At 60.2% G+C, this 48165-nt stretch carries 35 protein-coding genes; 13 read left to right on the top strand and 22 right to left on the bottom strand.

Annotated features, from left to right (window positions below):
- Positions 1-113: 113 nt before the first annotated feature.
- The 3 genes from LVD08_RS22280 to LVD08_RS22270 all read right to left on the bottom strand — a co-directional run bounded on the left by LVD08_RS22280 (position 114) and on the right by LVD08_RS22270 (position 3472).
- Positions 114-1358: a lipoprotein-releasing ABC transporter permease subunit gene (locus LVD08_RS22280; protein WP_096797167.1), complete on the bottom strand. Its 1245-nt coding sequence runs from the start codon at positions 1356-1358 to the stop codon at positions 114-116.
- Between the two features lie 169 nt (positions 1359-1527).
- A complete protein-coding gene (lolD, locus tag LVD08_RS22275; RefSeq protein ID WP_167734160.1) occupies positions 1528-2214 on the bottom strand; it encodes a lipoprotein-releasing ABC transporter ATP-binding protein LolD in 687 nt (228 codons plus the stop codon).
- A 7-nt stretch (positions 2215-2221) separates the two neighbouring features.
- A complete protein-coding gene (locus LVD08_RS22270) occupies positions 2222-3472 on the bottom strand; it encodes a lipoprotein-releasing ABC transporter permease subunit (protein ID WP_041068963.1) in 1251 nt (416 codons plus the stop codon).
- 94 nt (positions 3473-3566) lie between these two features.
- Here LVD08_RS22270 and LVD08_RS22265 point away from each other — a divergent pair, with 94 nt between their 5' ends.
- A complete protein-coding gene (locus LVD08_RS22265; protein WP_007968195.1) occupies positions 3567-4148 on the top strand; it encodes a PilZ domain-containing protein in 582 nt (193 codons plus the stop codon).
- A 13-nt stretch (positions 4149-4161) separates the two neighbouring features.
- Positions 4162-4884 carry a glycerophosphodiester phosphodiesterase gene (locus LVD08_RS22260; protein ID WP_247269275.1) on the top strand — a complete coding sequence of 241 codons (723 nt, stop codon included), beginning with the start codon at positions 4162-4164 and terminating at the stop codon, positions 4882-4884.
- A 42-nt stretch (positions 4885-4926) separates the two neighbouring features.
- Here LVD08_RS22260 and sthA read toward each other — a convergent pair whose 3' ends face one another.
- A complete protein-coding gene (sthA, locus tag LVD08_RS22255) occupies positions 4927-6321 on the bottom strand; it encodes a Si-specific NAD(P)(+) transhydrogenase (protein WP_003226580.1) in 1395 nt (464 codons plus the stop codon).
- Positions 6322-6518: 197 nt separating this feature from the next.
- The gene (locus LVD08_RS22250) at positions 6519-7568 is read right to left on the bottom strand and encodes an FAD:protein FMN transferase (protein WP_247269274.1); all 1050 of its coding nucleotides are present in this window, start codon (positions 7566-7568) and stop codon (positions 6519-6521) included.
- Positions 7569-7640: 72 nt separating this feature from the next.
- Here LVD08_RS22250 and tcuC point away from each other — a divergent pair, with 72 nt between their 5' ends.
- Positions 7641-8942, top strand: coding sequence for an MFS transporter (tcuC, locus tag LVD08_RS22245; RefSeq protein ID WP_096797170.1), 1302 nt, complete (start codon positions 7641-7643; stop codon positions 8940-8942).
- 181 nt (positions 8943-9123) lie between these two features.
- Here the strand turns inward: tcuC and LVD08_RS22240 are convergent, their stop codons facing one another.
- Positions 9124-10587, bottom strand: a complete 1464-nt coding sequence (locus LVD08_RS22240) for a glyceraldehyde-3-phosphate dehydrogenase (protein WP_003226583.1) — start codon at positions 10585-10587, stop codon at positions 9124-9126.
- Positions 10588-10941: 354 nt separating this feature from the next.
- On the opposite strand from LVD08_RS22240, the gene mfd reads away from it, so the two are divergent.
- The 3 genes from mfd to LVD08_RS22225 are packed head-to-tail and all read left to right on the top strand — an operon-like array spanning position 10942 to position 17670.
- Positions 10942-14391: a transcription-repair coupling factor gene (gene mfd / locus LVD08_RS22235; protein WP_096797171.1), complete on the top strand. Its 3450-nt coding sequence runs from the start codon at positions 10942-10944 to the stop codon at positions 14389-14391.
- A 10-nt stretch (positions 14392-14401) separates the two neighbouring features.
- Positions 14402-14968, top strand: a complete 567-nt coding sequence (locus LVD08_RS22230) for a CsiV family protein (RefSeq protein ID WP_027611454.1) — start codon at positions 14402-14404, stop codon at positions 14966-14968.
- Positions 14969-14979: 11 nt separating this feature from the next.
- On the top strand, positions 14980-17670 hold the full coding sequence (locus LVD08_RS22225; RefSeq protein ID WP_247269273.1) for a DEAD/DEAH box helicase: 2691 nt from the start codon (positions 14980-14982) through the stop codon (positions 17668-17670).
- A 125-nt stretch (positions 17671-17795) separates the two neighbouring features.
- Here the strand turns inward: LVD08_RS22225 and LVD08_RS22220 are convergent, their stop codons facing one another.
- From LVD08_RS22220 to LVD08_RS22205, 4 genes are all read right to left on the bottom strand, one after another.
- Entirely contained in the window at positions 17796-21089 is a 3294-nt protein-coding gene (locus tag LVD08_RS22220; RefSeq protein ID WP_247269272.1) for a DEAD/DEAH box helicase, read from the bottom strand.
- 9 nt (positions 21090-21098) lie between these two features.
- Positions 21099-21836 (bottom strand): S-methyl-5'-thioinosine phosphorylase, encoded by a 738-nt coding sequence (locus LVD08_RS22215; RefSeq protein ID WP_247269271.1) that lies wholly within the window; start codon positions 21834-21836, stop codon positions 21099-21101.
- Between the two features lie 11 nt (positions 21837-21847).
- Complete coding sequence (gene nagZ / locus LVD08_RS22210) at positions 21848-22858, bottom strand: beta-N-acetylhexosaminidase (protein WP_247269270.1); 1011 nt, start codon at positions 22856-22858, stop codon at positions 21848-21850.
- Positions 22859-23016: 158 nt separating this feature from the next.
- Positions 23017-23724 carry a TetR/AcrR family transcriptional regulator gene (locus tag LVD08_RS22205; protein WP_007961819.1) on the bottom strand — a complete coding sequence of 236 codons (708 nt, stop codon included), beginning with the start codon at positions 23722-23724 and terminating at the stop codon, positions 23017-23019.
- 229 nt (positions 23725-23953) lie between these two features.
- Between LVD08_RS22205 and lexA the strand changes: the two genes are divergently transcribed.
- Both lexA and sulA read left to right on the top strand, forming a co-directional pair.
- Complete coding sequence (gene lexA / locus LVD08_RS22200) at positions 23954-24562, top strand: transcriptional repressor LexA (RefSeq protein WP_247269269.1); 609 nt, start codon at positions 23954-23956, stop codon at positions 24560-24562.
- Positions 24563-24572: 10 nt separating this feature from the next.
- Positions 24573-25046, top strand: a complete 474-nt coding sequence (gene sulA, locus LVD08_RS22195; protein ID WP_247269268.1) for an SOS-induced cell division inhibitor SulA — start codon at positions 24573-24575, stop codon at positions 25044-25046.
- 94 nt (positions 25047-25140) lie between these two features.
- On the opposite strand, the gene LVD08_RS22190 is transcribed toward sulA, so the two are convergent.
- The 7 genes from LVD08_RS22190 to LVD08_RS22160 all read right to left on the bottom strand — a co-directional run bounded on the left by LVD08_RS22190 (position 25141) and on the right by LVD08_RS22160 (position 33548).
- Positions 25141-25374: a hypothetical protein gene (locus tag LVD08_RS22190; protein ID WP_003226592.1), complete on the bottom strand. Its 234-nt coding sequence runs from the start codon at positions 25372-25374 to the stop codon at positions 25141-25143.
- A 106-nt stretch (positions 25375-25480) separates the two neighbouring features.
- Positions 25481-26005 carry a DUF6586 family protein gene (locus tag LVD08_RS22185; RefSeq protein ID WP_097088548.1) on the bottom strand — a complete coding sequence of 175 codons (525 nt, stop codon included), beginning with the start codon at positions 26003-26005 and terminating at the stop codon, positions 25481-25483.
- Between the two features lie 144 nt (positions 26006-26149).
- Entirely contained in the window at positions 26150-28780 is a 2631-nt protein-coding gene (topA, locus tag LVD08_RS22180; RefSeq protein WP_247269267.1) for a type I DNA topoisomerase, read from the bottom strand.
- A gap of 114 nt (positions 28781-28894) precedes the next feature.
- The gene (locus tag LVD08_RS22175; protein ID WP_027611446.1) at positions 28895-29131 is read right to left on the bottom strand and encodes a DUF1653 domain-containing protein; all 237 of its coding nucleotides are present in this window, start codon (positions 29129-29131) and stop codon (positions 28895-28897) included.
- Positions 29132-29230: 99 nt separating this feature from the next.
- Positions 29231-30406, bottom strand: a complete 1176-nt coding sequence (gene fadA, locus LVD08_RS22170) for an acetyl-CoA C-acyltransferase FadA (RefSeq protein ID WP_047600135.1) — start codon at positions 30404-30406, stop codon at positions 29231-29233.
- Positions 30407-30435: 29 nt separating this feature from the next.
- A complete protein-coding gene (gene fadB / locus LVD08_RS22165; protein WP_024013640.1) occupies positions 30436-32583 on the bottom strand; it encodes a fatty acid oxidation complex subunit alpha FadB in 2148 nt (715 codons plus the stop codon).
- A 527-nt stretch (positions 32584-33110) separates the two neighbouring features.
- Positions 33111-33548, bottom strand: coding sequence for a hypothetical protein (locus LVD08_RS22160; protein ID WP_027611444.1), 438 nt, complete (start codon positions 33546-33548; stop codon positions 33111-33113).
- A gap of 103 nt (positions 33549-33651) precedes the next feature.
- On the opposite strand from LVD08_RS22160, the gene LVD08_RS22155 reads away from it, so the two are divergent.
- Positions 33652-34089 carry a universal stress protein gene (locus LVD08_RS22155; protein ID WP_096797178.1) on the top strand — a complete coding sequence of 146 codons (438 nt, stop codon included), beginning with the start codon at positions 33652-33654 and terminating at the stop codon, positions 34087-34089.
- Positions 34090-34269: 180 nt separating this feature from the next.
- Here LVD08_RS22155 and LVD08_RS22150 read toward each other — a convergent pair whose 3' ends face one another.
- A complete protein-coding gene (locus LVD08_RS22150; protein ID WP_027611442.1) occupies positions 34270-36192 on the bottom strand; it encodes an ATP-binding cassette domain-containing protein in 1923 nt (640 codons plus the stop codon).
- Between the two features lie 214 nt (positions 36193-36406).
- Between LVD08_RS22150 and LVD08_RS22145 the strand changes: the two genes are divergently transcribed.
- Complete coding sequence (locus LVD08_RS22145; RefSeq protein WP_027611441.1) at positions 36407-38335, top strand: transglycosylase SLT domain-containing protein; 1929 nt, start codon at positions 36407-36409, stop codon at positions 38333-38335.
- A gap of 84 nt (positions 38336-38419) precedes the next feature.
- On the opposite strand, the gene LVD08_RS22140 is transcribed toward LVD08_RS22145, so the two are convergent.
- A complete protein-coding gene (locus LVD08_RS22140) occupies positions 38420-40198 on the bottom strand; it encodes an ABC transporter transmembrane domain-containing protein (RefSeq protein ID WP_247269266.1) in 1779 nt (592 codons plus the stop codon).
- A 256-nt stretch (positions 40199-40454) separates the two neighbouring features.
- On the opposite strand from LVD08_RS22140, the gene LVD08_RS22135 reads away from it, so the two are divergent.
- Positions 40455-40634 (top strand): PA1571 family protein, encoded by a 180-nt coding sequence (locus tag LVD08_RS22135; protein WP_027611439.1) that lies wholly within the window; start codon positions 40455-40457, stop codon positions 40632-40634.
- Between the two features lie 163 nt (positions 40635-40797).
- Here LVD08_RS22135 and pdxB read toward each other — a convergent pair whose 3' ends face one another.
- The gene (pdxB, locus tag LVD08_RS22130; RefSeq protein WP_247269265.1) at positions 40798-41940 is read right to left on the bottom strand and encodes a 4-phosphoerythronate dehydrogenase PdxB; all 1143 of its coding nucleotides are present in this window, start codon (positions 41938-41940) and stop codon (positions 40798-40800) included.
- Between the two features lie 171 nt (positions 41941-42111).
- On the opposite strand from pdxB, the gene LVD08_RS22125 reads away from it, so the two are divergent.
- Positions 42112-43521, top strand: a complete 1410-nt coding sequence (locus LVD08_RS22125) for an MATE family efflux transporter (RefSeq protein WP_247269264.1) — start codon at positions 42112-42114, stop codon at positions 43519-43521.
- 135 nt (positions 43522-43656) lie between these two features.
- On the opposite strand, the gene tusA is transcribed toward LVD08_RS22125, so the two are convergent.
- Complete coding sequence (tusA, locus tag LVD08_RS22120) at positions 43657-43908, bottom strand: sulfurtransferase TusA (RefSeq protein ID WP_003226616.1); 252 nt, start codon at positions 43906-43908, stop codon at positions 43657-43659.
- A gap of 115 nt (positions 43909-44023) precedes the next feature.
- Positions 44024-45097 carry a 23S rRNA (cytidine(2498)-2'-O)-methyltransferase RlmM gene (rlmM, locus tag LVD08_RS22115; protein ID WP_202370478.1) on the bottom strand — a complete coding sequence of 358 codons (1074 nt, stop codon included), beginning with the start codon at positions 45095-45097 and terminating at the stop codon, positions 44024-44026.
- Positions 45098-45319: 222 nt separating this feature from the next.
- Here rlmM and acnA point away from each other — a divergent pair, with 222 nt between their 5' ends.
- Entirely contained in the window at positions 45320-48061 is a 2742-nt protein-coding gene (acnA, locus tag LVD08_RS22110) for an aconitate hydratase AcnA (RefSeq protein ID WP_247269263.1), read from the top strand.
- Positions 48062-48165 lie beyond the last annotated feature (104 nt).

Raw genomic sequence — 48165 nt, 5'->3', positions numbered from 1 at the left:
CCCAAGGGAGAGTGAGGCCGAGGGGCCCCCCCCCCCCGCGCGCGGGCCCCCCCCCCCATTTGGAAGGCATTCCCCGGGGGGGGCGACCCTGCCCGCGAAGACGGTATTGGCGCTTACGAATATCTCAGCGCATGCGCCGGCTCGATCTTCGCTGCCCGCAACGCCGGATACACCGTCGCCAGGAAGCTCAGAACAAACCCCGCCGAGCAGATCAACAGCACATCCCCGCCCTGCAATTCCGAAGGCAGGTTACTGACGAAGTACACGTCGGAACTGAAGATGTGCTGCCCGGTAACGCGCTCAACCCAGCCTACCATCTCGCTGACATTCAGCGCCGCGATCACGCCGAGCACGCCGCCAATCAGTGTGCCGACAATGCCGATCACCGTGCCCTGCACCATGAAGATCGCCATGATCTGCCGTGGCGTGGCGCCGATGGTGCGCAGGATCGCGATGTCCGCGCCCTTGTCGTTCACCACCATGATCAACGTGGCGATGATGTTGAACGCCGCCACCGCAACGATCATCAGCAACAGCAGGCCGATCATGGTTTTTTCCATTTTCATCGCGCTGAACAGACTGCCCTGGGTGTGAGTCCAATCGTCAGCCTTGAACTCGGCACCGAGGCCTGCGGCGATGTCCGAGGAGACTTTCGGCGCGGCGTACAGATCCTTCACCGCCAGGCGCACGCTCTGCACTTGATTCGGCTGCCAGTGCTGCATGGTCGCGGCATCGGCCACGTGGATCAGCCCCATCGAGCCGTCCAGTTCAGCGCCGACCTTGAACACACCGACCACGTTCAGGCGCTGCATGCGCGGGGTAATGCCACCCGGTGCGGTACTGACCTCCGGGACGATCAAGGTGATCTTGTCGCCGACATTGAGGCGGAAGCGGCGCGCGGTGATTTCACCGATCACCACGCCGAACTCGCCCGGCTTCAGGTCATCCAGACGCCCCTGCACAATGTGCTGGGCCACGATCGACACCTTGCCTTCCTGGGCCGGATCGACGCCGCTGATCTGAATCGGCTGCATCAAACCCTTGTAGGACAGCATGCCTTCCATCTCGGTGAACGGCACGGCGGCGGTCACTTCAGGATTTTTCAGCGCGGCGGCGGCGACCGGCTGCCAGTCATCGATCGGCTTGACGCCAACGATGGTCGCGTGCGGCACCATGCCGAGGATGCGCGAGCTCATTTCACGCTGGAAGCCGTTCATCACCGACAGCACCACGATCATCGCCAGCACGCCGAGGGCGAGCCCGATCATCGAAGTCATCGAGATGAACGAAACAAAGCGATTGCGGCGCTTGGCGCGGGTATAGCGCGTGCCGATAAAGATCGATAACGGTCTGAACATTCGCTGGGGCACCGTATAAAAAATCAAGCTTAAAAAAGCGGCCAATCGCTTGAGAGCGTAGCGAGCGAAGGAAAGACAAGGCAAAAACAGGCGAGGAAGCGGAGTCTACTGGCTGTAAATGAGCATTCCGAGCCTGTTTTTAACGCAGTATTTCCGAGCGCAGTAGCTCTCAAGCGATTGGAGTCAGGCAGCCTTCCTGCAATTGAAGGACGCGGTCCATCTGGCGGGCCAGGTTCATGTCGTGAGTCACCACCAGGAACGCCGTGCGCATTGAAGTGCTGAGTTCCAGCATCAAGTCCTGGATGCCTTCGGCGGTGTGCGAATCAAGGTTGCCGGTTGGCTCGTCGAGCATCACCAGGCCTGGATTGTTCACCAGCGCACGGGCGATGGCCACACGCTGGCGCTCGCCACCGGACAGCTCGGCCGGTTTGTGCTCCAGACGATGGCCCAGCCCCACCCGCTCCAGCAACGCGGTAGCGCGCTGACGTGCTTGCGGGATCGCGGTCTTGCCGATCAGCAGCGGCATGCAGACGTTTTCCAGCGCGGTGAATTCCGGCAGCAAGTGGTGGAACTGGTACACGAACCCCAAGGCACGGTTACGCAGCAGGCCACGCTTCTTCTCGCTCAGCGCCGACAGTTCTTCGCCGTCGAGCCAGACGCTGCCTTCAGTCGGCGTGTCGAGACCGCCCAGCAGATTGAGCAAAGTACTTTTGCCCGAACCGGATTTGCCAACGATCGCGACACGCTCGCCAGGGTGCAACTCCAGTTGCAGACCGGCCAACACTTGCACCGACTCCGGGCCTTCCTCGTAGGATTTGCCCAGGTTGCGGCAGCTCAAGATTGCTTTATCACTCATGCCCGACTCACTCATAACGTAGCGCCTCCGCCGGCTGGGTGCGCGCAGCACGCCAGGCGGGATACAGGGTGGCGAGGAAACTCAGGACCAACGCAGCAGCGCAGACCATGACCACGTCCTGGCTCTGCACCTGCGACGGCAGGTAATCAATGAAATACACATCGGCGTTGAGGAACTTGTGGCCGATCAGCCCTTCGAGGGCGGAAATCGCCGCACTGACGTTGAGCGCAGCGAGAATACCGAGCACCGCACCAATCGCCGTACCGACCACGCCGATCACGGTGCCCTGCACCATGAACGTGCGCATGATCGTCCCCGGCGTAGCGCCGAGGGTGCGCAGAATGGCGATGTCGCTCTTCTTGTCATTTACCACCATTACCAGCGTGGAAATGATGTTGAACGCAGCCACCGCGACGATCAGCAGCAACAGCAGACCGATCATGGCTTTTTCCATGCGGATCGCTTGATACAGGTTGCCGTGGGTACGGGTCCAGTCGCGGGCGTAGTAATGGTCTTCGCCCAGCTGCTGGGCGATGGTCCAGGCCACGCGCGGCGCCTGGAACAGATCATCGAACTTCAACCGGATGCCCTGCACCTGATCAGGTTTCCAGCGGTGCATCTTCGCCAGATCCTGCAGGTTGGTGACGCCCAGATAGCCGTCCAGCTCACCGGCGCCGACATGAAAAATGCCGACCACGGTGAAACGCTTCATGCGCGGGAACATCCCGGCCGGGGTCACGCTGACCTCCGGCGCGACGAAGGTGACCTTGTCACCGAGGCCCACGCCGAGCTTGGTCGCGGCCTTGTCGCCGATGACGATGCCGAAGCTGCCCGGCGTCAAATCGTCGAGTTTGCCCTGCTTCATGAAGTTGTCGATGATCGACACATTGCGCTCGAGCGCGGGGTCGATGGCGTTGAGCAACACCTTGGACACCTGGCCGTTGTTGGTCAGCAAACCCTGCATCTGGGTGAACGGCGCAACCGCCGTCACCTCAGGGTTGCGTTTGACCTTGGCGGCCAGGCTCTGCCAATCGTTGATCGGCTCGCCGGTTTCAAGAGTCGCGTGGGGCACCATGCCCAACACGCGGGTGCGCATCTCATGATCGAAGCCGTTCATCACCGAAAGCACCACGATCATCACGATCACGCCGAGGGCGAGCCCGATCATCGAAGTCAGGGAAATGAATGACACAAAATGATTGCGACGCTTTGCACGGGTATAACGCGTGCCGATAAATACGAAGAGAGGTCTGAACATGTCGGGGCTTGTTCGGAGGGAAAAGGAACGTCCTTGTGGCGGGGGTCGATAACCAGCTTTACACTCAGACCACCGCCGCTACCATGGGTTCGCCATGTCGACATTAGATGAAGAAGATCGCCGCGAATACTACCGTATCGAGGACATGATCGCACTGGAAATTCGGCCCCTGTCCGCTCCCGAAGCCGCAGGCCAGGAAGTGTTGCAGGATGCTTCCCCGCTGTTCAACCTGCTCAGCGAACTGCACCTGAGCGAATTCGAGTCGCAGCACCTGTTACGCCAGATCAGCGAGCGCGACCGGGCGATCGCCGCGTTTCTCAAATCCCAGAACAAACGCATCGACCTGCTCAGCCAGGTGGTCGCCCTGACCGTGCTCGGCCATATCGGCGAGCCACAACCGGTGATCATCTCCGAAGGCGGGATCGACTTTCAGCACCCGACCCCGATTGCCACTGGCGCGCACCTGTCGGTGAAACTGGTGCTGATGCCGCAGGCACTGGGCCTGCTGCTGCGCGCCCGAGTCACTCATTGCGATCGCAAGGGCGACGGCTACGACGTCGGCACCGAGTTCGAACACTTGACCGACGCCCAGCGCCAGTTGCTCGCCCGTTATATCTTGCAGAAACAGGCCCAGGAACGACGCCTGGCCCGTGAACAGAACGAATCAGGCATTTAATTAAGGAAGCACCGTGACCCTCCTCTACGGCCACCGCGGCGCCAAGGGCGAAGCACCGGAAAATACCCTGACCAGTTTTCAGGAATGTCTCAAGCACGGCGTACGCCGTTGCGAACTGGATCTGCACCTGTCCAAGGACGGCGAGCTGATGGTGATCCACGACCCGACCCTCAAGCGCACCACCGACCGGCGCGGCAAGGTGGTCGAGCACACCGCCGCCGAACTGGTGACCTACGACGCGCGCAAGGGCGGCCCGGGCTGGATCAAGCCGTGCCCGATTCCGACTCTGGAAGAGCTGTTCGAAAAATGTGATTTCGAGCACTGGCAACTGGAAGTCAAAAGCGCTTCACGCACCCGCGCCGCGACTACCGTACTGGCGATTCGCGAAATGGCCCAGCGTCATGGCCTGCTGAACAAGGTCACCATCACTTCGAGCTCACGGGAAGTGCTGAAAGCGGCGCTGGACCTGGTACCGGACGTGTCGCGTGGACTGGTGGCCGAATACGCCTGGCTCGACCCGCTAAAGGTCGCGGCCAGCTATGGCTGTGAGATTCTGGCTCTGAACTGGACGCTGTGTACGCCGGAACGCCTGCAGAAGGCGCAGCGTCAGGGGCTGCATGTGTCGGTGTGGACTGTCAACGAGCCTGCGCTGATGCGCAGGCTCGCCGACTTCGGCGTTGACAGCCTGATTACAGACTTTCCCGGTTTGGCCACTGCCACCCTTGAGAATTGCTGAAATCGGTCTCCCCGGCCGGCTCAGGCCACCGGCCGGAGCCCGTCAAAAAAGCCGGTTGAGGCCGTCGTACGCCGCTACCCGATAGGCTTCGGCCATGGTCGGGTAGTTGAACGTGGTGTTGACGAAATACTTCAGGGTGTTCAACTCGCCCGGCTGGCTCATGATCGCCTGACCGATGTGCACGATCTCCGACGCCTGATAACCGAAGCAGTGAACACCCAGCACTTCCAGGGTTTCACGGTGGAACAGGATCTTCAGCATGCCTTGCGGCTCGCCGGCGATCTGCGCACGCGCCATGCTCTTGAAGAACGCCTTGCCGACTTCGTACGGCACCTTGGCCTGGGTCAGCTCCTGCTCGTTCTTGCCGATCGAGCTGATCTCCGGAATGGTGTAGATGCCGGTCGGCACGTCATTCACAAAGCGCCAGCTACCGTTATCGACGATGCTGCCGGCAGCCGAACGACCCTGGTCGTGGGCGGCACTGGCCAGGCTCGGCCAGCCGATCACGTCGCCAGCGCCATAGATGTTCGGCACGCAGGTGCGGTAGGCCTCGTCGACTTCGATCTGGCCACGGCTGTTGACCTTGACCCCGATGTTTTCCAGACCGAGCTGGTCGGTGTTACCGGTACGGCCGTTGCACCAGAGCAAGGCGTCGGCCTTGATCTTCTTGCCGGACTTCAGGTGCAGGATCACGCCATTGTCCACGCCTTCAACGCGATCGTAATCTTCGTTGTGGCGCACGGTAATGTTGTTGTTGCTGAAGTGATAGCTCAACGCCTGGGAGATTTCCGAGTCGAGGAAGCTCAGCAACTGACCGCGGTTGTCCACCAGTTCAACCAGTACCCCCAGACCGCTGAAGATCGAGGCGTATTCGCAACCGATCACACCGGCACCGTAAACGATGAGTTTGCGCGGGGTGTGGCCGAGGCTGAGGATGGTATCGCTATCGTAGATACGCGGGTGATTGAAATCGATGTCCGCCGGGCGATAAGGACGCGAACCGGTGGCGATGATGATGTGCTTGGCCACCAGCTTCTCGACCACGCCGTTGGCGCAGACCACTTCGATGGTTTGCTCGTCGGCGAAGCTGCCGGTGCCGAAGAACACGTCGACGCGGTTACGAGCGTAGTAGCCAGTGCGCGAAGCGACTTGTTTGGAAATGACTTTCTCGGCGCTTTTCAACACGTCCGGGAAGGAGAACCAGCGTGGCTCGCCGATCGCCCGGAACATCGGGTTGGTGTTGAACTGCATGATCTGCCGCACCGAGTGACGCAGGGCCTTGGACGGGATGGTTCCCAGGTGGGTGCAGTTACCGCCGACCTGGCGACGGCTGTCGACCATCGCCACCTTGCGCCCTGCTTTGGCGGCGTTCATTGCCGCGCCTTCTCCCGCCGGGCCGGAACCCAACACCACCACGTCGTAGTTGTAGACAGCCATGCGTACTCCTCAGAACAGGCCGCGGTGCCAGCAGCACCGGCGGCTAAATCACGCCGAATCGTGGCGCGAAGGAACAATTGGGGGTCAGTCAAGAACCCGGACACAGTCTATAGAAGCGTCAACGCCGCGCACATTAACCCTTGGTCGCGTCGTAGGCTACTTTTGCCTGCACTACAACGCCAGCTTTCGTACTGTTTTCAGTCAACTTTTGCGCCACTGAGGCGTTCGAAAGCCGCACTGGTGCGGATTACAAAACCTGTATCGGCACGAATCACGAAGAATGCACCAATGTCATGTTTTTCGGCATAGTCCCAAGCCCGTTCAGGCCCGAGAATCAGCAACAGCGTCGATAATCCATCGGCCATCAACGCTGAAGGATGAATCACCGTGACTGACGCCAGGTTGTGTAGGACCGGCGCCCCGCTCCGCGCATCGAAGGTGTGGGAATAACGCCGACCACCTTGCAGGAAATAGTTACGGTAATCACCGGAGGTGGAAACCCCGTAGCCGTCGACCTGAATGATCCGTTCGGCCACCTGTTGATCGTCTCGCGGCTCTTCCAGCGCAATACGCCAGGATGAGCCATCAAGCTTCTTGCCCTTGGCCTTTAGCTCACCGGTGGCTTCGGCGAGATAGTCATGGATGCCCATCGACTCGAGCCTGGCGGCGATGGTGTCGACCGCGTAACCGGCGGCGATGCTGTTGAAGTCGACTTCGACAGCGGCGTCCTTGCACAAGCGGTCGCCGTCGATATGCAAATGGCGGTAGCCGACTCGCTGCAGGGTTTCGGCCAGCGCGGCGGAGTCGGGGACTGTCTCTTCACGCCCTTGCGGGCCGAACCCCCACAGGTTCATCAGCGGTTCGACAGTCAGGTCGTAGGAACCTTCGCTTTGCTCCGACAGCTGCTCGCCGACACGGACCAATTCGAGCACGGCAGCCGGCATGGTCTGACAGCTGTTCGCTGGCAAGGCATTGAAACGTTCGATGTCGGAGTCATTGCGATAGGTCGACATCTGCCGATCCACTTTCGCGAGGATAGCCTCCACTTCCCGGCGAACTTGCGCCGGTTCGGCAATACCCGAGTGCCGCACGTACTTGATCGAATACGTGCTGCCCATGGTCGGCCCCCCAAAGCTTTCCATGGACTCACCGTTGCCACAGGCAGCGAGGACAACCGTCACACTCACAAGCCAAACCCACCGTCCAGTGAACAATTCTTCATCTCCCCATAAAAGCGCGCCGGCCATTATGGATCAAAGGCCCGCACGCTCCCCAACGGATGCAACGCGTCATAAGAAACCAATAATGAGTAACTGAAAATGTCCTCGACCACGGGCAAAGGCAAAGCGATTTTTCGCGTTGTCAGCGGCAATTTTCTCGAGATGTTCGACTTTATGGTCTATGGCTTCTACGCCACGGCCATCGCCAAAACCTTCTTCCCGGCCGACAGCGCCTTCGCTTCCCTGATGCTGTCCCTGGCCACCTTCGGTGCCGGTTTCCTGATGCGTCCACTGGGCGCGATCTTCCTTGGTGCCTACATTGACCGTCACGGTCGTCGCCAGGGCCTGATCATTACCCTTGCGTTGATGGCCGCCGGTACGATCCTGATCGCCTGCGTGCCGGGCTATGCCACTCTGGGTGTCGCAGCGCCGTTGATCGTGCTGTTCGGTCGCTTGCTGCAAGGCTTCTCGGCCGGCGTCGAGTTGGGCGGTGTTTCGGTGTATCTGGCGGAAATCGCCACGCCGGGCCGCAAGGGCTTTTTCGTCAGTTGGCAGTCCGCCAGCCAGCAAGCGGCGGTGGTGTTTGCCGGCCTGCTCGGGGTGGGCCTCAATCACTGGCTAAGCCCGGAACAGATGGGTGACTGGGGCTGGCGTGTGCCGTTCCTGATCGGCTGCATGATCGTTCCGGTGATCTTCGTCATTCGTCGTTCGCTGGAGGAAACTCCGGAATTCCAGGCGCGCAAACATCGCCCTACCCTGCGGGAAATCGTCCGCTCGATCGGTCAGAACTTTGGCATCGTCATCGCCGGCATGGCGCTGGTGGTGATGACCACGGTTTCGTTCTACCTGATCACCGCCTACACCCCGACCTTCGGCAAGGCTGAACTGCATCTGTCGGATTTCGACGCGCTGCTGGTGACCGTGTGCATCGGTCTGTCGAACTTCTTCTGGCTGCCGGTGATGGGCGCGGTGTCCGACAAGATCGGGCGCAAACCCCTACTGCTGGCGGCGACGATTCTGGCGATCCTCACCGCTTACCCGGCGCTGTCGTGGCTGGTGGCGAACCCGAGTTTCAGTCATCTGCTGATCGTCGAACTGTGGCTGTCGTTCCTGTACGGCTCGTACAACGGCGCAATGGTGGTGGCGCTGACCGAAATCATGCCGGTGGAAGTGCGCACCACCGGATTCTCGCTGGCCTATAGCCTGGCGACGGCGACCTTTGGTGGCTTCACGCCGGCAGCCTGTACTTATCTGATCCACGTGCTGGACAACAAGGCTGCGCCGGGGATCTGGCTCAGCGGTGCGGCGGTGCTGGGGTTGATTGCGACGCTGGTGCTGTTCCGTGGCAATAAGCATGAGCTGCGGACTGCGCAAGCGGCCGTGGCAGGTGGCGCCCGATAAAACGCCTTCGGGAGCAAGCCCCCTCCCACAAGGTCCGGTGGTGCCAACATGATTGTGTGAAAACCGCCAAACCTGTGGGAGGGGGCTTGCTCCCGAAGAGGCCGGAACAGCCAAAAAAGTTCCAGCAGGCATAAAAACCCGCCCCGACCTAAGTCGGGGCGTTTTCATTTGCAGCGAAGGCTTAGCGCGGGAACGCTGGCGGGTTTACACCGGCCATGTCTTCCATCACGCGAACCACCTGGCAGCTGTAGCCGAACTCGTTGTCGTACCAGACGTACAGCACAACGCGGTTGTCCTGAACGATGGTCGCTTCAGCGTCGACCACACCGGCGTGACGCGAACCCACGAAGTCAGTGGACACCACTTCCTGCGAGTTGACGAAGTCGATTTGCTTGTGCAGATCGGAGTGCAGCGCCATGTAGCGCAGGTACTCGTTCATCTCTTCACGGCTGGCGGCTTTCTCAAGGTTCAGGTTGAGAATGGCCATCGATACGTTTGGCGTCGGAACGCGGATCGCGTTACCGGTCAGCTTGCCTGCCAGCTCAGGCAGAGCCTTGGCAGCAGCGGTGGCAGCACCGGTTTCGGTGATGACCATGTTCAGCGCGGCGGAACGGCCACGGCGATCGCCCTTGTGGAAGTTGTCGATCAGGTTCTGGTCGTTGGTGTACGAGTGAACGGTTTCGACGTGACCGTTGATGATGCCGAACTTGTCATTCACAGCCTTCAGCACCGGCACGATGGCGTTGGTGGTGCAGGAAGCGGCGGACACGATCTTGTCGTCAGCGGTGATTTCGTTGTGGTTGATACCGTGAACGATGTTCTTCAGCTTGCCTTTGCCAGGCGCGGTCAGAACAACGCGAGCGACACCCGGGCATTGCAGGTGCTGACCCAGGCCATCGGCGTCACGCCATACACCGGTGTTGTCCACCAGCAGCGCGTCTTTGATGCCGTACTGGGTGTAATCCACCTCGGTCGGGTTCTTCGCGTAGATCACCTGGATCAGGTTACCGTTGGCGGTGATGGTGTTGTTTTCTTCGTCGATGACGATGGTGCCGTTGAACGGACCGTGTACCGAATCGCGACGCAGCAGGCTGGCGCGCTTGGTCAGGTCGTTTTCGGCGCCTTTGCGCACGACGATGGCACGCAGACGCAGACCGTCGCCACCACCGGTTTTCTCGATCAGGATGCGCGCCAGCAGACGGCCGATACGACCGAAGCCGTACAGCACAACGTCAGTGCCTTTGCGGGCCGAAGCGTTTTGCTGACCAACCACGTCAGCCAGTTCTTCACGCACGAACTGCTCGGCGCTGCGGCCATTGCCTTCGCTGCGGAATTTGAACGCCAACTTGCCCAGGTCTACCGAAGCCGCGCCGAGCTTGAGCTCGCTCATGGCTTTCAGCAGAGGGAATGTTTCGTGGACGGAGAGTTCGCTATCGTCGGAGGAACGGTGGCGAGCAAAGCGGTGAGCTTTGAGAATCGCGATGACAGACTGGTTGATCAGGCTGCGGCCATAGATCGAGCTCACCACGTTGTTATTGCGGTAGAGCTGACCGATAAGCGGAATCATCGCTTCTGCGAGTGCTTCACGGTCGATCCATTCACCAAGACACTGGTCGGGCTTCTGAGTCACGGGAACCTTCCACATGTAGGGGCAGAAAAAAGGGGCTACATTATGCCGCCGAGAACCTCTTGTAGCAATGCGCGCTTGTCGCGCAATCGGTAACAAAATTCCGTTCAAAAAAATTACGCCCCGCGCCAGCCCAGTAAAACCGGGGCTTCCAGCGCAGTCAATTTTTCGACGACTGTTAGACGATGTCTGTAACCCTCCGTAACACCAGTCGATTTCGGCACTACATAACCACTAAAAAAGTGCTCGTTTTTATGGTTACCACTACATTTTGCGCAAACCGTGAAGATAGACGCAGTCTGCAACTGACAGCCGGCACCGGACGCCGCTACAATTACCGACTTTGTCGCAAAGCCTGGAGCTCAACCTTCCGTGCCCGTTCTGCGTCTACCGCTTCTCCCTGCCGCGGCAGGTAAACAGCATTGGGGCAACCTGCCCGGTGCTGCCCTCAGCCTGGCGATTGCCGAGGCTGCCAGCGCTGCCAAGCGCTTCACCCTGCTACTGACCGCCGACAGCCAGAGTGCCGAACGGCTGGAACAGGAGCTGAGTTTCTTCGCCCCGGATTTGCCCGTGCTGCATTTCCCCGACTGGGAAACCCTGCCGTACGATCTGTTCTCGCCGCACCAGGACATCATCTCCCAGCGTATCGCCAGCCTTTATAGACTGCCGGAACTGGCGCATGGCGTGCTGGTGGTGCCGATCACCACCGCCCTGCACCGCCTGGCGCCGACCAAGTTTCTGCTCGGCAGCAGCCTGGTGCTGGATGTCGGGCAGAAGCTCGATGTCGAACAGATGCGCTCGCGCCTTGAGGCCAGCGGCTATCGCTACGTCGATACGGTCTACGAGCACGGCGAGTTCACCGTGCGCGGCGCGCTGATCGACCTGTTCCCGATGGGCAGCAAACTGCCCTATCGCATCGACCTGTTCGACGACGAAATCGAAACCCTGCGCACCTTCGATCCGGAAAACCAGCGCTCCATCGACAAGGTCGATTCGGTCAAGCTGCTGCCGGCCCGAGAGTTCCCGCTGCAGAAAGATGCGGTCACCCGCTTCAAGGCGCGCTTTCGCGAGCGTTTCGATGTCGACTTCCGACGCTGCCCGATCTTCCAGGACTTGAGCAGCGGCATCACCCCGGCCGGTATCGAGTACTACCTGCCGCTGTTCTTCGACGAAACCTCGACACTGTTCGATTACCTGCCGCAGGACACTCAAGTGTTCTCGCTGCCGGGTATCGAACAAGCGGCAGAAAACTTCTGGAACGACGTGCGCAATCGCTACGAAGAGCGCCGCGTCGATCCATCGCGCCCTCTATTGCCGCCTGCGGAATTGTTCCTGCCGGTGGAAGACTGCTTCGCCCGCCTCAAGAGCTGGCCACGGGTCGTCGCCAGTCAGCAGGACGTCGAATCCGGCGCCGGTCGCGAGCGCTTCCCGGCGCAGGCACTGCCCAACCTGGCGATCGAAGCCAAGGCCACACAACCACTGGCGGCGCTCTCGACATTCCTCGACGAATTCCCCGGACGCGTGCTGTTCACCGCCGAATCCGCGGGCCGGCGTGAAGTCCTGCTGGAGCTGCTGGAACGGCTGAAGCTGCGGCCGAAAACCGTCGACAGCTGGCCGGACTTCGTTTCGAGCAAGGATCGGCTGGCGATCACCATCGCGCCGCTCGACGAAGGCTTGATGCTCGATGACCCGGCGCTGGCGCTGGTGGCGGAGAGCCCGTTGTTCGGTCAGCGCGTCATGCAGCGTCGTCGCCGGGAAAAACGCGCCGACGCCAACAACGATGCAGTGATCAAAAACCTTACCGAACTGCGCGAAGGCGCGCCGGTGGTGCACATCGATCACGGTGTCGGGCGTTATCTGGGCCTGACGATTCTGGAAATCGACAACCAGGCTGCAGAATTCCTCACTCTGGAATATGCGGAGAACGCCAAGCTCTATGTGCCGGTGGCCAACCTGCATCTGATCGCGCGTTACACCGGCAGCGATGACTCACTGGCGCCGCTGCACCGCCTCGGCTCCGAGACCTGGCAGAAAGCCAAGCGCAAAGCCGCCGAACAGGTGCGCGATGTCGCCGCTGAGCTGCTCGACATCTATGCCCGTCGTGCCGCCCGCGAAGGCTACGCGTTTGCCGACCCGAAAGCCGATTACGCGACCTTCAGCGCCGGTTTCCCGTTCGAAGAAACGCCGGACCAGCAAGCGACCATCGAAGCGGTGCGCGAAGACATGCTCGCGCCAAAGCCGATGGATCGTCTGGTCTGCGGCGACGTCGGTTTCGGCAAGACCGAAGTGGCGATGCGCGCCGCGTTTATTGCCGTGCACGGCGGGCGCCAGGTAGCGATTCTGGTGCCGACCACCCTGCTCGCCCAGCAGCACTACAACAGCTTCCGCGACCGCTTCGCCGACTGGCCAGTGACCGTGGAAGTGATGAGCCGCTTCAAATCGGCCAAGGAAGTCAACGCGGCGATCGCCGATCTGGCGGAAGGCAAGATCGACATCGTCATCGGCACGCACAAGCTGCTGTCCGACGACGTGAAAATCAAAAACCTTGGGCTGGTGATCATCGACGAAGAGCACCGCTTCGGTGTCCGTCAGAAAGAACAGCTCAAGGCCCTGCGCAGCGAAGTCGACATTCTGACGCTGACCGCCACGCCGATTCCGCGCACGCTGAACATGGCGGTATCGGGCATGCGTGATCTGTCGATCATCGCCACGCCGCCGGCGCGACGCCTGTCGGTGCGCACCTTCGTCATGGAGCAGAACAAGAGCACGGTCAAAGAGGCCCTGCTGCGTGAACTGCTGCGCGGTGGGCAGGTTTACTACCTGCACAACGACGTGAAGACCATCGAGAAATGCGCGGCGGATCTCGCCGAACTGGTGCCGGAAGCGCGGATCGGCATCGGCCACGGGCAGATGCGCGAACGCGAACTCGAACAGGTGATGAGCGACTTCTATCACAAGCGCTTCAACGTGCTGATTGCCTCGACCATCATCGAGACCGGCATCGACGTGCCGAGCGCCAACACCATCATCATCGAGCGCGCCGACAAGTTCGGCCTGGCGCAATTGCACCAGTTGCGCGGACGTGTCGGCCGCAGTCACCACCAGGCTTACGCGTACCTGCTAACCCCGCCGCGCCAGCAAATCACTTCCGATGCGGAAAAGCGTCTGGAAGCGATTGCCAACACCCAGGATCTGGGCGCCGGTTTCGTGCTGGCGACCAACGACCTGGAAATCCGTGGCGCCGGCGAACTGCTGGGCGACGGCCAGAGTGGGCAGATTCAGGCCGTGGGCTTCACGCTGTACATGGAAATGCTCGAGCGCGCGGTGAAGTCGATCCGCAAGGGCGAACAGCCGAACCTCGATCAACCGCTCGGCGGAGGCCCGGAGGTCAACCTGCGGGTGCCGGCGCTGATTCCGGAAGATTATCTGCCGGACGTTCACGCCCGCCTGATTCTGTACAAGCGCATCGCTTCGGCCACCGACGAGGAAGGCCTGAAGGATCTGCAAGTGGAGATGATCGATCGTTTCGGCCTGCTGCCTGAACCAACCAAGAATCTGGTGCGCATCACTGCGCTGAAGTTGCAGGCCGAACAGCTGGGCATCAAGAAAGTCGACGGTGGCCCGCAGGGTGGACGCATCGAGTTCGCCGCGCAGACGCCGGTCGACCCGATGACCTTGATCAAACTGATCCAGACTCAACCAAAACGCTACAAATTCGAAGGCGCCACGATGTTCAAGTTCCAGGTGCCGATGGAACGCCCGGAAGAGCGCTTTAATACTGTAGAGGCGCTGTTCGAGCGCCTCCTCCCGAAAACTGTTTGAAGGACGCCGCATGCGCCTGTTTCGCTCACTGACTTTGCTACTTGCCTTGGTAGCCCCTTCGGTTTTCGCCGATGACCTGTATCAGGTCGAAATGATTCTGGTGCGCCAGAACGCCGTGCCGGCTATCGTCAGCCGCGCCGCCCCGGAAGACTGGGCCGCCGGCGCTCAACGCCTGGGTGATGACAGCCTGCGCACACCTGCGCTCGGCGACGTTGCCAGCAAACTCAGCGCCAGCGGTGATTACAGTGTGCTGATGCACAAGGCCTGGCAGCAGACCCTCGGCGAAGCGCCGACCAAGGTGGCAGTCAGCGACGGCAAGGAACAGTTCGGCCAGTTCCCGATCGAGGGCACGCTGGAAATGAAACTCGGGCGCTTTACCGACGTGAACGCCGACTTCTGGGTCAACCAGATCGACGCCAACGGCATGGTCACTGCCAGCGAACACCTGAAACAGGACAGCCACACCAAAAACGGCCAGCTCAACTATCTCGACAACGGCCACCTGGCGCTGCTGATCAAGATCACATCCCTGACGGCGCCCGCCCCACGGCAAGCCCCTGAAGCGATTCCGGACTGATCGAAGTCCTTATGTCCCCGCCCCTGAGTAAACCGTTGGCACCCTCCTGGGTCAGCCGATTCAAGGAACAGAGCCTGGAGCGTGGCCGCCGCTACGCCCTGGAGAACCGGGTACGCATCGCGCAGGTGGGCGATGCGACCATCACCGCCAGTTGCGAAGGCTCTGGCGGTAACGTCTACCGTCAGACCATTCACTTGCGCGAGTCAGCCAAAGACACCCTGTTGCTGGTTGACGCCACCTGCACCTGCCCGGTGCGCAATAACTGCAAACACTGCGCCGCAGTACTCCTGCAAGTGCAGGAAACCCTCGAATACCCTGCCGCAGCGAAAGACGCCGAACTGCTGGAAAAACTCCAGGCCGTATTGGAGAACCGTAACCCCAAAGCGCCGCCGCAAGTGCTGGTGGACAACGTGCAACCGCTGCCGCGCCTGTGGCTGGCGAGTGTCGAGTTCAGTGCATTCGAACCGCGCAACGGCAAGATGCAGCGCTATATCCAGCATCGGGCGGCGCTGTCGTTCAGCTATCTGGATGAGTACGTCAGCGGGCAGAAAAACAGCGACATTCTGATTCGCCAGGAAACCCAGACCCTGCGTATAAAACGCCATCCGGAAGTGGAACAGTCCTACCGCGAACAGTTAAGAATCCTCGGCTTCCGTATCGCCACGCGCCAGAGCAAAGCGCTGCCGGAAAGCGCCGGTGAGCTGTACGAGATGGTCAACGACAGCGCCTGGCTGACGTTTACCCTCAACGAACTGCCGAAGCTGCGCACCCAAGGTTGGGAATTGCAGATTGACGAGGAATTCGGTTTCGACCTGACCGCCGTCGACGACTGGTACGCCACCGTCGAACAGGCGCCCGAACGCGACTGGTTCGATCTGGAATTGGGGATCATCGTCAATGGTGAGCGCCTGAGCCTGCTGCCGATCCTGCTCAATCTGATGCGCTCGCACACGGAAATCCTCAACCCGGAACGCCTGGCGCGGCGCCGCGATGACGAGCTGATTCTGGTCAATGTGCCGCAACGCAACAGTGAGCACGGGCCGCTGCAAGTGGCGCTGCCCCTCGGCCGACTGAAACCGGTATTGGCGACGCTGGGCGAGTTCTACTTGCAGGAACCGGGCGAAACTACCCTGCGCTTGAGCAAGGCAGATGCCACGCGGCTCAACTCGCTGGAAGGCATTCCCCTGCTGTGGGAGGGTGGCGAACAGATTCGCAGTTTCGCCCAACGCCTGCGCGACATTCGCGACTACAGCGCGAAAGCGCCGGAAGGCTTGAACGCGACGTTGCGTCCCTATCAGCTCGAAGGCTTGAGCTGGATGCAGTCCCTGCGTCAGCTTGAGGTCGGCGGGATTCTGGCGGACGACATGGGTCTGGGTAAAACCTTACAGACCCTGGCGCATATTCTCAGTGAGAAAAACGCCGGGCGTCTGGATCGACCGTGCATGGTGGTGATGCCCACCAGCCTGATCCCGAACTGGCTCGACGAAGCCGCGCACTTCACGCCGCAACTGAAAGTGGTCGCGCTGTACGGTGCCGGCCGCAAAAAGCATTTCGAGCATCTGGCCGACTTCGACCTGATCCTGACCACCTATGCACTGCTGCCCAAGGACGTCGAACGGCTGGCACAACAGCCGCTGCACGTTCTGGTGCTCGACGAAGCGCAGTACATCAAGAACCCTAACAGCAAGGCCGCGCAAGCCGCTCGCGAACTCAACGCGCGCCAGCGCCTGTGCCTGAGTGGCACACCGCTGGAAAACCACCTCGGCGAGTTGTGGTCGTTGTTCCACTTTTTGCTGCCGGGCTGGTTGGGCGATGTCAAAAGCTTCAATGCCGACTACCGCGTGCCGATCGAAAAGCGCGCCAGCGAAGTCAGGCTGCAGCACCTCAATGGGCGGATAAAACCGTTTCTGCTGCGCCGCACCAAGGAACAGGTGGCCACCGAACTGCCGCCTAAAACCGAGATCATCCACTGGGTCGATCTCAATGAGGCGCAGCGCGACGTGTACGAAACCATGCGCCTGGCGATGGACAAGAAAGTACGCGACGAGATCACTCGCAAAGGCGTGGCGCGCAGCCAGATCATCATTCTTGAAGCCCTGCTCAAGCTGCGTCAGGTCTGCTGCGATCTGCGCCTGGTCAACGACGCCACCCTGCCCGCCCGAGGCAGCAGCTCGGGCAAGCTCGACAGCCTGATGGAAATGCTCGAAGAGTTGTTCGAAGAAGGTCGGCGGATTCTATTGTTCTCGCAGTTCACCTCGATGCTGTCACTGATCGAGGACGAACTGAAGAAACGCAACGTGGCCTACGCCTTGTTGACTGGCCAGACCCGCGATCGGCGCACGCCGGTGAAGGAATTCCAGAGCGGCAAACGTCAGATTTTTCTGATCAGCCTGAAGGCCGGCGGCGTCGGCCTGAACCTGACCGAAGCGGACACGGTGATCCATTACGATCCGTGGTGGAACCCGGCAACCGAGAACCAGGCAACCGACCGCGCCTATCGAATCGGCCAGGAGAAGCCGGTGTTCGTCTACAAGATGATTGCCCGCGGCACGGTGGAAGAGAAGATTCAGCACCTGCAGAAGGAAAAATCCGACCTGGCGGCAGGCGTGCTGGATGGGCGCAAGGCCGGGGACTGGAAACTGCAGAGCGATGATATTGAAGCGCTGTTTGCGCCGTTGCCGGACAAGTTCGACAAGCGTTGAGATGTGCAGTGTTTGCTAGATAGCTTTCGCGAGCAAGCCCGCTCCCACAGTTGGATCGCATTTCCCCTTGTGGGAGCGAGCCTGCTCGCGAACGGATCACCTCAGTTGAAGGTTCAAACTGAAGCTTACTGCCTGGAAGCGGGCAACGGCGCAAACAGCGCTTCGATATCACTCTGTTCCAGTTTGAATCCACCCGTCGTACCACCTTCAAGCACCGCCCCGGCCAGCGCAGCCTTCTCCTGCTGCAGCGCCTGGATTTTTTCCTCCACAGTACCTTTGGCAATCAACTTGTAAACAAACACCGGATTGTTCTGCCCGATACGATAAGCGCGATCAGTTGCCTGATTCTCCACTGCCGGATTCCACCACGGGTCGAAGTGGATCACCGTGTCCGCAGCCGTCAGGTTCAGACCAGTACCGCCAGCCTTGAGGCTGATGAGGAACAACGGCACCTTGCCGCCCTGGAAATTCTTGACTGGCGTGCGCCGGTCGGTGGTGTCGCCAGTCAGCAACGAATAACCGATAGCGCGCTGCTGCAACTCCTGCTCGATCAGCGCCAGCATCGAGGTGAACTGGGAGAACAGCAGGATGCGCCGACCTTCGCCGAGCAACTCTTCGAGCATCTCCATCAGGCTGATCAGCTTGCCGCTGCCCGAGCGCAATGCCTTCGCCGTGAGAGGCATGTTGATCAAGCGCAGATCGCAGCAGACCTGACGCAGCTTGAGCAAGGCATCAAGAATGATGATTTGACTGCGCGCTACACCACTGCGGGCAATTTCGTCGCGCACTTTTTTGTCCATCGCCACGCGCACCGTTTCATAGACGTCGCGCTGGCCGTCGCTGAGTTCAACCCAATGGATGATTTCGGTTTTCGGCGGCAGCTCAGTGGCGACCTGATCTTTCTTGCGACGCAGCAGAAACGGCTTGATGCGCGCCGTCAGGTGCTGCATGCGCTGGACATTGCCATGCTTCTCGATCGGTGTGCGGTAATCGCGGTTGAAGGATTTGCTGTCGCCCAGCCAGCCAGGCATGAGGAAATGAAACTGCGACCACAGCTCGCCGAGATGGTTTTCCAGTGGCGTGCCGCTCAGACACAAGCGCTGACGGGCCTGCAAGTCACGTGCGGCCTGCGCCGCTTTGCTCAGCGGGTTCTTGATGTTCTGCGCTTCGTCGAGAATCAGCACGCTCCACGACTGCGGCCGCAACGTTTCAAGATCCCTGGGCAGCAAGGCGTAAGTGGTCAGCACCAAGTCGTATTCGGCGAGATTGGCGAAGTCTTTTTGCCGCCCGGCCCCATGCAGCGCCAGGACCTTCAACTGAGGCGTGAAGCGCTGGGCCTCGTCGAGCCAGTTGGGAATCAGGCTGGTCGGCATCACCGCCAGTGCCGGGCAATCGAGGCGACCGGCGTGCTTTTCCGTGAGCAGATGCGCCAGGGTCTGCAGGGTTTTGCCCAAGCCCATGTCATCGCCAAGAATGCCGCCGACCTCCAGCTCCCGCAGAGTCTGCATCCAGCCAAGGCCTTCGAGCTGATATGGGCGCAGTTGCGCATTAAGGCCGGCCGGCGCAGCAATATGGGTGTGTCTGGAATTGTGCAGCCGCTTGGCAAAAGTGCGCAGGCGTTCGCCGCCCTGCCATTCCAGTGGCATGCCATCGAGCATACTCAGGCGCGCGGCGTCTGGAGCAGTCAAGCGCAGCGCATCGCCCTGATGTCCGCCCAGGTACAGCTCGCCCAGCGTCGCCATCAGCGGTTTGACCCGACTCAGCGGCAACGCCACCTTGGCGCCTGCCGGGTCGCCAAAACCGCTGGGCTTGAGTTCGATCAGGAGTTTTTCGTCGTCGCTGCGTTGCGCCAGATTCACCGGGTCGAGCAAACGTGGCTGGGTGCGCAACAGATGTAGAAGGATCGGCAACAAGCTGTAGCGCTTGCCATTGACGACGATGCCCAGTTGCAGATCAAACCATTGATGCCCGGCCTCTTCTTCGACCTCCGCGTACCAGTGTTCAACCGGCTGCACATCGAAATGGAAGCCGGGACTGATTTCGATTTCCCAGTCCGCGGCGCGCAGTGTGGCAAGCCCTTCATGCATGAATCCGAGCCAGGCGGAATCATCCGGCAAGGTGAACATCTCGCCGAGACGATCCATAGCGCTCTTGCGCGTGGCTTTTTTGAAGCCGTGCTTTTGCAGGCTCTGGCGCAGCTTCTTTTCCATCGCAGGCTGGCGTCGAATGCGCTGGGTTTCAGTGCCATTGAGGATCATCACTTCCGGATGACGATCCACCGCCGGATGACCGTTGTAGGTAAACACCAGAGCGGCGCGGTGCTCCAGAACGTATTCCCAGCGCGAACGCTCCCGGCCGCTGACCAAGGTCAGTTGCGGCTGCGGAAGCACGTCATCGATGATTCGTTCGGTGAGCTTGTGCGGCGGCGGGATTTTGGTCATCGCGCTCATGCGATGGCTGAACTGCATCGCCTGACGCGCCGGGATGTCTGGGGCGAGGGTCAAATGGCAGGCCAGTTTTTCTTCCAACTCACTGAACAGAGGGCCAACCTGTCGCTGCTCACGATCGATGTAATAAAGCGGCTCCAGCGCCAGCACGGTTTCCTGCGCAGCCTCGGCACTGCTCCATTGGGCGCGGAACCCACCGTCGGCCTGCTCGGCCCAAGAGAACAGACCCATGCGTTTCGCGCCCGGCGTCAGTGCCTGCAAGTTTTCGAAGTCGAGGAACAGGCGCGAGGTGCGCAGGAGCATTTCCAGCAGTTCCGCGCCACTGCTGCCTTCCAGCGGATAGCCGCTGTAATAGGCGTGATGGGAATGCATGGCGACCAACAGCCTGGCAACGCGCAGATCCAGTTCGGACAGATAACCGGACTGACGCATGAGCATGTCCGACAGCGAATACATCGGTTTTACTTCGCGTAACTCGCCGCTCTTGAGCTGATAGACCTTGAAAATATCGAGCAGCCACTTGCCGTTCGCAGACGTGGGTTTGAGTTTGTAAAACAGGCGCGTGCCCGCGGTTTGCGCCCCTTCGTCGACGGGCCTGGCCGGGACGGGGACTGTCGAAAGCCAATGCTCCAGCGCCCGACCCAAGGGGATCTGTGCGTCACTTTCGGACGTATCGTCGTCAATGCCCTGCAGGTGATAGAGCACCGCCGCGCAGTGTTTGCAATCAATCGCGACGGGGCAGGTGCATAAGCAACGCAAATTAACCGATCCCAGGCGATCATCGGACAGGTAGATGCTTTGTTCATACGCCTGTGTTTCCGAACCGACGCAGAACGCCTCGATTTTCCTGTCATCGATCTCGATGATCTCTACCCGATCATCGGCAGCATAAGCGCGGGCCTTGGCCAACGCCTTGCTACTGAATGCGTGAGTCCATGCCAGCCCTTTAAGCCGCTCGATGAAACTGCTCATGGACAGTCCTTAACTGGCCAACACCCGCGCCAACGTCGATTTCACCTTGCCCATCCCGTCATGCAGCGCCTGCTCGATCTCGGCCATGGTGATCACCGCCGTGGTCTTGCCCGCCGCCGGATTCACCACCAGCGCCAGGCAGGCGTAATCCAGATCCAGCTCACGGGCCAGTGCCGCTTCCGGCATGCCGGTCATGCCGACGATGTCGCAGCCATCGCGCTCCAGACGCACAATCTCGGCCACGGTTTCCAGACGCGGGCCCTGGGTGCAGGCATACACGCCCTGATCGCTGTATTCGCAACCTTCGGCAGCCAGCGCGGCGATCAGTTGCTGACGCAGCGACTCGCTGTAAGGGAAGCTGAAATCGATGTGGGTGACGTGCTCCAGATCATCGGCGAAAAACGTGTGTTCGCGACCGCTGGTGTAATCGACGATCTGGTGTGGCACACAGAAATGTCCGGTACCCATGGCCGGATGGATCCCGCCTACCGCGTTGACCGCGATGATCGCCTCGGCGCCGGCCTGCTTCAGCGCCCACAGGTTGGCGCGGTAGTTGACCTTGTGCGGCGGGAAACGATGGGGATGGCCGTGACGGGCGAGGAACAGCACTTCCTTGCCGGCATACTCCCCGATCTGCACTTCAGCCGACGGCGAACCGTAAGGCGTATCCACCGCCAACGACTGACGAATGCTCAGGCCTTCGAGCTGGGTCAGGCCGGTGCCACCGATGATTGCGTAAACCGTCATAGCAAAAATCCTTAATCGATCAGTTGAGCGTCTTTGAGCGCGCCGATGGCGGTGAGCCAGCGCGGATCCTGACGGTAGTCGGTGCTGGCGAACGCCTGCCCGCGCATCCGCGCAATGCGTGCGGACGGCTTGACCTTCATCCGTTGCGCAGCACTCAGGGCCAGTTCGGCCGCAGCGCGGTCATTGCACACCAGGCCCATGTCGCAACCGGCAGTCAACGCGGCTTCGATCCGGCTGGCAGCGTCGCCGACCACGTGGGCGCCGGCCATCGAAAGGTCGTCGCTGAAGATCACGCCGTCAAACTGCAACTCGCCGCGCAGGATGTCCTGCAACCAGCGACGGGAGAACCCAGCCGGCTGCGAATCGACTTGCGGATAGATGACGTGCGCCGGCATGACCGCAGCGAGTTGCTTGCTGAGTCTGGCGAACGGTACGAGGTCGTTGGCGCGGATCTCGTCGAGACTGCGCTCGTCATTCGGGATCGCGACGTGGGAGTCGGCTTCGGCCCAACCGTGACCGGGGAAATGCTTGCCGGTAGCGGCCATGCCCGCGCTGTTCATGCCGCGGATGAAGGCGCCGGCGAGCAACGCTGCGCGCTCGGGATCCCCTTCGAACGAACGAGTGCCGACCACGGCGCTGCGCTGGTAATCCAGATCCAGCACCGGGGCGAAACTCAGGTCGAGGCCGACCGCCAGCACTTCGGTGGCCATGATCCAGCCGCATTGTTCGGCGAGGTATTCGGCGTTCGGGTTGTCGGCGATGGCACGCATCGCGGGCAGGCGCACGAAGCCCTGACGCAGACGCTGCACCCGGCCGCCCTCCTGGTCGACCGCCAGCAGCAGATCCGGGCGAATGGCGCGGATCGCAGCACTCAGCTCGCGCACTTGGCGCGGGTGCTCGATGTTGCGCGCGAAAATGATCAGGCCGCCCACTTCGGGCTGGCGCAACAATTGGCGATCTTCGGCCGTCAGCCAGGTACCGGCGACGTCCACCATCAACGAGCCTTGCAGGCCAGCAGTCATAGAGATTCCTTGAAAACGAAAAACCCGATCCGCCAGAAATCGCTACCGTGAGCAATGCTCGGCAGGCCAATAATTTCTATGGAGATCGGGTTCAGAACGAAAGTCGGCATGGGCGGCTAGCTTAGCGGATACAAGCAGCCGCGCCCACCCGTGTGCGGTTAAACCTTGGCGGCCACCGGAGTCGATTTGCTGCGCGGGCGAAGCTGCGCAGTCGCCATCGCCGGGTCGGTGACACCGGTTTCGGCACGCATGCCGGCGGCAAGGAACGGCACCATCAGACGCATCACCTGTTCGATCGAGGTGTTGACGCCGAAATCGGTCTCGGCAATCGCGCGCAAGGCCTTGATCCCGGACATGCTGAACGCCGCAGCGCCGAGCATGAAGTGCACGCGCCAGAACAGCTCGATTGGCGGGATGCGCGGAGCCGCTTCGTTGACCAACAGCATGTAGCGGCGGAACACCTTACCGTACATGTCTTCCAGATAACGACGCAGGTGACCCTGGCTCTGGCTGAACGCCAAACCGAGCAAACGCATGAAGATCGACAGGTCGTTACCGCTGCGTGGCTGCACCACGAGCGCTTGCTCGACGAGGATTTCCAGCAACTCTTCAAGGGTCGGCTTGTTTTCAGGCTTGGCCTGGCGACGCTCCAGCTCTTTATCGAGGCTGATGCAGAACGGCCCGAGGAAGCGCGAGAAAACCGCCTGGATCAGCGCTTTCTTGGAGCCGAAATGATAATTCACCGCCGCCAGGTTTACCCCGGCCTTGCTGGTGATCAAACGCAATGAGGTTTCAGCGAAACCTTTCTCCGCGAACAACTGCTCGGCAGCATCAAGAATGCGTTCAACGGTTTCCGACTGGGCCATGGCTACTCCGCCTGACAAACACTTGTTTGAAACATACGTTTCAGCCCAAGCCTTGTCAAGCCTGCCAGTTCGTTTTGGGAATGGTCGGTCAGCTATTTAACCACACTCGACCGGCGCATTAATAAGCACGGCAACCGACCGTCCGGCGGGCTGCAAAAAAACGGGCATTGCCAAGACCGCTTCACTGTATATAATCCCAGTCACTGTATAAAAAGACAGAGCGATCAATATGCTAAAGCTGACGACACGCCAAGCCGAGATTCTGGCCTTTATCAAACGCTGCCTCGAAGACAACGGCTACCCGCCAACCCGCGCGGAAATCGCTCAGGAACTGGGTTTCAAGTCGCCCAACGCGGCGGAAGAACACCTCAAGGCCCTCGCCCGCAAAGGTGCAATCGAAATGACCCCGGGCGCCTCCCGCGGCATTCGCATCCCCGGTTTCGAAGCCAAGGCTGACGACTCTACCCTGCCGATCATTGGCCGGGTCGCTGCCGGCGCACCGATCCTCGCCCAGCAGCACATCGAAGAGTCCTGCAACATCAATCCTGCGTTCTTTCACCCACGGGCCGATTACCTGTTGCGCGTACACGGCATGAGCATGAAGGACATCGGCATTTTCGACGGTGACCTGCTGGCGGTTCACACCACCCGCGAAGCACGCAATGGCCAGGTGGTGGTTGCACGGATCGGCGATGAAGTGACGGTCAAGCGCTTCAAGCGCGAAGGCAGCAAAGTCTGGCTGATTGCCGAAAACCCTGAGTTCGCCCCTATCGAAGTCGACCTGAAAGATCAGGAACTGGTGATCGAAGGCTTGAGTGTCGGCGTAATCCGCCGCTAAAGGAGGCTTTATGCAGTTCCCACACACACCCCAGCAAACACAACTGCCTCTATTCGAAGCGTTTCTGGCACAACCGATGGCACCGATCCTGAAAGATGTGGTCGAGCGCCCATGGATTGCCGAACCGGAAGTATTCAGTGAGCTGTCACTGCGCGGTGCGGCCGGGAACTGCCTGAACCTGCTGGCCCCGATCCTTCGCGAACTGAGCGAGGATCAGGATGCACGATGGCTGACACTGATCGCCCCTCCAGCCAGCCTGACCCAAACCTGGCTACGAGAGGCCGGCCTGAACCGTGAACGCATTCTGCTGTTGCAACCTCGTGGCGCGCAAAGCACTCAGCAACTGGCCTGCGAAGCACTGCGCCTGGGTCGTAGCCATACGGTGGTAACCTGGCTCAACCCGCTGAACACAAGTTCACGGCAACAACTGATCAGCGCAGCCCGCACGGGCGACGCTCAGAGCCTGAACATTCGATTGGGTTGATTCATTTGTAACGCGCGCTGTGTGAAGCGCAGGGCTTCTCCAGGGACAGAGAAGCCGATCTGATGTTGCAGCGGCAAGCGCCGACAGGCGGATCTCAGTGAAGAACCCGTGGCCCTTCTTCCTTATCAAATTCGCCTTCGACCATACGGCCGGCCATCTGTACGCCAACGCTCAACATCGCTTTCGCGATTTCCACATGCTGGCCTTGCAGGAATGCTTTAGCATCCTCGGAGAAATCCAGCGTCACCAGAGAACCCTCGTCCTCAGCCCTGCGCAGTTCGATTCGGCCGTCTGGTAACTCGACAATTTCTAGAAAGGACGTTGGCATATAGGTCTGTTCTCCACGAAAGGCAGGGATTATATAGACATCATTCGGGCTTCGCTCGGGATCTTGACCAGCAGCATGTTTCAGATTGCCACCGTGTCAATTGTCCTCAGCATTCGTTCAAGCCTTCGCGAAAGCGGATTGCCAAGCCCTTGAGATTCTGCCGCCAGCTCTCCAGCTCTTCCCGACTCAACTCCTGCGGCGCCTCTTCTTCATCGAGATTAATGGCCTGAATCAATGGCTGTGTCACATCGCCCTTGGGCTTGTGTGGCACCCGTGGCGGCTGGAACAACGCTGAGTGCGCCGCCAGCAATTTCGCCAGCCAGGTTTCAGGGTTACCAGCCAGCTCAACCATCTCGGCCAGTTCCGGGATCGCAATCGATTCCAGGACTTCGCGAGTCAGCAACGCTTCTGCTCGCGATGCATTGGCCTGAGGCAGACGATAAAAACCGGCGATCTCGTGACACAGGCCCAGAAGCGCGCCATAGAGGTGAAACAATGCTGATTCGCGGCCAGCCTGAATCAGCGCCAACGAATTCATCGCCCGCCCCTCTTCGGCGCGAGCCAGAGCCTCCAGCGACAGGCCGGCGAAATAGATCTTCTGATTGGTGCGGGTATAGAGTTCGTGCGCCATGCCGGCAGTCTCCACAGCGAAATAATTGCGTCACACAGACCCGACAGTGTCGTGGATCAGCCGATCCCACCGCAAGCACAAAACAAAAAGGCCGCATGAAAACCCGAGGGTCATCATGCGGCCTTTTGTGGATCAGGCTAACGCTTACTCAGCCTTGGCTTTCGTGCGCTTGTCTTCAACAGTCCACTTGCCACCGTCGTAGAACGCTTTCCAGCCGGTAGGCTTGCCGTCGACCTCGGTCTGCACATATTGCTCCTTGGTCTTGCGGCTGTAACGGATTACTGCCGGCAGACCATCAGGATCCTTCTGCGGTGCTTCGCAGAGGAAGTGGTACTTCGGATCGATCTCATCCTTGTGCGGCAGAATCTCGATCACCAGCGGAGCACGGGTCTCGCGGTTTTTCGGGAACTGGCTGGCCGCCAGGAACAGACCGGAAGCACCGTCGCGCAGAATGTAGGTGTCGTTGACCTTTTCACATTTCAGCTCAGGCATCTTCACCGGGTCCATCTTCGGCGGCGCCGCGTCACCACTCTTCAGCAGTTTGCGGGTGTTCTTGCAGGTCGGGTTGGTGCAACCGAAGAACTTGCCGAAACGGCCGGTCTTGAGCTGCATCTCGCTGCCGCACTTGTCGCATTCCAGGCTCGGACCTTCGTAGCCCTTGATGCGGTAGTTGCCCTCTTCGATTTCATAGCCGGCACAATCCGGGTTGTTACCGCAGATGTGCAGTTTGCGCTTCTCGTCGAGCAGGTAGGCGTCCATCGCGGTGCTGCAGATCGGGCAGCGATGCTTGCCGCGCAGCACCAGCGACTCCGACTCGCCCTCGTCGTCCGCAGCGATCTCGTCGCCCGGCACCAGGTTGACGGTGGCCTTGCAGCGCTCTTTTGGCGGCAGGCTGTAGCCCGAGCAACCGAGGAACACGCCGGTCGATGCCGTACGGATCTGCATCGGACGACCGCACGTGGTGCACGGAATATCAGTCATGACCGGCTGGTTGGCACGCATGCCGCTTTCCGGGTTCTCGGCCACTTCGAGCTTCTTCTTGAAGTCGCCGTAGAACTCGTCCAGCACGTTTTTCCAGTCGCGCTCGCCCTGAGCCACATCATCGAGGTTCTCTTCCATGCCGGCGGTGAAGCCGTAGTCCATGAGGTTCGAGAAGCTCTCCGACAGACGCTCGGTGACGATATCGCCCATCTTTTCCGAGTAGAAACGACGGTTGTGCAGGGTCACGTAGCCGCGATCCTGAATGGTCGAAATGATAGCTGCGTAAGTCGAAGGACGACCGATGCCGCGTTTTTCCATTTCCTTGACCAGGCTGGCTTCCGAGTAACGGGCCGGCGGCTTGGTGAAATGCTGCGACGGATCGAGCTTGATCAGCTTCATCGCATCGCCCTGCGCCATGTCCGGCAGAACATCGTCATCGCCAGGCTTGGTGATTTGCGGCAGAACGCGGGTGTAACCGTCGAACTTGAGGATGCGGCCTTTGGCACGCAGCTCGAAGTCGCCAGCGGCAACGCTGACGGTGGTCGACAGATATTGCGCCGGCAGCATCTGGCAAGCGAGGAACTGGCGCCAGATCAACTCGTAGAGGCGCTCAGCATCACGCTCCATGCCCGCAAGCTTGCTTGGCGTGGTGTTGGCATCGGAAGGACGAATCGCTTCGTGAGCCTCTTGTGCGCCTTCCTTGCTGCTGTAGACGTTCGGCGTTTCCGGCAGGTACTTCTTGCCGAACTCGTCCTCGATAAAGGTACGCGCCATCGCCACGGCATCAGCCGAGAGGTTGGTCGAGTCGGTACGCATATAAGTGATGTAGCCGGCTTCGTACAGACGCTGGGCCATCATCATGGTTTTCTTCACACCGAAGCCCAGGCGGTTGCTCGCGGCCTGCTGCAGGGTGGAGGTGATGAACGGCGCCGACGGCTTGCTGCTGGTCGGCTTGTCTTCGCGCTTGACGATGCTGTAGCTGGAGGACTTGAGTTTCTCCAGCGCGGCTGTGGCCTGAGCTTCGTTCAGCGGCTTGAAGGCTTCACCCTTCTCGCGCGCCACTTCGAAACGTACGGTCGAACCCTTGGCGGTGCCAAGATCAGCGTGCACTTCCCAGTACTCTTCCGGGTTGAATGCACGGATCTCGCGCTCACGCTCCACCACCAGTTTCACGGCAACCGATTGCACGCGACCGGCTGACAGGCCACGGGCGATTTTGGCCCACAGCAGCGGCGAGACCATGTAACCCACAACGCGGTCGAGGAAACGACGCGCCTGTTGGGCATTTACACGATCGATGTCCAGCTCGCCCGGCTCGGAGAAGGCTTCCTGAATCGCCTTCTTGGTGATTTCGTTGAACACCACGCGCTTGTAGCGGCTGTCGTCACCACCGATGGCTTCGCGCAGGTGCCAGGCAATGGCTTCCCCCTCGCGATCCAAGTCGGTTGCGAGATAGATGGTGTCAGCATCCTTGGCGAGCCGGCGCAGCTCTTCGATGACCTTCTCTTTGCCCGGGAGGATCTCGTACTGGGCTTTCCAGCCATGCTCGGGATCGACCCCCATGCGCGAGACCAGCTGCTTGCGCGCTTTCTCTTTCGGCGTGAGCACCGGCCCTTCGCCCGCGGCAGCCTTGCCGCGCTTGGCGGCTGGCTCTTTGCTGGCGCTAGCCGAACCGCTGGTGGGCAGGTCTCGGATATGGCCGATACTCGACTTCACCACGTATTGGTTGCCCAGATACTTGTTGATGGTCTTGGCCTTAGCCGGGGATTCCACAATGACCAGCGATTTGCCCATGGATCAGAAAATTCCTGAATTCTAGAAGTGAAAGGCGGTTGGCGCCTGACGCGGCACCGCTATATATAGTGGCTACAAGGTGAGGTCAAGCGCAGGGTTCTGTGCGCACTCGCCTTATGCCTTGGAAAAAAGGCTCGGTTCGGCGTGCACCAAAGCAAAGCGTGGCACCTGCTCGCCGTCAACCTCGACCGACTCGACGAACATGCTCAAAGGGCGTACCCAAAAGCCGTAATCTCCATACAGGGCTTGGTAAAACACCACTTCCTCTTCGGTCTCGGAGTGCCGCGCAACACTGAATACGCGGTACTGCGGACCTTTGTAATGTTGGTAGAGCCCAGGTTGTATCGGCATGCTTCGGCCCTCACTCAAATTTTTTCAAAATAAATACAAAAATAAATCCGCAAAAACAAAAACCGGGGCACTGGGCCCCGGCTTCCATCGACGAGACGCTTAAACGCGTTCGAAGACGGTGGAGATGCCTTGGCCGAGACCAATGCACATGGTGGCCACCCCGAAGGTGCCGCCATTCTGCTTCATCACGTTCAGCAAGGTGCCGGAAATACGGGCACCGGAGCAACCGAACGGGTGACCCAGGGCGATCGCGCCGCCGTGCAGGTTAACCTTCTCGTTCATCTTGTCGAGCACTTTCAGATCTTTCAGCACTGGCAGGGCCTGTGCAGCGAAAGCTTCGTTGAGCTCGAAGAAGTCGATATCGTTGATGCCAAGGCCCGCACGCTTCAGGGCTTTTTGTGTCGCCGGCACTGGACCATAGCCCATGATTGCCGGATCCACACCCGCCACTGCCATCGAACGGATCACGGCCATCGGCTGGATCCCCAGATCCTGTGCACGCTGCGCCGACATCACGATCATGCACGAAGCACCATCGGTGATCTGCGACGAAGTACCGGCAGTCACGGTACCGCCCTTTGGATTGAAGGCAGGCTTGAGGGCCGCCAGACTTTCCAGGGTGGTTTCCGGACGAATGGTTTCGTCGTAGTCGAACAGCTTCAGGAAGCCGTTTTCGTCGTAGCCCTGCATCGGGATGATTTCGTCTTTGAACTTGCCTTCCACCGTCGCTTTATGGGCGAGCTGGTGGGAGCGCACGCCAAAGGCGTCCTGCTGCTCACGAGTGATGCCGTGCATCTTGCCGAGCATTTCTGCGGTCAGACCCATCATGCCCGAGGCTTTCGCCGCGTACAGCGACATGTGCGGGTTCGGATCGACACCGTGCATCATGCTCACGTGGCCCATATGCTCGACGCCGCCAACCACGAATACGTCACCGTTGCCGGTCATGATCGCTTGCGCTGCAGTGTGCAGGGCGCTCATCGACGAGCCGCACAGACGGCTGACGGTCTGGCCGGCCGAGGTGTGCGGAATCTGGGTCATCAGCGACGCCATGCGCGCGATGTTCCAGCCCTGCTCCAGGGTCTGGTTCACACAGCCCCAGATCACGTCCTCGACTTCAGCAGGATCGACCTTGGCGTTGCGTTCCAGCAGTTTGCTGATCAGGTGCGCCGACATGTCTTCGGCGCGGGTGTTGCGGTGCATGCCGCCCTTGGAGCGGCCCATCGGAGTACGACCGAAGTCGACAATCACGACGTCTCTAGGATTCAAGCTCATAAGTTCACTCTCACTCTAGTTGGGGGCGCTTAACCGAAGAAGCTCTGGCCGTTTTTGGCCATTTCGCGCAGCTTCGCGGTCGGGTGGTACAGCGCGCCCAAATCAGCGTACTGGTCAGCCAGGGCAACGAACTCGGCCACACCGATCGAATCGATGTAGCGCAGCGCACCGCCACGGAATGGAGGGAAACCGATACCGTAGACCAGACCCATGTCGGCTTCGGCGGCGGTTTCAACGATGCCGTCTTCCAGGCAGCGCACGGTTTCCAGGCACAGCGGGATCATCATCCAGTTGATGATGTCTTCGTCAGTGACTTCGCGCTGCTCGTAAACGATCGGCTTGAGCACTTCCAGCACCGACGGATCGGCAACCTTCTTCTGCTTGCCTTTCTTGTCGGCTTCGTAGGCGTAGAAGCCCTTGCCGTTCTTCTGGCCCAGACGCTTGGCTTCGTAAAGCACGTCGATGGCCGAACGACGGTCATCCTTCATGCGATCCGGGAAACCTTCAGCCATCACGTCACGACCGTGGTGACCGGTGTCGATGCCGACCACGTCCATCAGGTACGCCGGGCCCATCGGCCAGCCGAATTTTTCCATGACTTTATCGATGCGGACGAAATCCACACCAGCGCTGACCAGCTTGGCGAAACCGCCGAAGTACGGGAACAGAACGCGGTTGACCAGGAAGCCCGGGCAGTCGTTGACGACGATCGGGTTCTTGCCCATTTTCTTGGCGTAGGCAACGGTTGTGGCAATCGCCAGCTCGCTGGACTTCTCGCCACGGATCACTTCCACCAGCGGCATCATGTGCACCGGGTTGAAGAAGTGCATGCCGACGAAGTTTTCCGGACGCTTGAGGGCCTTGGCCAGCAGGCTGATGGAAATCGTCGAGGTGTTGGACGCGAGGATGGTGTCCTCTTTGACCTTGTCTTCGACTTCAGCCAGCACCGCTTGCTTGACCTTCGGGTTCTCGACCACGGCTTCAACAACCAGATCGACGTGACCGAAGTCGCCGTAGGACAGGGTCGGACGAATGCCGTTGAGCACTTCAGCCATTTTCGCGGCGGTCATGCGGCCTTTGTCAACGCGGCCAACCAGCAGTTTGGCGGCTTCGGCCAGACCCTGCTCGATACCGTGTTCGTTGATGTCCTTCATCAGGATCGGCGTGCCTTTGGAGGCCGACTGATAGGCGATACCGCCGCCCATGATGCCGGCGCCCAGTACGGCAGCCTGCTTCACGTCCTTGGCGATTTCGTCGTAGGCCTTGGCCTTTTTCTTCAGCTCCTGATCGTTCAGGAACAGACCGATCAAGCTCTGCGCGGCAGAGGTCTTGGCCAGTTTGACGAAACCTGCTGCTTCGACTTCCAGCGCCTTGTCACGACCGAAGTTCGCGGCTTTCTGGATGGTCTTGATGGCTTCAACCGGCGCCGGGTAATTCGGGCCAGCCTGCCCTGCCACAAAACCTTTGGCGGTTTCGAAAGCCATCATTTGTTCAATGGCGTTGAGCTTGAGTTTTTCAAGTTTTGGCTGACGCTTGGCCTTGTAGTCGAACTCGCCGGAGATGGCGCGCTTGATCAGTTCAAGGGCAGCTTCCTGCAGCTTCTCCGGAGCAACCACGGCGTCGACGGCGCTGACTTTCAGCGCGTCTTCAGGACGGTTTTCCTTGCCGGCGGCAATCCACTCGATGGCGTTATCGACGCCGATCAGACGTGGCAGACGCACAGTACCGCCGAAGCCTGGGTAGATGCCCAGTTTGACTTCCGGCAGACCGATCTTGGCCTTGGTCGACATGACGCGGTAGTCCGCCGCCAGGCACATTTCCAGACCACCACCCAAGGCGATGCCGTTGATCGCGGCCACGGTCGGAACGTTGAGGTCTTCGAAATCGCTGAAGATCTTGTTGGCTTCGAGATTGCCAGCAACCAGCTCGGCATCCGGCAGCTTGAAGTTGTCGACAAATTCGGTGATGTCGGCGCCGACGATGAACACGTCCTTGCCACTGCTGACGATCACGCCCTTGATCGAAGCATCTGCCTTGATGGTGTCCACGGCCTGACGCAGTTCGTTCAGGGTAAGACGGTTGAACTTGTTGACGGACTCACCCTTGAGGTCGAATTTCAATTCGACGATGCCACTTTCAAGAGCTTTAACCGTGATGGCTTTACCTTCGTAAATCATCAACTGATCTCCACGATATGGAAGCTGAACAGTACACGTCGGACGCAGGTAAATGGCTCGGCAGGACGCTTTTTCGTCGATGCTGACGCCAATCCACCCGGCACACCCGCCAACGCGATAGTCGGGATTCTGTAGGAGCAGTCTGTAAGACAAACGCTCAATTCATACGCCCGTTTGATTTGGGTACGTCACCTTCACGGAATTTCCAACAATTGTCAATCGCCCAAAATACGGGTTGAAATGCGACTTTGTGGTCATTTCCGTTGCACACAGATCCGCAACACGCAGCTGCATGCAAAGCCATTCATAGAATCAATAGTTAGAAAAGTCGCCCTAATTCCCGGCGAGCCTTGTTTAACAGGCTACGCTGGCTGGACTACAGGGAGAATCGCTGACCGCGAAAAGCCAAGGCAGCGATAAAAACAGTTACCGGCCTGCCTGGCCACCCCGCCCGATGAATCATGTCGGGCTTTTTATTGCTCGTCTGCCGGACGCTCCCCACCCTTGCAGTGGGAAAAGTCCGCGAGTCAGGCCAGCGCTTTCAGAGTCGCGTCGATATCCTGCAAAACCGTGGCTTCGCCCTTCTCGCCCCAGTACAGCGCGATCATCTGCTTGTCGGCCTCGACCTTGAACACGTTGCCCGGCAACTTTTCGAAATGATCGAGCAGCAACCGGTCCTCGCAGACTTCCTGCCACTGATTGACCCATACCCCCGGCGATTTCTGCCAGTAGGTCCAGCACGCCGGCTGAGTGCCACGCCGTGGCCGATGATATTGCGCGCACGGGCTGGGCGGCTCCTGAGACAGCCAGTGCGGCCACTCCTGAGGCGCCAGCTGCATGGCCAGCCCGATGCGTCGCGCCTCCATGCGCAGGGCCATCCGGCCGCTCTGCACGCGCGACGGGCGCAACCACGCCAGTGGACTCAAAACCACCAGCAGGATTGACACCACCAACCAGACCGTCATATCTCTACTCCCGACTTAAGGTGAGCGCATTGTGTCACTTTGGAACCAATGCGCTTGAAACCAGCCATACTTAACAATATTGAACCGTCACGAGGAGCACCTCATGCCCTACAACCATATCCTGGTCGCCGTAGACCTGACCGAAGAGTGCGACCCTGTGATTCACCGCGCCCGAGAGCTGTCGGCGAGCAATGGCGCCAAGCTGTCGCTGGTGCATATCGTCGAACCGATGGCCATGGCGTTCGGCGGCGATGTGCCGATGGATCTGTCACAACTGCAACAGCAGCAGTTCGATCAGGCCAAGGAGCGTCTTGAGCGCCTGAAAGCCAAATATGCCGAGCTCGAAGGCGCCAATTGCCACCTGACCTATGGCCAGCCACGTCAGGAGATCCATCATTTCGCCAAGGAAAACTCGTGCGATCTTATCGTGGTCGGCAGCCATGGCCGTCACGGTCTGGCACTGTTGCTGGGCTCCACGGCCAATGACGTGCTGCATGGCGCGCCTTGCGATGTTTTGGCGGTGCACCTGATCAAACGCTGAAACACAAAAACCTGTGGGAGCGGGCTTGCTCGCGAAGGCGTCGTTAAATTCAACATTGATGCTGCCTGATACATCGCTTTCGCGAGCAAGCCCGCTCCCACATTGAATCTTCACCGAGACCCGAATATGAAAAGCCCGGCGCTCATCACTGAGCGTCGGGCTTTTTTGTTACCGGATCAATCAGGCATCCAGCTCGGCCCAACGCTCCACCAGTGCATCCAGCTCAGCCTGCAACTGCTCCAGCGAAGCAATCACCTTGGCCGTTTCTGCCGGCGGACGCTGATAGAAGCCGGCTTCAGCCATTTCGGCTTCGACGGCCGCGATCTGCTGCTCCTTGGCATCGATGTCGCCCGGCAATGCTTCCAGCTCGCGCTGCAGCTTGTAGCTCAGCTTCTTCTTGGCTGCCGGTGCGGCAGCGGCAGGTGCGGCAACCACGGCTGGTTCAGCAGTGACCACCGCCGAATTCAGGTCAGCCTTGCCCGACTTGCTCTCGGTCACGCCCAGCAGGCGCGGCGAGCCGCCCTGACGAATCCAGTCCTGATAGCCGCCGACGTATTCCCGCACCTTGCCTTCACCTTCGAAGACCAGGGTGCTGGTGACCACGTTGTCGAGGAATGCCCGGTCGTGGCTGACCATCAGCACAGTGCCGTTGAAGGTCAGCAGTACTTCTTCGAGCAGCTCGAGGGTTTCCACGTCGAGGTCGTTGGTCGGTTCGTCGAGTACCAGCAGGTTCGCCGGTTTGCTGAACAGTTTGGCCAGCAGCAAACGCGCACGCTCGCCACCGGACAGCGCCTTGACCGGCGTGCGCGCACGCTGCGGGCTGAACAGGAAGTCACCGAGGTAGCTCAGAACGTGGCGGCTCTGGCCGTCGATATCGATGAAATCGCGACCTTCGGCGACGTTGTCGATCACGGTCTTTTCCAGATCCAGCTGATGGCGCAACTGGTCGAAGTAGGCCACATCGATGCGCGTGCCCTCTTCCACCTTGCCACTGGTCGGTTGCAGACCGTTGAGCATCAGCTTCAGCAGGGTGGTCTTGCCGGTACCGTTGGCGCCGAGCAGACCGATACGGTCGCCGCGCTGCAGGACCATCGAGAAGTCCTTGATCAGGTACGGGCCATCCGGGTGATGGAAGCTGACATTCTCCAACACCATCACTTGCTTGCCGGACTTGTCGGCGGTTTCCAGCTGGATATTCGCCTTGCCGGTACGCTCGCGACGCTCACTGCGCTCGACTCGCAGGGCTTTAAGGGCGCGAACGCGACCTTCGTTGCGGGTACGCCGGGCCTTGATGCCCTGACGGATCCACACTTCTTCCTGAGCCAGACGCTTGTCGAACAGCGCGTTGGCGGTTTCTTCTGCGGCCAGCGCGGCTTCTTTGTGCACCAGGAAGCTGGCGTAGTCGCCGTTCCAGTCGATCAGGCCGCCGCGATCCAGTTCGAGGATGCGCGTGGCAAGGTTCTGCAGGAAAGAACGGTCGTGCGTGATGAACAGCACGGCGCCCTGGAAATCCTTCAGGGCTTCTTCAAGCCAGGCAATCGCACCGATGTCCAGGTGGTTGGTCGGTTCGTCGAGCAGCAGCAGATCCGGTTCCGAGACCAGCGCCTGCGCCAGCAGCACGCGACGGCGCCAGCCGCCGGACAACTCGGCGAGGGTCTTGTCGGCCGGCAGTTGCAGGCGGCTCAGAGTGCTGTCGACCAGGGTCTGCAAGCGCCAGCCGTCACGGGCTTCGAGGTCATGCTGAACGTGCATCAGCTTGTCCAGATCGGCGTCGGTAACGATGTTCTGGCTCAGGTGATGATATTCGGCGAGCAAGGCGCCAACGCCGTCGAGGCCTTCGGCAACCACGTCGAATACGGTCCGCCCGTCGGCCACCGGCAATTCTTGCGGCAATTCACCGATTTTCAGACCGGGGGCACGCCACACCGAGCCGTCATCGGGCTTCTGGTCGCCCTTGACCAGTTTCATCATGCTGGATTTGCCAGTGCCGTTGCGGCCGATGATGCACACCCGCTCACCACGGGCGATCTGCCAGGACACCTTGTCCAACAACGGCATCGCGCCGAATGCAAGGGACACATCGCTGAATTTGAGCAGGGTCATGAGCTTCTCCAAAAACCGGGCGCGCATTCTACCTGAGTTAGGCCCTCAGCAGGCCGGCAATTTGTCTGCCGAAGCACTCTGCACAACATTTGTTGCGAACTTGTGCTGCAAGACCGGCAAAGCTTTCGCCCGTTGCTGGCAAAAGGCTAAGCTACAGACAATTCAGTGCTGGCCGCGGCCGGTGCTTGTCATGATTTCTCTGCCCGGATGTCTCATGCGCAGTCGCCTTTTCAGTGTCTTGTCCTGTTTGCTACTTACCGCCGCTGCCGCTCAATCCGCCCAGGCGGTGGACCTGTCCACCCAACGCCAATATTACGATGAAGCCAAACGCGCCTTGGCCAAGGGCGATACCGGCCCGTACTTCCGTTATAGCCAGGCCCTCGCCGATTACCCGCTGGAACCGTACCTGGCCTACGACGAACTGACCGCGCGTCTGAAAACCGCGAGCAACGCCGAAATCGAGAAGTTCCTCGCCGAGCACGGCGACCTGCCCCAGGCCAACTGGATGAAGCTGCGCTGGTTGCGCTGGCTCGCCGACCGTGGCGACTGGGCTACTTTCACCAAATATTACGACCCTAAACTCAACTTCACCGAACTGGACTGCCTCAATGCGCAGTTCCAGATCAGCAGCGGCCATAAGGCCGAGGGCTATGCCAACGCCGACAAACTGTGGCTGACCGGTAAATCGCAACCGGCTGCCTGTGACGGGCTGTTCGGGATCTGGGCCGCCGACGGTCAGTTGACCGAACAGAAACGCTGGGAACGCACCAAACTCGCCGCCCAGGCACGCAACTATCCATTGGCCAACAGTCTGGTCAACGGCCTGACCACCCTCGCCCCGCGCGGTCGGCTGCTGGTAGATGTGGCGCAGAAACCCGAGCTGCTCAATCAGCCGTCGCGCTTCACCCCGGCCGACGAGCCGATGTCCGACGTGGTCAGCCTCGGCCTGCGCCGCCTCGCCCGTCAGGATCCGGACAAGGCCATGGCCCTGCTCGACGGATACGCCAGCAGCATGCATTTCTCCCGTGACGAGAAAGTCGCGATTGCCCGGGAAATCGGCCTGACCCTGGCCCGGCGTTTCGACAGCCGCGCGCTGGACGTGATGACCAAATACGATCCGGAACTGCGTGACAACACCGTGTCCGAATGGCGCCTGCGTTTGCTGCTGCGACTGGCACGCTGGGACGATGCGTATCAGTTGACTCGTCGTCTGCCACAGGATCTGGCGACCACCAACCGCTGGCGTTACTGGCAGGCCCGCAGCCTGGAACTGGCGCAACCGCAGAACCCGGAAGCGCAGACCCTGTACAAGAATCTGGCGAAGGAACGCGACTTCTACGGTTTCCTCGCTGCCGACCGCTCGCAACTGCCTTACTCGCTGATGAACAAGCCGCTGGTACTCAGTCAGGCCACCATCAACAAGGTGCGCAACACTCCCGGCGTGCGGCGCGCGCTGGAATTCCATGCGCGCGGGCAGATCGTTGACGGTCGCCGCGAGTGGTATCACGTCAGTCGCCATTTCAATCGTGACGAAATGGTCGCTCAGGCCAAACTGGCCTACGACCTGAAATGGTATTTCCCGGCCATCCGCACCATCAGTCAGGCGCAATACTGGGACGACCTGGATATCCGCTTCCCAATGGCCCACCGCGACACTCTGGTGCGTGAAGCCAAGACGCGCGGCCTGCATTCGAGCTGGGTGTTCGCCATCACCCGCCAGGAAAGTGCCTTCATGGACGACGCCCGCTCCGGGGTTGGTGCCAGCGGTCTGATGCAGTTGATGCCCGGCACTGCCAAGGAAACCGCGCGCAAGTTCAGCATCCCGCTGGCCTCGCCGCAGCAAGTGCTCGATCCGGACAAGAACATCCAGCTCGGCGCCGCTTACCTGAGCCAGGTGCACAGCCAGTTCAACGGCAACCGCGTCCTGGCCTCCGCCGCCTACAACGCCGGCCCCGGCCGCGTGCGCCAGTGGCTGCGCGGCGCCGATCACCTGAGCTTCGACGTGTGGGTGGAAAGCATCCCGTTCGACGAAACCCGCCAGTACGTGCAAAACGTGCTGTCATACTCGGTGATCTACGGGCAGAAGCTCAATTCGCCGCAGCCGCTGGTGGACTGGCATGAGCGGTATTTCGACGATCAATGACAGGTGCTGAATACCTGAAATGAAAAATGCCCGCATCAATCGATGCGGGCATTTTTTTGTCGTCAGCAAAGGCCTGCGCCAGTTCTAAACCGCCACGGCGTGCCCATCATTGAACTGCAGCGCCGCCAACCGGGCATACAGCGGATTGCTCACGATCAGCTCCTGATGGGTACCGATCGCTACCAACTGGCCCTGATCCATCACGGCGATCCGGTCGGCGTTTTTCACTGTGGCCAGGCGATGCGCGATTACCAATGTGGTGCGATTTTGCATCAGGCTTGGCAACGCTTCCTGAATCAAGTGCTCACTCTGCGCATCGAGGGCGCTGGTGGCTTCGTCCAGCAGCAGAATCGGCGCATCCACCAGCAACGCGCGGGCAATCGCCAGGCGTTGACGCTGGCCGCCGGAAAGTCCGAGGCCGGCGTCCCCCAAGTGGGTCTGATAGCCATTGGGCATCTTCTCGATGAAGTCATGGGCGTGGGCAATTCTTGCCGCTTCCTTGACCTGTTCCAGCGTCGCATCTGCATTGCCGTAACGAATATTCTCTTCGACGCTGCCGAAAAACAGCGCAGGCGATTGCGAGACCAGGGCGAAATTGCGCCGCAGATCCAGCGGGTCGAGGCTGGTCAGCGGCACACCATCTATCAGGATCCGGCCTTCAAGCGGGTCGTAGAAGCGCAACAGCAAGTCATACACCGTGGACTTGCCGGCCCCGGATGGCCCGACAAGGGCCAGGGTCTCGCCGGCCCTGATGGTCAGGCTCAAGCCGTTGACGGCGTAGCTGTCCGGACGTGACGGGTAGGAGAAACGCACATTCTGCAGTTGCAGCTCGCCCTTGATCCGTTCTGGCAATGTCACCAGTCCGATGCTCGGTGGCTGGATGATGTTCTGCGAACTGAGCAGTTCCGCAATGCGCTCAGCGGCACCCGCCGCACGCTGCAACTCGCCGATGACTTCACTCAACGTGCCGATCGCACTGCCGACGATCAGGCTGTAGAAAACGAACGCTGCCAGCTCACCACCGGTAATGCGCCCGGCAATCACGTCCATGCCACCGACCCACAACATCACCGCTACCGCGCCGAGCACCAGCACGATCACCACGGTGATCATCCACGAGCGTTGAAAGATGCGCTTGCGTGCAGTGTCGAACGCGTCCTCGACCGTCGTGGCGAAACGCCGCTCGTCCTGCACCTGATGGTTGTAGGCTTGCACGGTCTTGATCTGGCCCAGGGTTTCGGAGACATAGCTGCCAATGTCGGCCACCCGGTCCTGACTCAGCCGCGACAGATTACGCACGCGCCGACCGAAAATCAGAATCGGCGCGACCACGAATGGCAAGGCAATCACCACGATGCTGGTGAGTTTCGGGTTGGTGATAAACAGCAGGACCACCCCGCCGATCACCATCAACAGGTTGCGCAAAAACATCGACAGTGACGAGCCGATCACCGATTGCAGCAACGTGGTGTCGGCAGTCAGTCGGGACTGGATCTCCGAACTGCGGTTGTTTTCATAAAACCCGGGATGCAGGTACACCAGATGGTTGAACACCTCGCGCCGGATGTCCGCCACACAGCGCTCACCGATCCACGACACCCAGTAAAACCGTGCAAACGTGCCGACTGCCAGGCCCAGCACCATCAGCATGAAGATGCCGATGCTCTGGTTCAGTTGATGCGGCGACTGCGTCATGAAGCCCCGATCGACCAGCAATTTGATCCCCTGCCCCATCGACAAAGTGACCGCCGCGGTGACGATCAGCGCCAGCAGTGCAGCGCCGACTTGCCAACGATAAGGCGCCAGAAACCGGCTGGTCAGACTCAGCGCTCGACGGTGCCGGGAAGAAAGCTTCGAGATCATTCAGGTACACATCCGTGTTGGTGAAAGGGCTAGCCTAAACCTTCTATGGGGCGGAACTCTGTAAATCACAATGAGTCAGGTTAAATATGCCCCCAAAGACTAGGCCATAGTTGCTATTGGTCTAATGTCCCGGTTGAGACGAGCGGTCATTTCTGTTGGACTGGAGGTGCCGCTTTTGACAGACCCAAGGGTGTTGTCACAGCCTGGTCACGTGGCGGTTTTAATCTACGTGCACAACCTGATGAGGAGACAGGCCATGTCCTTGCAACACAGCAGCGATGACAAGATTCAAGTGATCCGCACCAAGCCCGGCCAACCTCTGGGTTGCTCGATTATCGACAAGGATGGGCGTGAAGTACCGATCACTGAAGACATGATCCAGGACGCGTGCCGCGAACTGGAGAAGCGATTGGTCAAGCCTGCCGAACAAAAGTGATATAGCCACCGTCTTCCTGACCCGGCCCCTGTTTGGCCGGGTTTTTTCTGCCTGCCGTTCTCTTCTGTTCTGTGTAGGAGCTGCCGAAGGCTGCGATCTTTTGACTTTGTTTTTCAAAGGCAAGATCAAAAGATCGCAGCCTCCGGCAGCTCCTACAGGATCTTCAGACAGCCACCGCCCCCAGCGCCGCCACAATCTGTTGCAACTGCGGCGAATCACCGTCGATCCGCACCGTCAGCCCCTCGATCTCGCGCCGCACCGGATATTGCTTGCGCAACACATCGAACGCCGCACGCTGTTCAGTGACATTGCCTACAAGACTGCGACGAAAATCCGCGTCATCGCGGCGTGGGTCGTACACCCCGCGGCACAGCATCGCCAGCGCCCAGGCCGGATCGCTGTCGGCGTGCAGGGTCACTTCTGACAGCCAGGATGCCGGCAACAAGTCACTGAGCTGGATGCTCGGCAGTTGACCGATAAATGCGCAATAGGCCTGATAAATCTGCGCCGTCCCGCGCTGTTTGCCATCGAGGCTGTAACCGGCAATGTGCGGCGTGGCGAGCACGCAGAGTTCGGCGAGGGCGACATCGACTTCAGGCTCGGCTTCCCAGACGTCGAGCACCGCTTGCAGGTCTTCGCGCTCCAGCAGCACGTTGCGCAACGCAGCGTTATCCACCACCGGGCCACGCGCGGCATTGATCAGCCAGGTGCCGGGTTGGAGCTGTTGCAAACGCTGTTCGTCAAACAGATGCCAGGTCGCGCCCTCGCCGGTGCGCGTCAGCGGCGTGTGCAGGCTGATCACGTCGCACTGCTCGATGATCTGCTCGAGGCTGACGTAATCGCCGCCCTCGGCTGCCTGACGCGGCGGATCGCAAACTTTGACATTCCAGCCCAAGCCCTTGAGGACCTTGATCAACCGGCCGCCGACTTCACCGGCACCGATGACGCCGTAAGTACGTTGTGGCAGATCTACGCCTTCAATTTCCGCCAAAGTCATCAGGCTGCCCAGCACGTAATCGACCACGCCCCGCGCATTGCAACCAGGCGCGCTGGACCAGCTGATGCCGGCCTCGTTGAAATAATCGAGATCCAGATGATCGGTACCAATGGTGCAGGTGCCGACGAAACGCACTTTGCTGCCTTCGAGCAACGCGCGGTTGACGTTGGTCACCGAGCGCACCAGCAACACATCGGCCTGCTCGACCGTTGCACGATCGATGGAACGGCCCGGCACCCGGCGGATCTCGCCGAAACCGGCAAAAAAGGCATCGAGCAGCGGAATATTTTCGTCGGCAACAATCAGCATGGCGGGCTCCTTGAGGGGATCGGCAGTTTAGGTGCAGATCCACCGTTGGGCCAGCGCCACAGTGAATGGCATCGATGATTACAAATCCGCAACAGAGGATTTTTCCTGACTGTCACGTCAGCGGCGTAGAATGCCGCGCCTTGCGCATCAACACCTGTGGACGCTTTGCCTGTGAATTCTGTTACTGATCAACCTCTCGCTGCCTCACTCACCCGCCCCGCGCGAATTCGCCTGGAGTTCAGGAACCTGCTCGCCCTGGCCTTGCCGATCATCATCGCGCAACTGGCGACTACCGCGATGGGCTTCGTCGATGCGGTGATGGCCGGCCGCGTCGGGCCGAAAGATCTGGCGGCGGTAGCGCTGGGCAACTCGATCTGGGTCCCGGTGTTTCTGCTGATGACCGGCACCCTGCTGGCCACCACGCCGAAAGTCGCCCAGCGTTTTGGCGCTGGCACCCACAGTGAAATCGGCCCGATCGTGCGTCAGGCGCTGTGGCTGGCGCTGGTGGTGGGCCTGATCGCGACAGCGATGCTGGTCGCCGCCGAACCGGTGCTGCACCTGATGAAGGTCGATCCCGAGCTGATCGGCCCGTGCATGCAATACCTGCACGGCATTGCCAGCGGTCTGCCAGCGGTGGCGTTCTATCACGTGCTGCGCTGCACCAGTGACGGCATCGGCCGCACTCGCCCGGCGATGGTGCTGGGGCTGTGCGGTCTGGCGCTGAACATTCCGCTGAACTACATCTTCATCTATGGTCACTTCGGCGTGCCGGCCATGGGCGGCGTGGGTTGCGGCTGGGCCACGGCCATCGTGATGTGGGTCATGGCGCTGGGGCTGGCCGGTTACGAGCGCTGGGCGCCGGCCTATCGTTCAAGTGAAATCTTCAGCCGCTTCGACTGGCCACAATGGGCGGTGATCAAGCGTCTGCTGGCGATCGGTCTGCCGATTGGCATCGCAGTGTTTGCCGAGTCGAGCATCTTTGCGGTGATCGCCCTGCTGATCGGCAGCCTCGGCGCCACCGTGGTGGCCGGGCATCAGATCGCGCTGAACGTCAGCTCGCTGGTGTTCATGATTCCGTATTCGCTGGGCATGGCGGTGACCGTACGCGTCGGCCAGGCCTTGGGCCGTGAAGAGCCGCGTGAAGCACGCTTTGCCGCCGGTGTCGGCATGGGGACTGCGTTGGCTTACGCCTGTATTTCGGCGAGCATGATGCTGTTGCTGCGCGAGCCGATTGCGTCGATCTATACGGCTGATCCGACGGTGATCCATATCGCGGCGATGCTGATTGTGTACTCGGCGCTGTTTCAGTTTTCCGATGCGATCCAAGTGACGGCTGCCGGCGCTCTGCGCGGTTATCAGGACACCCGGGTGACGATGATCCTGACCCTGTTCGCCTACTGGGGCATCGGCCTGCCGGTGGGTTACGCCCTCGGCCTGACCGACTGGCTCGGCGAACCGCGTGGCCCGAGCGGCTTGTGGCAGGGTTTGATCGTCGGTTTGAGCTGCGCGGCACTCATGCTGTCGATCCGCCTGACCCGCAGTGCGCGCAAGCGTATCCGTATGAGTCGCAGCGCCGGCTGAAGCCCTTACGCAGGACAAAAATGTGGGAGCGGGCTTGCCCGCGGAAGCGGTGTTTCAGTCGACATCTTCAGTGACTGACACACCGCCTTCGCGAGCAAGCCCGCTCCCACATTGGTATTTGCGTTTGCCTGAGGGTCAGGCTTGTTTTTTGCGGATCCAGTACAGATAAGTACCGGCCTCTTCGTGCTGGCCCACCAGTTCATGGTCGAGAAACACGCAGAACTTGGGAATGTCGCGACGGGTAGAGGGATCGGTGGCAATCACCTTGAGCAGGCCGCCAGGTACCAGGTCACGGATGTGCTGGTGCAGCATCATCACCGGCTCCGGGCAATTGAGGCCGGTGGCGTCGAGGGTGCCGTCTACCGGGGTATCGATCATTTCACTCATGATTCACTCCTGAAACTGGCCGGCATTGTCGCGCATTGCCGGGGGCTCAGTCATCTGTAGCGAGGGGATTTATCCCCTCACCACAGAGATCATTTCCACAGGGTTTAGTGGTGACTTAGCGGGATTTGGCTTTCTTGATGTCATGCCGACGCAAATGGCAGGTCACTTCCTCGCGGTCGTGATACAGCTGCTTGCAACCAATATCGACCTTGATCCCGCGCGCCTTGAAGCCATCGGCGATGCGTTCGAGCAAGCGCTTCACTTCGGCATAACGCTGCTTCATCGGCAGCTTGAGGTTGACCACTGCTTCGCGGCAGTGGCCGTCACCGATCCACTCTTCAAGCATCGCCGCATTACGCGCCGGCTTCTCGACGATGTCGCAGACCATCCAGTCCACCGGTTGCTTGGGCTTGAAGGTGAAACCGTCGGCCATCAAGTGCTGCACCAGCCCGGTGTCCATCAGGCTTTCAGCCATCGGGCCGTTGTCGATGGCAGTCACCAGCATGCCGCGGTTGACCAGTTGCCAGGTCCAGCCACCCGGTGCGGCGCCGAGGTCGACACCGGTCATGTCGCTGTGCAGGCGCTCGTCCCACTGATCACGCGGGATGAAGTGGTGCCAGGCCTCCTCCAGTTTCAAAGTCGAACGGCTGGGTGCCTCGCGCGGAAACTTCAGGCGCGGAATGCCCATCGGCCACATCGCCGAGTTGCCGGCGTCGGCCATGCCGAGAAACACTTCGCGACCACTTTTGAAGGTCAGCAGCAGGCGCGGTTTGCTCGCGTCGTCCACCAGTTTGCCGGCGCCGGTCAGCGCCTTGCGCAGCGGGCCTTCGAATTTCTTGCAGAAGTTCGACAGCTCTTTACCGTCGTTGGTGTCGACCACTTCCAGCCACAGGCTGCCGCAGACCGGGAAGTCCGCCATGTGCTCGAGGATCACGCTGATACGGTCGGTTTCCGGCAGATTGATGAAAACGCCTCGCGCCCATTGCCGCGGGAAAATCAGTTCGGCGAAACGCTGACCGCGCATCAGGCGCTCGGCACCGTCGGCTTCGGTGCAGACAAACTCGGCGTACGCGGTGGCCGGCTTGGCCTTGGCGTAACCGGCGACATTGAGTTGGGCCGCGAGGTCGGAAATCTCCGAACAGACTTCGCCTTCGAAGCCTGGCCGGCAATGCATGAATAGGGTGTTCATTCTTACTCCTGGGCAGAGGGCGGACATTCGGCCCCTGCACGCTGCTCAAGCCTTGCGGTGAAGCAAAGCCTGTCACGAAAACCGGCGCATGATAGCCGATGTCGGAACCTTGGACTTGCCCATAGAGTCCAGTTATTAGCCAGCTACTGAAAACAGGGCTACGTTGATAGCTCTGCCCGTCCCCTCAATCCGTAGCCGTGCGGATTCAAAGGAGTGATCGTAATGCCGTCCCTCGATAGTCTGAAGACCCTTAAAACTCTACAAATCGACGATAAGGCCTACCACTATTTCAGCCTGCCCGATGCCGCCAAGAGCCTTGGCAATATCGACCAGCTACCGATGTCGCTGAAAGTCCTGCTGGAAAACCTGCTGCGCTGGGAAGATGAAAAAACTGTCACTGGCGCCGACCTCAAAGCCATCGCCGCGTGGCTCAAGGAGCGTCGCTCCGACCGGGAAATCCAGTACCGCCCTGCCCGGGTATTGATGCAGGACTTTACCGGTGTACCCGCCGTGGTCGACCTCGCCGCGATGCGCGCCGCCATGGCCAAGGCCGGCGGTGATCCGCAGCGAATCAACCCGCTGTCGCCAGTGGATCTGGTGATCGATCACTCGGTGATGGTCGACAAATTCGCCACCCCGAGCGCCTTCGAACAGAACGTCGACATCGAGATGCAGCGCAACGGCGAGCGTTATGCGTTCCTGCGCTGGGGCCAGAGCGCCTTCGATAACTTCAGCGTGGTGCCACCAGGCACCGGGATCTGCCACCAGGTCAACCTCGAATACCTCGGGCGCACGGTATGGACCAAGGATGAGGACGGCCGCACCTACGCCTTCCCCGACACCCTGGTCGGCACCGACTCCCATACCACCATGATCAACGGCCTTGGCGTACTCGGCTGGGGCGTCGGCGGGATCGAGGCGGAAGCGGCGATGCTCGGCCAACCGGTGTCGATGCTGATTCCGGAAGTGATCGGTTTCAAACTCACCGGCAAACTCAAGGAAGGCATCACCGCCACCGACCTGGTGCTGACCGTCACGCAGATGCTGCGCAAAAAAGGGGTGGTCGGCAAATTCGTCGAATTCTACGGTGACGGTCTCGCCGATCTGCCACTGGCCGACCGCGCGACCATCGCCAACATGGCCCCGGAATACGGCGCGACCTGCGGCTTCTTCCCGGTCGATGACGTAACCCTCGAATACCTGCGCTTGTCTGGTCGCCCGGCCGAAGTGGTGAAACTGGTCGAGGCCTACTCCAAGGCCCAGGGCCTGTGGCGCCTGCCCGGTCAGGAACCGGTGTTCACCGACAGCCTGGCGCTGGACATGGGCAGCGTCGAAGCCAGCCTTGCCGGGCCAAAGCGCCCGCAGGATCGGGTTTCGCTGCCGAACGTGGCGCAGGCCTTCAGTGACTTCATGGACCTGCAATTCAAGCCCACCAGCAAGGAAGAAGGTCGCCTGGAAAGCGAGGGTGGTGGTGGCGTGGCCGTGGGTAACGCCGATCTGGTCGGCGAAACCGAGTATGAATACGAAGGCCAGACCTATCGCCTGAAAAACGGCGCGGTGGTAATCGCCGCGATCACCTCCTGCACCAACACCTCCAACCCGAGCGTGATGATGGCGGCGGGTCTGCTAGCAAAAAAAGCCGTGGAGAAAGGCCTGACCCGCAAGCCGTGGGTCAAGAGTTCGCTGGCACCCGGGTCGAAAGTGGTCACCGACTACTACAAGGCGGCGGGGCTGACGCAATACCTCGATCAACTGGGCTTTTCGCTGGTCGGTTATGGCTGCACCACGTGCATCGGCAACTCCGGGCCACTGCCGGAACCGATCGAGAAAGCCATTCAGAAAGCCGACCTCACCGTGGCGTCGGTGCTCTCCGGCAACCGCAACTTCGAAGGCCGGGTGCATCCGCTGGTCAAGACCAACTGGCTGGCCTCGCCACCGCTGGTGGTCGCCTACGCCTTGGCCGGCAGCGTGCGCACCGACATCAGCACTGAACCGCTGGGTAATGACCAGCAAGGCAATCCGGTTTACCTGCGCGACATCTGGCCGAGCAGCAAGGAAATCGCCGAGGCGGTGAATCAGGTGAACACCGCGATGTTCCACAAGGAATACGCCGAAGTGTTTGCCGGCGACGAGCAATGGCAAGCGATCCAGGTGCCGCAGGCCGCCACCTATGTGTGGCAGGACGATTCGACCTACATCCAGCATCCACCGTTCTTCGACGACATTTCCGGACCTTTGCCGGTGATCACCGACGTCAAGGGCGCGCGGGTTCTGGCGCTGTTGGGCGATTCGGTAACCACTGACCACATCTCCCCTGCCGGTAACATCAAAGCTGACAGTCCGGCCGGGCGCTATCTGCGCGAAAAAGGCGTGGAGCCGCGGGACTTCAACTCCTATGGCTCACGGCGTGGCAACCACGAAGTGATGATGCGCGGCACATTCGCCAACATCCGCATTCGTAACGAGATGCTCGGCGGCGAAGAAGGTGGCAACACAATCTACATCCCGAGCGGCGAGAAAATGCCGATTTATGATGCCGCCATGCTGTATCAGGCCTCGGGCACGCCGCTGGTGGTGATCGCCGGTCAGGAATACGGTACCGGCTCCAGCCGTGACTGGGCGGCCAAAGGCACCAACCTGCTGGGCGTCAAAGCGGTGATCGCTGAAAGCTTCGAGCGTATCCACCGTTCCAACCTGGTGGGCATGGGCGTGTTGCCGCTGCAGTTCAAGCTCGATCAGAACCGCAAGAGCCTGAACCTCACCGGCAAGGAAACCCTGGATATTCAGGGCCTGACCGGTGTCGAGCTGACCCCGCGCATGAACCTGACGCTGGTGATCACCCGTGAAGACGGGCGCCAGGAGAAAATCGAGGTGCTGTGCCGCATTGATACATTGAATGAGGTGGAGTACTTCAAGTCGGGCGGGATTCTGCACTACGTGTTGCGGCAGCTAATTGCTTCCTGAAAACACGTTTCCCTGTAGGAGCTGGCGGAGGCGGGGGGCTTTTTTTTTTTGGTTTTAAAAAGAAGAATAAAAAAAACGAGCCCGCGGGGGGTCCTCCCAGGGGG

It is taken from the genome of Pseudomonas sp. YL2 (assembly GCF_023063025.1).
GTDB lineage: Bacteria > Pseudomonadota > Gammaproteobacteria > Pseudomonadales > Pseudomonadaceae > Aquipseudomonas > Aquipseudomonas putida_A.
Note: the sequence above shows the minus strand (reverse complement) of the source record. Positions and strands in the feature narration are given on the sequence as shown.

Bases quoted from the DNA above. Each gene is read 5' to 3' on its own strand.
- LVD08_RS22190 (WP_003226592.1), bottom strand. From the start codon at position 25,374: ATGCCAACGTCCTTTCTAGAAATTGTCGAGTTACCAGACGGCCGAATC.
- LVD08_RS22185 (WP_097088548.1), bottom strand. From the start codon at position 26,005: ATGGCGCACGAACTCTATACCCGCACCAATCAGAAGATCTATTTCGCC.
- LVD08_RS22280 (WP_096797167.1), bottom strand. From the start codon at position 1,358: ATGTTCAGACCGTTATCGATCTTTATCGGCACGCGCTATACCCGCGCC.
- tusA (WP_003226616.1), bottom strand. From the start codon at position 43,908: ATGAGTGAAATGATCGATACCCCGGTAGACGGCACCCTCGACGCCACC.
- sulA (WP_247269268.1), top strand. From the start codon at position 24,573: ATGCAGTTCCCACACACACCCCAGCAAACACAACTGCCTCTATTCGAA.
- LVD08_RS22135 (WP_027611439.1), top strand. From the start codon at position 40,455: ATGTCCTTGCAACACAGCAGCGATGACAAGATTCAAGTGATCCGCACC.
- LVD08_RS22230 (WP_027611454.1), top strand. From the start codon at position 14,402: ATGCGCCTGTTTCGCTCACTGACTTTGCTACTTGCCTTGGTAGCCCCT.
- LVD08_RS22215 (WP_247269271.1), bottom strand. From the start codon at position 21,836: ATGACGGTTTACGCAATCATCGGTGGCACCGGCCTGACCCAGCTCGAA.
- LVD08_RS22220 (WP_247269272.1), bottom strand. From the start codon at position 21,089: ATGAGCAGTTTCATCGAGCGGCTTAAAGGGCTGGCATGGACTCACGCA.
- LVD08_RS22140 (WP_247269266.1), bottom strand. From the start codon at position 40,198: ATGATCTCGAAGCTTTCTTCCCGGCACCGTCGAGCGCTGAGTCTGACC.
- fadA (WP_047600135.1), bottom strand. From the start codon at position 30,406: ATGAGCTTGAATCCTAGAGACGTCGTGATTGTCGACTTCGGTCGTACT.
- LVD08_RS22270 (WP_041068963.1), bottom strand. From the start codon at position 3,472: ATGTTCAGACCTCTCTTCGTATTTATCGGCACGCGTTATACCCGTGCA.
- LVD08_RS22160 (WP_027611444.1), bottom strand. From the start codon at position 33,548: ATGACGGTCTGGTTGGTGGTGTCAATCCTGCTGGTGGTTTTGAGTCCA.
- lolD (WP_167734160.1), bottom strand. From the start codon at position 2,214: ATGAGTGATAAAGCAATCTTGAGCTGCCGCAACCTGGGCAAATCCTAC.
- lexA (WP_247269269.1), top strand. From the start codon at position 23,954: ATGCTAAAGCTGACGACACGCCAAGCCGAGATTCTGGCCTTTATCAAA.
- LVD08_RS22225 (WP_247269273.1), top strand. From the start codon at position 14,980: ATGTCCCCGCCCCTGAGTAAACCGTTGGCACCCTCCTGGGTCAGCCGA.
- LVD08_RS22250 (WP_247269274.1), bottom strand. From the start codon at position 7,568: ATGGCCGGCGCGCTTTTATGGGGAGATGAAGAATTGTTCACTGGACGG.
- nagZ (WP_247269270.1), bottom strand. From the start codon at position 22,858: ATGACTGCTGGCCTGCAAGGCTCGTTGATGGTGGACGTCGCCGGTACC.
- acnA (WP_247269263.1), top strand. From the start codon at position 45,320: ATGCCGTCCCTCGATAGTCTGAAGACCCTTAAAACTCTACAAATCGAC.
- LVD08_RS22205 (WP_007961819.1), bottom strand. From the start codon at position 23,724: ATGGCCCAGTCGGAAACCGTTGAACGCATTCTTGATGCTGCCGAGCAG.
- LVD08_RS22150 (WP_027611442.1), bottom strand. From the start codon at position 36,192: ATGACCCTGCTCAAATTCAGCGATGTGTCCCTTGCATTCGGCGCGATG.
- LVD08_RS22175 (WP_027611446.1), bottom strand. From the start codon at position 29,131: ATGCCGATACAACCTGGGCTCTACCAACATTACAAAGGTCCGCAGTAC.
- LVD08_RS22265 (WP_007968195.1), top strand. From the start codon at position 3,567: ATGTCGACATTAGATGAAGAAGATCGCCGCGAATACTACCGTATCGAG.
- sthA (WP_003226580.1), bottom strand. From the start codon at position 6,321: ATGGCTGTCTACAACTACGACGTGGTGGTGTTGGGTTCCGGCCCGGCG.
- tcuC (WP_096797170.1), top strand. From the start codon at position 7,641: ATGTCCTCGACCACGGGCAAAGGCAAAGCGATTTTTCGCGTTGTCAGC.
- topA (WP_247269267.1), bottom strand. From the start codon at position 28,780: ATGGGCAAATCGCTGGTCATTGTGGAATCCCCGGCTAAGGCCAAGACC.
- pdxB (WP_247269265.1), bottom strand. From the start codon at position 41,940: ATGCTGATTGTTGCCGACGAAAATATTCCGCTGCTCGATGCCTTTTTT.
- LVD08_RS22240 (WP_003226583.1), bottom strand. From the start codon at position 10,587: ATGTGGAAGGTTCCCGTGACTCAGAAGCCCGACCAGTGTCTTGGTGAA.
- rlmM (WP_202370478.1), bottom strand. From the start codon at position 45,097: ATGAACACCCTATTCATGCATTGCCGGCCAGGCTTCGAAGGCGAAGTC.
- LVD08_RS22145 (WP_027611441.1), top strand. From the start codon at position 36,407: ATGCGCAGTCGCCTTTTCAGTGTCTTGTCCTGTTTGCTACTTACCGCC.
- fadB (WP_024013640.1), bottom strand. From the start codon at position 32,583: ATGATTTACGAAGGTAAAGCCATCACGGTTAAAGCTCTTGAAAGTGGC.
- LVD08_RS22155 (WP_096797178.1), top strand. From the start codon at position 33,652: ATGCCCTACAACCATATCCTGGTCGCCGTAGACCTGACCGAAGAGTGC.